General features: G+C 68.3%; 55 protein-coding genes and 2 pseudogenes (1 of these 57 cut by a window edge). 24 read left to right on the forward strand and 33 right to left on the reverse strand.

Annotated features, from left to right (window positions below; translation table 11 throughout):
• The 4 genes from AC5W54_RS01595 to AC5W54_RS01610 all read left to right on the forward strand — a co-directional run.
• Positions 1 to 623, forward strand: partial view of an amino acid ABC transporter substrate-binding protein gene (locus AC5W54_RS01595; protein WP_495960317.1) — the 3' portion only. It extends 406 nt beyond the left edge of the window; the window shows 623 of its 1029 coding nt (coding positions 407-1029); the start codon falls outside the window, past its left edge; the stop codon is at positions 621 to 623.
• 113 nt (positions 624 to 736) lie between these two features.
• Complete coding sequence (locus AC5W54_RS01600) at positions 737 to 1927, forward strand: amino acid ABC transporter permease (protein ID WP_495960318.1); 1191 nt, start codon at positions 737 to 739, stop codon at positions 1925 to 1927.
• Between the two features lie 10 nt (positions 1928 to 1937).
• Positions 1938 to 3038, forward strand: a complete 1101-nt coding sequence (locus AC5W54_RS01605; RefSeq protein ID WP_495960319.1) for an amino acid ABC transporter permease — start codon at positions 1938 to 1940, stop codon at positions 3036 to 3038.
• Positions 3039 to 3089: 51 nt separating this feature from the next.
• A complete protein-coding gene (locus AC5W54_RS01610; protein ID WP_495960437.1) occupies positions 3090 to 3818 on the forward strand; it encodes an amino acid ABC transporter ATP-binding protein in 729 nt (242 codons plus the stop codon).
• A 65-nt stretch (positions 3819 to 3883) separates the two neighbouring features.
• Here AC5W54_RS01610 and AC5W54_RS01615 read toward each other — a convergent pair whose 3' ends face one another.
• Positions 3884 to 4381, reverse strand: a complete 498-nt coding sequence (locus tag AC5W54_RS01615) for a hypothetical protein (RefSeq protein WP_495960320.1) — start codon at positions 4379 to 4381, stop codon at positions 3884 to 3886.
• Between the two features lie 209 nt (positions 4382 to 4590).
• On the opposite strand from AC5W54_RS01615, the gene AC5W54_RS01620 reads away from it, so the two are divergent.
• The gene (locus AC5W54_RS01620) at positions 4591 to 5019 is read left to right on the forward strand and encodes a host attachment protein (RefSeq protein ID WP_495960321.1); all 429 of its coding nucleotides are present in this window, start codon (positions 4591 to 4593) and stop codon (positions 5017 to 5019) included.
• 102 nt (positions 5020 to 5121) lie between these two features.
• Here the strand turns inward: AC5W54_RS01620 and AC5W54_RS01625 are convergent, their stop codons facing one another.
• Complete coding sequence (locus AC5W54_RS01625) at positions 5122 to 6048, reverse strand: LysR family transcriptional regulator (RefSeq protein WP_495960322.1); 927 nt, start codon at positions 6046 to 6048, stop codon at positions 5122 to 5124.
• Between the two features lie 145 nt (positions 6049 to 6193).
• Here AC5W54_RS01625 and AC5W54_RS01630 point away from each other — a divergent pair, with 145 nt between their 5' ends.
• Positions 6194 to 6970, forward strand: a complete 777-nt coding sequence (locus AC5W54_RS01630) for a ferredoxin--NADP reductase (protein WP_495960323.1) — start codon at positions 6194 to 6196, stop codon at positions 6968 to 6970.
• Positions 6971 to 7135: 165 nt separating this feature from the next.
• Here AC5W54_RS01630 and glnK read toward each other — a convergent pair whose 3' ends face one another.
• The 3 genes from glnK to AC5W54_RS01645 all read right to left on the reverse strand — a co-directional run bounded on the left by glnK (position 7136) and on the right by AC5W54_RS01645 (position 9319).
• On the reverse strand, positions 7136 to 7474 hold the full coding sequence (gene glnK, locus AC5W54_RS01635; RefSeq protein WP_495960324.1) for a P-II family nitrogen regulator: 339 nt from the start codon (positions 7472 to 7474) through the stop codon (positions 7136 to 7138).
• A gap of 144 nt (positions 7475 to 7618) precedes the next feature.
• Positions 7619 to 8947, reverse strand: a complete 1329-nt coding sequence (locus tag AC5W54_RS01640; RefSeq protein ID WP_495960325.1) for an ammonium transporter — start codon at positions 8945 to 8947, stop codon at positions 7619 to 7621.
• Between the two features lie 33 nt (positions 8948 to 8980).
• Positions 8981 to 9319, reverse strand: a complete 339-nt coding sequence (locus tag AC5W54_RS01645; protein WP_495960326.1) for a P-II family nitrogen regulator — start codon at positions 9317 to 9319, stop codon at positions 8981 to 8983.
• Between the two features lie 292 nt (positions 9320 to 9611).
• Here AC5W54_RS01645 and AC5W54_RS01650 point away from each other — a divergent pair, with 292 nt between their 5' ends.
• Both AC5W54_RS01650 and AC5W54_RS01655 read left to right on the forward strand, forming a co-directional pair.
• The gene (locus tag AC5W54_RS01650; protein ID WP_495960327.1) at positions 9612 to 9953 is read left to right on the forward strand and encodes an accessory factor UbiK family protein; all 342 of its coding nucleotides are present in this window, start codon (positions 9612 to 9614) and stop codon (positions 9951 to 9953) included.
• A 65-nt stretch (positions 9954 to 10018) separates the two neighbouring features.
• On the forward strand, positions 10019 to 11524 hold the full coding sequence (locus tag AC5W54_RS01655; RefSeq protein WP_495960328.1) for a YifB family Mg chelatase-like AAA ATPase: 1506 nt from the start codon (positions 10019 to 10021) through the stop codon (positions 11522 to 11524).
• A 37-nt stretch (positions 11525 to 11561) separates the two neighbouring features.
• Here AC5W54_RS01655 and AC5W54_RS01660 read toward each other — a convergent pair whose 3' ends face one another.
• Together AC5W54_RS01660 and AC5W54_RS01665 are read right to left on the reverse strand one after the other, a co-directional pair.
• A complete protein-coding gene (locus AC5W54_RS01660) occupies positions 11562 to 12047 on the reverse strand; it encodes a hypothetical protein (protein ID WP_495960329.1) in 486 nt (161 codons plus the stop codon).
• Complete coding sequence (locus AC5W54_RS01665; protein ID WP_495960330.1) at positions 12044 to 13027, reverse strand: alpha/beta hydrolase; 984 nt, start codon at positions 13025 to 13027, stop codon at positions 12044 to 12046. The genes AC5W54_RS01660 and AC5W54_RS01665 overlap by 4 nt, the downstream gene beginning before the upstream one ends.
• Before the next feature lie 238 nt (positions 13028 to 13265).
• Between AC5W54_RS01665 and AC5W54_RS01670 the strand changes: the two genes are divergently transcribed.
• Positions 13266 to 15452 carry a malate synthase G gene (locus AC5W54_RS01670; RefSeq protein WP_495960331.1) on the forward strand — a complete coding sequence of 729 codons (2187 nt, stop codon included), beginning with the start codon at positions 13266 to 13268 and terminating at the stop codon, positions 15450 to 15452.
• A gap of 263 nt (positions 15453 to 15715) precedes the next feature.
• Positions 15716 to 16129 (forward strand): PaaI family thioesterase, encoded by a 414-nt coding sequence (locus tag AC5W54_RS01675; RefSeq protein ID WP_495960332.1) that lies wholly within the window; start codon positions 15716 to 15718, stop codon positions 16127 to 16129.
• On the opposite strand, the gene AC5W54_RS01680 is transcribed toward AC5W54_RS01675, so the two are convergent.
• Complete coding sequence (locus tag AC5W54_RS01680) at positions 16126 to 16509, reverse strand: DUF423 domain-containing protein (RefSeq protein ID WP_495960333.1); 384 nt, start codon at positions 16507 to 16509, stop codon at positions 16126 to 16128. The two genes, AC5W54_RS01675 and AC5W54_RS01680, sit on opposite strands and share 4 nt — an antisense overlap.
• Before the next feature lie 118 nt (positions 16510 to 16627).
• Between AC5W54_RS01680 and thiS the strand changes: the two genes are divergently transcribed.
• Genes thiS through trmB form a run of 3 tightly spaced genes read left to right on the forward strand, consistent with a single transcriptional unit; the run spans position 16628 to position 18466 of the window.
• Positions 16628 to 16828: a sulfur carrier protein ThiS gene (thiS, locus tag AC5W54_RS01685; RefSeq protein ID WP_495960334.1), complete on the forward strand. Its 201-nt coding sequence runs from the start codon at positions 16628 to 16630 to the stop codon at positions 16826 to 16828.
• 50 nt (positions 16829 to 16878) lie between these two features.
• Positions 16879 to 17676 carry a thiazole synthase gene (locus tag AC5W54_RS01690; protein ID WP_495960335.1) on the forward strand — a complete coding sequence of 266 codons (798 nt, stop codon included), beginning with the start codon at positions 16879 to 16881 and terminating at the stop codon, positions 17674 to 17676.
• Between the two features lie 43 nt (positions 17677 to 17719).
• Complete coding sequence (trmB, locus tag AC5W54_RS01695) at positions 17720 to 18466, forward strand: tRNA (guanosine(46)-N7)-methyltransferase TrmB (protein WP_495960336.1); 747 nt, start codon at positions 17720 to 17722, stop codon at positions 18464 to 18466.
• A 13-nt stretch (positions 18467 to 18479) separates the two neighbouring features.
• Here trmB and AC5W54_RS01700 read toward each other — a convergent pair.
• A pseudogene (locus tag AC5W54_RS01700) lies at positions 18480 to 19331 on the reverse strand (DMT family transporter); the annotation flags it as partial.
• Positions 19332 to 19422: 91 nt separating this feature from the next.
• Between AC5W54_RS01700 and AC5W54_RS01705 the strand changes: the two are divergent.
• On the forward strand, positions 19423 to 20334 hold the full coding sequence (locus AC5W54_RS01705; protein ID WP_495960337.1) for a LysR family transcriptional regulator: 912 nt from the start codon (positions 19423 to 19425) through the stop codon (positions 20332 to 20334).
• 208 nt (positions 20335 to 20542) lie between these two features.
• Here the strand turns inward: AC5W54_RS01705 and AC5W54_RS01710 are convergent, their stop codons facing one another.
• Positions 20543 to 21457 carry an AEC family transporter gene (locus AC5W54_RS01710; protein ID WP_495960338.1) on the reverse strand — a complete coding sequence of 305 codons (915 nt, stop codon included), beginning with the start codon at positions 21455 to 21457 and terminating at the stop codon, positions 20543 to 20545.
• A gap of 111 nt (positions 21458 to 21568) precedes the next feature.
• On the opposite strand from AC5W54_RS01710, the gene AC5W54_RS01715 reads away from it, so the two are divergent.
• Positions 21569 to 22084 (forward strand): hypothetical protein, encoded by a 516-nt coding sequence (locus AC5W54_RS01715; RefSeq protein ID WP_495960339.1) that lies wholly within the window; start codon positions 21569 to 21571, stop codon positions 22082 to 22084.
• On the forward strand, positions 22081 to 22674 hold the full coding sequence (locus AC5W54_RS01720; protein ID WP_495960340.1) for an SCO family protein: 594 nt from the start codon (positions 22081 to 22083) through the stop codon (positions 22672 to 22674). Before AC5W54_RS01715 ends, AC5W54_RS01720 begins: the two co-directional genes overlap by 4 nt.
• 13 nt (positions 22675 to 22687) lie before the next feature.
• On the opposite strand, the gene AC5W54_RS01725 is transcribed toward AC5W54_RS01720, so the two are convergent.
• The 7 genes from AC5W54_RS01725 to AC5W54_RS01755 form a co-directional block, all read right to left on the reverse strand.
• Positions 22688 to 23746, reverse strand: coding sequence for an alpha/beta hydrolase family protein (locus AC5W54_RS01725; protein ID WP_495960341.1), 1059 nt, complete (start codon positions 23744 to 23746; stop codon positions 22688 to 22690).
• Positions 23747 to 23755: 9 nt separating this feature from the next.
• Complete coding sequence (gene bamJ, locus AC5W54_RS01730) at positions 23756 to 24442, reverse strand: BamJ family beta-barrel-assembly machinery protein (RefSeq protein WP_495960342.1); 687 nt, start codon at positions 24440 to 24442, stop codon at positions 23756 to 23758.
• Positions 24443 to 24558: 116 nt separating this feature from the next.
• The gene (locus tag AC5W54_RS01735; RefSeq protein ID WP_495960343.1) at positions 24559 to 25002 is read right to left on the reverse strand and encodes a universal stress protein; all 444 of its coding nucleotides are present in this window, start codon (positions 25000 to 25002) and stop codon (positions 24559 to 24561) included.
• Positions 25003 to 25034: 32 nt separating this feature from the next.
• On the reverse strand, positions 25035 to 26318 hold the full coding sequence (locus tag AC5W54_RS01740) for a TRAP transporter large permease (RefSeq protein ID WP_495960344.1): 1284 nt from the start codon (positions 26316 to 26318) through the stop codon (positions 25035 to 25037).
• 24 nt (positions 26319 to 26342) lie between these two features.
• On the reverse strand, positions 26343 to 26921 hold the full coding sequence (locus AC5W54_RS01745; protein WP_495960345.1) for a TRAP transporter small permease: 579 nt from the start codon (positions 26919 to 26921) through the stop codon (positions 26343 to 26345).
• A gap of 183 nt (positions 26922 to 27104) precedes the next feature.
• Positions 27105 to 28121: a TRAP transporter substrate-binding protein gene (locus AC5W54_RS01750; protein WP_495960346.1), complete on the reverse strand. Its 1017-nt coding sequence runs from the start codon at positions 28119 to 28121 to the stop codon at positions 27105 to 27107.
• Positions 28122 to 28211: 90 nt separating this feature from the next.
• A complete protein-coding gene (locus AC5W54_RS01755; protein WP_495960347.1) occupies positions 28212 to 28745 on the reverse strand; it encodes a TIGR02444 family protein in 534 nt (177 codons plus the stop codon).
• A gap of 57 nt (positions 28746 to 28802) precedes the next feature.
• Here AC5W54_RS01755 and AC5W54_RS01760 point away from each other — a divergent pair, with 57 nt between their 5' ends.
• Positions 28803 to 30755: an ABC-F family ATP-binding cassette domain-containing protein gene (locus AC5W54_RS01760; RefSeq protein ID WP_495960348.1), complete on the forward strand. Its 1953-nt coding sequence runs from the start codon at positions 28803 to 28805 to the stop codon at positions 30753 to 30755.
• A 165-nt stretch (positions 30756 to 30920) separates the two neighbouring features.
• Here AC5W54_RS01760 and dtd read toward each other — a convergent pair whose 3' ends face one another.
• From dtd to thiD, 3 genes are all read right to left on the reverse strand, one after another.
• Entirely contained in the window at positions 30921 to 31358 is a 438-nt protein-coding gene (gene dtd / locus AC5W54_RS01765) for a D-aminoacyl-tRNA deacylase (RefSeq protein WP_495960349.1), read from the reverse strand.
• A 55-nt stretch (positions 31359 to 31413) separates the two neighbouring features.
• The gene (locus AC5W54_RS01770) at positions 31414 to 32259 is read right to left on the reverse strand and encodes a universal stress protein (protein WP_495960350.1); all 846 of its coding nucleotides are present in this window, start codon (positions 32257 to 32259) and stop codon (positions 31414 to 31416) included.
• A 106-nt stretch (positions 32260 to 32365) separates the two neighbouring features.
• Positions 32366 to 33178 carry a bifunctional hydroxymethylpyrimidine kinase/phosphomethylpyrimidine kinase gene (gene thiD, locus AC5W54_RS01775; protein ID WP_495960351.1) on the reverse strand — a complete coding sequence of 271 codons (813 nt, stop codon included), beginning with the start codon at positions 33176 to 33178 and terminating at the stop codon, positions 32366 to 32368.
• Between the two features lie 45 nt (positions 33179 to 33223).
• On the opposite strand from thiD, the gene AC5W54_RS01780 reads away from it, so the two are divergent.
• Positions 33224 to 33655, forward strand: a complete 432-nt coding sequence (locus tag AC5W54_RS01780; protein ID WP_495960352.1) for a YqaA family protein — start codon at positions 33224 to 33226, stop codon at positions 33653 to 33655.
• Between the two features lie 43 nt (positions 33656 to 33698).
• Here the strand turns inward: AC5W54_RS01780 and AC5W54_RS01785 are convergent, their stop codons facing one another.
• The 5 genes from AC5W54_RS01785 to AC5W54_RS01805 form a co-directional block, all read right to left on the reverse strand.
• Positions 33699 to 35114 (reverse strand): TRAP transporter large permease, encoded by a 1416-nt coding sequence (locus AC5W54_RS01785; protein WP_495960353.1) that lies wholly within the window; start codon positions 35112 to 35114, stop codon positions 33699 to 33701.
• On the reverse strand, positions 35114 to 35662 hold the full coding sequence (locus AC5W54_RS01790) for a TRAP transporter small permease subunit (RefSeq protein WP_495960354.1): 549 nt from the start codon (positions 35660 to 35662) through the stop codon (positions 35114 to 35116). Before AC5W54_RS01790 ends, AC5W54_RS01785 begins: the two co-directional genes overlap by 1 nt.
• A 73-nt stretch (positions 35663 to 35735) precedes the next feature.
• Positions 35736 to 36569 (reverse strand): endonuclease/exonuclease/phosphatase family protein, encoded by an 834-nt coding sequence (locus tag AC5W54_RS01795; RefSeq protein WP_495960355.1) that lies wholly within the window; start codon positions 36567 to 36569, stop codon positions 35736 to 35738.
• Position 36570: 1 nt separating this feature from the next.
• The gene (locus AC5W54_RS01800) at positions 36571 to 37203 is read right to left on the reverse strand and encodes a thiol:disulfide interchange protein DsbA/DsbL (RefSeq protein ID WP_495960356.1); all 633 of its coding nucleotides are present in this window, start codon (positions 37201 to 37203) and stop codon (positions 36571 to 36573) included.
• 168 nt (positions 37204 to 37371) lie between these two features.
• Positions 37372 to 37992: a c-type cytochrome gene (locus AC5W54_RS01805; protein ID WP_495960357.1), complete on the reverse strand. Its 621-nt coding sequence runs from the start codon at positions 37990 to 37992 to the stop codon at positions 37372 to 37374.
• A gap of 238 nt (positions 37993 to 38230) precedes the next feature.
• On the opposite strand from AC5W54_RS01805, the gene yihA reads away from it, so the two are divergent.
• Entirely contained in the window at positions 38231 to 38866 is a 636-nt protein-coding gene (gene yihA / locus AC5W54_RS01810) for a ribosome biogenesis GTP-binding protein YihA/YsxC (protein ID WP_495960358.1), read from the forward strand.
• 163 nt (positions 38867 to 39029) lie between these two features.
• Here yihA and AC5W54_RS01815 read toward each other — a convergent pair whose 3' ends face one another.
• The 7 genes and pseudogenes from AC5W54_RS01815 to argH form a co-directional block, all read right to left on the reverse strand.
• Positions 39030 to 39773 carry an HAD family hydrolase gene (locus AC5W54_RS01815; protein WP_495960359.1) on the reverse strand — a complete coding sequence of 248 codons (744 nt, stop codon included), beginning with the start codon at positions 39771 to 39773 and terminating at the stop codon, positions 39030 to 39032.
• Positions 39770 to 40669 carry a tyrosine recombinase XerC gene (locus tag AC5W54_RS01820; RefSeq protein ID WP_495960360.1) on the reverse strand — a complete coding sequence of 300 codons (900 nt, stop codon included), beginning with the start codon at positions 40667 to 40669 and terminating at the stop codon, positions 39770 to 39772. Before AC5W54_RS01820 ends, AC5W54_RS01815 begins: the two co-directional genes overlap by 4 nt.
• A gap of 22 nt (positions 40670 to 40691) precedes the next feature.
• Positions 40692 to 41411, reverse strand: coding sequence for a DUF484 family protein (locus tag AC5W54_RS01825; RefSeq protein ID WP_495960361.1), 720 nt, complete (start codon positions 41409 to 41411; stop codon positions 40692 to 40694).
• A gap of 23 nt (positions 41412 to 41434) precedes the next feature.
• Positions 41435 to 42268, reverse strand: coding sequence for a diaminopimelate epimerase (gene dapF / locus AC5W54_RS01830; protein WP_495960362.1), 834 nt, complete (start codon positions 42266 to 42268; stop codon positions 41435 to 41437).
• A complete protein-coding gene (lysA, locus tag AC5W54_RS01835) occupies positions 42268 to 43539 on the reverse strand; it encodes a diaminopimelate decarboxylase (RefSeq protein WP_495960363.1) in 1272 nt (423 codons plus the stop codon). The genes dapF and lysA overlap by 1 nt, the downstream gene beginning before the upstream one ends.
• Before the next feature lie 62 nt (positions 43540 to 43601).
• A pseudogene (lptM, locus tag AC5W54_RS01840) lies at positions 43602 to 43718 on the reverse strand (LPS translocon maturation chaperone LptM); the annotation flags it as partial.
• Positions 43718 to 45136, reverse strand: a complete 1419-nt coding sequence (argH, locus tag AC5W54_RS01845) for an argininosuccinate lyase (protein WP_495960364.1) — start codon at positions 45134 to 45136, stop codon at positions 43718 to 43720. The pseudogene lptM and the gene argH, both read right to left, overlap by 1 nt.
• A gap of 272 nt (positions 45137 to 45408) precedes the next feature.
• Between argH and hemC the strand changes: the two genes are divergently transcribed.
• The 5 genes from hemC (at position 45409) to AC5W54_RS01870 (ending at position 51521) form a co-directional block, all read left to right on the forward strand.
• Positions 45409 to 46350: a hydroxymethylbilane synthase gene (gene hemC / locus AC5W54_RS01850; RefSeq protein ID WP_495960365.1), complete on the forward strand. Its 942-nt coding sequence runs from the start codon at positions 45409 to 45411 to the stop codon at positions 46348 to 46350.
• Positions 46350 to 47144, forward strand: a complete 795-nt coding sequence (locus tag AC5W54_RS01855) for a uroporphyrinogen-III synthase (protein ID WP_495960366.1) — start codon at positions 46350 to 46352, stop codon at positions 47142 to 47144. Before hemC ends, AC5W54_RS01855 begins: the two co-directional genes overlap by 1 nt.
• 6 nt (positions 47145 to 47150) lie before the next feature.
• Positions 47151 to 48647: a uroporphyrinogen-III C-methyltransferase gene (locus tag AC5W54_RS01860; RefSeq protein WP_495960367.1), complete on the forward strand. Its 1497-nt coding sequence runs from the start codon at positions 47151 to 47153 to the stop codon at positions 48645 to 48647.
• Positions 48644 to 49912, forward strand: a complete 1269-nt coding sequence (locus AC5W54_RS01865; protein WP_495960368.1) for a heme biosynthesis HemY N-terminal domain-containing protein — start codon at positions 48644 to 48646, stop codon at positions 49910 to 49912. The genes AC5W54_RS01860 and AC5W54_RS01865 overlap by 4 nt, the downstream gene beginning before the upstream one ends.
• A gap of 247 nt (positions 49913 to 50159) precedes the next feature.
• Complete coding sequence (locus AC5W54_RS01870) at positions 50160 to 51521, forward strand: NCS2 family permease (protein ID WP_495960369.1); 1362 nt, start codon at positions 50160 to 50162, stop codon at positions 51519 to 51521.
• A gap of 78 nt (positions 51522 to 51599) precedes the next feature.
• Here AC5W54_RS01870 and ybiO read toward each other — a convergent pair whose 3' ends face one another.
• A complete protein-coding gene (gene ybiO / locus AC5W54_RS01875; protein WP_495960370.1) occupies positions 51600 to 53918 on the reverse strand; it encodes a mechanosensitive channel protein in 2319 nt (772 codons plus the stop codon).
• Positions 53919 to 54209 lie beyond the last annotated feature (291 nt).

Below are 54209 nucleotides of genomic sequence, written 5' to 3' on the forward strand. Positions count from 1 at the left end.
GCGACCTGGGGGTTTCCAGCGCCAAGGAGCTCGATGGCGCGGCGATCTGCGTGCAGTCCGGCACCACTACCGAACTCAACGTGGCCGACTACTTCCGTGCCAATGACATGGAATTCGACCCCATCGTCTTCGACACCTCGGAGCAGACCGTGGGCGGCTACGAGGCGGGGCGCTGCGATGTGCTGACCTCCGACACCTCGCAGCTGGCCGCCTTGCGTATCCAGCTCGCCGAACCGGAACAGTCGGTGATCTTGCCCGAGATCATCTCCAAGGAGCCGTTGGGCCCGGTGGTGCGCCAGGGTGACGACCAGTGGCTCAACATCGTCAAGTGGTCGCTGTTCGCCATGCTCAACGCCGAGGAGATGGGCATCACCCAGGACAACGTCGACGACATGCTCGACTCCGAGGACCCGGATATCGCCCGCCTGCTCGGTCGGGACGGCAACTACGGCGAGGGCATGGGCCTCTCGGCCGATTGGGCCTACAACATCATCAAGCAGGTCGGCAACTACGGCGAGAGCTTCGAGCGCAACGTGGGCATGGGCTCACCGCTGGAGATCGAGCGCGGCGTCAACGCCCTGTGGACCGATGGCGGCATCCAGTACGCCCCGCCGATCCGTTGAGTGCCCGCCGAGGCGCCGGCGACCCGGTGCCTCGATCCTCGCTGTGCCCCGACCCGGCCACCCCGGGGCGGGGCCTGAGACCTGCTTGACGGATCCAGGCGGAGAGTCCTTCCATGTCCGTTCGACCCCAGGCCCGTCCCGCGGCCCCCAAGCCGCCGTTCTGGCGCGACCGCGCCAAGCGCGCGCTGATCTTCCAATTGGTGCTGATCGCCGCGGTGGTGGCGTTTCTGCTCTATATCATCGGCAACACCCAGGCCAACCTGTCGGCCCGCGGCATCACCACCGGTTTCGGTTTCCTGTCCAATACGGCCGGCTTCGGCATCGTCCAGAGCCTGATCGACTACTCGTCACAGAGCACCTACGGCCGCACCTTCGTGGTGGGCCTGCTCAATACCCTGCTGGTCTCGGCACTCGGCGTGCTGGCGGCGACGATCATCGGCTTCATCGTCGGTATCGCGCGGCTCTCACCCAACTGGTTGATCGCCCGGCTGGCCAGCGGTTACATCGAGATATTTCGCAATATCCCCCTGCTGCTGCAGATCTTCTTCTGGTACTTCGCCGTGCTGCGCGCCATGCCGGCGGCCCGGGACAGCTTGTCGCTGGGCGAGGTGGTCTTCCTCAATGTGCGTGGACTCTACCTGCCCGAGCCGCTGTTCGAATCGGGCTTCGGTCTGATTCCGCTGGCCTTTGGCGTCGCCGTGGCGGCGAGCATCGCCCTGGTGGTGTGGAACAAGCGCCGCCACGAGGCCACGGGCAAGCGCCTGCCGGCGGGCTGGATCTCGCTGGGGCTGATACTCGGCCTGCCGCTGCTGGTGCTGGTCGCCACCGGCGTGCCGGTGACCTGGGATGTGCCGGAGCTGCGCGGCTTCAACTTCCGCGGTGGCATCACGATCATTCCCGAGTTCCTGGCCCTGTGGCTGGCGCTCTCCATCTATACGGCGTCGTTCATTGCCGAGATCGTGCGCTCGGGCATCCAGGCGATCCCCCATGGCCAGACCGAGGCGGCCCAGGCGCTCAGCCTGCCGCAGAACCTGGTGCTGCGCCTGGTGGTGGTGCCCCAGGCGATGCGGGTGATCATTCCGCCGCTGACCAGCCAGTACCTCAACCTGATCAAGAACTCCTCGCTGGCCACCGCCATCGGCTATCCGGACCTGGTCTCGGTGTTCGCCGGCACCACGCTCAACCAGACGGGACAGGCGATCGAGGTCATCGCCATGACCATGGCGGTCTACCTGACCATCAGCCTGCTGGTCTCGATGTTCATGAACTGGTTCAACGCCCGCGTGGCGCTGGTGGAACGCTAGGAGAGGCGCCATGACGATTCAACACAAGATGATCGAGGCGCGGCCGGCGCCGACAAGCACCATCGGCGCGGTGGCCTGGCTGCGCGCCAACCTGTTCAGCGGGCCGGTGAACTCGGCGTTCACTCTGCTGGGCCTCTTGCTGCTCTACCTGCTGCTGGCGCCGACGATCCAGTGGGCCTTCCTCAATGCCGACTGGATCGGCACCAGCCGTGCCGACTGCTCCCGGGAAGGCGCCTGCTGGGTGTTCGTGGGCGCACGGATCGGCCAGTTCATCTATGGTCTCTACCCGGGCAGCGAGATCTGGCGGGTCAACCTCACCTTCGCCGTCTTCGCGGCGCTGATCGCCTGGCTGGCGATCCCTCGGCTGCCGTTCAAGCGCTGGGTGGCGTTGGCCACCCTGGTGGCCTTCCCGCTGCTGGCCTATTTCCTGCTCTACGGCGGCCACTTCGGCCTGCGCGTGGTGGAGACGCACCGCTGGGGCGGGCTGACCCTGACCCTGATCCTGGCGGTGGTGGGCATGGTGGGGGCCTTGCCCATCGGCATCCTGCTGGCCCTGGGGCGACGCTCGAAGATGCCCATCGTCAAGAGCTTCTGCGTGGTGTTCATCGAGTTCTGGCGCGGCGTGCCGCTGATCACCGTACTGTTCATGGCCTCGGTGATGCTGCCGCTGTTCATGCCCACGGGGGTCAGCGTCGACCGGCTGATCCGTGCCTTCATCGGCATCACCCTGTTCCAGAGCGCCTACATGGCCGAGGTGATCCGCGGTGGCCTGCAGGCGATTCCCAGGGGGCAGGAGGAGGCGGCGGCGGCGCTCGGGATGAACTACTGGATGCGCATGGGGCTGATCGTGCTGCCCCAGGCACTGAAGATGATGATCCCCGGCATCGTCAATACCTTCATCTCGCTGTTCAAGGACACCACCCTGGTGATGATCATCGGGCTCTTCGACCTGCTGGGCATCGTCCAGGCCGCGCTGTCGGATTCCCGCTGGCTGGGCTTCGCCCTGGAGGGCTATGTCTTCGCGGCGTTCATGTTCTGGATCTTCTGCTTCAGCATGTCGCGCTACAGCCAGTATCTCGAGCGTAAGCTGCATACCGGCCACAAACGCTAAGGAACCAAAACAATGAGTGAACAGGCAACTCAGGCCGGCCCCGAAACCCCGATGGTCGAGATGCGCGGCGTCAACAAGTGGTACGGCGACTTCCATGTGCTGCGCGATATCGACCTGGAGGTCAAGCGTGGCGAGCGTATCGTCATCTGTGGGCCCTCGGGGTCCGGCAAGTCGACCCTGATCCGCTGCATCAACCACCTCGAGGAGCACCAGCAGGGCGAGATCGTGGTCGGCGGCATGCCGCTGACCCAGGACGTCAAGCGCATCGAGCAGATCCGCCGCAGCGTCGGCATGGTGTTCCAGCACTTCAACCTCTTTCCCCACCTCACGGTGCTGGAGAACTGCTGCCTCTCGCCCATGTGGGTGCAGAGGAAGCCGCGGCGCGAGGCCGAGGCTCAGGCCATGAAGTACCTGGAGCGGGTGCAGATCGCCGAGCAGGCGAGGAAGTATCCGGGGCAGCTCTCCGGCGGCCAGCAGCAGCGGGTGGCGATCGCCCGCTCGTTGTGCATGCACCCCGAGGTGATGCTGTTCGACGAGCCCACCTCGGCGCTCGACCCGGAGATGATCAAGGAGGTACTCGATGTCATGGTCGAACTGGCCCGCGAGGGCATGACCATGCTCTGCGTGACTCACGAGATGGGCTTCGCCAAGACCGTGGCGGACCGGGTGATCTTCATGGATCAGGGGCAGATCATCGAGGAGAACGCCCCGGAGCCCTTCTTCAACGACCCGCAGTCCGAGCGCACCCGCATGTTCCTCAGCCAGATCCTCGGCCACTGAGCGGCACACTACCCCATCAAACGACGCCCCCGGTCTGGCCGGGGGATCGTGTCTGCACGCGGCCGCTAGAGTCTCGGCTCCCGATCGGGTGTCGTCTCGGTCGCGCCGGCGGCCAGGTCGAGGGTTGGCTCGTGGTTGGCAGCACGGGGACGCAGACGTTCGGCGGGACGGGTCACCCTGGCGTGGCCGAGCACGGCATCCCCGGTCTCGAGCGGTCGCGCCTCGCTGGTCCAGGCGGCGTCCTCGGCGTGAACCGCCGGGCGGCGTTCGAAGGAGCGGGTGACCACGGCGCCGGGGGCGAAGCCGGGACGCTGGCCGGCCAGGTGATGGGGCAGCAGCCACAGCTCGGCGAGCAGGCGCAGGCCGATGGCGGCCAGCAGCCAGGCGCCGCCGCCCAGGGCCAGGGTCGGCCAGGCACTAGTCCAGTCGACCGGGGCGAGCCACGGCGTATGCGGGGCCAGCCACAAGGCGGCACCGGCGAGCAGGCCAAGCTGCAGCAGCAGGTGGCAGCTCAGCAGGGTGGTACGGGACAGGGGGCGGCGGGGAAACAGCAACTGTCGCATCGGGGGTCCTCCCGGAGGATGCACATCGTGGTGATGAGTCGGGTCGGTATCCGTACCGGCAAGGCCGGATGCTACCCCAGTTCCGTGCGCGCTGCAGTCACCTCTTGCAACAACCGATGCCGGGTTGACCAGCCGGGGAGGGCTTGCCAATGTTGAATGAGAGGCGAAGGCGTGGCTTCGCCCGTTCAACCGGCATCGAGGAGTTGCTGATGACAACCTATATCGTGGTGGCAGATGCAGCGCGGGCGCGGATCTTCACCCGCGATGCGCTCAAGCTGGTGGAGCACGACAGCCTGTTGCACGCTGCAGGGCGGTTGCATGAAGGAGACCTGGTGACCGATCGTGGTGCGGACGTCCACGAGTCGATGTCGACGACGTCGCGCTCCTCCGGCGAGGAGAACACCGCCTCGCAGCATGAAGCGATCGTCTTCGCCAAGGAAGTGGCCGAGCGCCTCTACCGGGCCAGGGTCGACAATAGCATGCAGAAGTTGATCATGGTGGCGCCACCACGTTTCCTGGGGCTGTTGCGCGACAAGCTCGACGGTCCGACTACCAAGCTGATCATCCACACCCTGTCCAAGGATCTCTCCAAGGCCAGCCTCGGCGATATCCAGGAGGCCGTCAGCGACCTTCGCTGATGTGCCCGGTGTCGGCGGCCCGGTAGCGTGACAGGGGGCCTCGGGACGGTAGCCTGTCACCTCGAGGCATGGATCGACGAACGCTCGGGTCGCCGACCGGCCTCATGGTACCTGGGGCAGATCGATCTCGTCGCTGCGGTCAACGCCCTCGGTCATCTTGCGGCACAGGCGCAGGAACTCGCGCATGCCGGTGGCCAGGTACTTGTGACGATGCCAGATGAAGCTGAACTGGCGGCTCAGATCGAGCTCCGGGGTGGGGATCGCCACCAGGCTGCCCCGGCGGAAGGCATCGCGCAGCGCCAGCTTCGATACGCAGCCGATGCCGAGCCCCGATTCCACGGCTCGCTTGATGCCCTCGGTATGTTCCAGCTCGAGCAGGATATTGAAGCGACCGCGCCGGTGGCGGGTGGCCTGCTCCAGGGTCAGGCGCGTGCCGGAGCCCTGTTCGCGCATGATCCAGGCCTCCCGCAGCAGCCGGTCCAGCTCCACCGGACCGGCGCCGGCCAGGGGATGGCGAGGCGAACAGAACACCGCCAGTTCATCCTCCACCCAGGGCTGGGTGATCACGTCGTCTTCCTCGCACTGCCCCTCGATCAGGCCCAGGTCGAGCTCGTGGTGGCACACGCTGTCGATGATGGCACGGGTGTTGCGGACCGAGAGGCGTACCCGGCTCCCCGGGTGGCGCTGCATGAAGTCGCTGATCAGCAGGGTCGCCAGGTAGTTGCCGATGGTCAGGGTCGCGCCCACGTCCAGTGAGCCGACCCCCTGCTGGCCGCGCAACAGCTCCTCGACCTCCTCGGCGCGATCGAGCAGGGCCACCGCCTTGGGCAGGATCTGGAAGCCCAGGGCGTTAAGCTTGAGGCGCTTGCCGATGCGATCCAGCAACTGGCAGTCGAACTGCCGCTCCAGCTCGGCCAGGGCGGTGCTCGCCGCCGACTGGGAGAGCGCCAGGGCGCGGGCGGCATGGGAGACGCTCTCGTGCTGGGCGACGGCGACGAAGACTTCCAACTGGCGCAGGGTGTAGCGCATGGCGAGGCTCCTGAGACTATATATTCGTATTATAGATAAGCGTTATCCATACAATCCATTTAACAGATATTGATCGATCCCTTAGAATTGCCAGCATAGATTGAGTGGCGCGTTTATGCGCTTATGGAATATCAAAGGAGCCGGCATGAGCAAATTCGCCCTGGAAGAGGTGCTCAGTGTTCATCACTGGAACGACACCCTGTTCAGCTTCCGCACCACCCGCGAGCGCAGCCTGCGCTTCAAGAACGGCCAGTTCGTGATGATCGGTCTCGAGGTGAACGGCAAGCCGCTGATGCGGGCCTACTCCATCGCCAGCCCCAACTACGAGGACCATCTCGAGTTCTTCAGCATCAAGGTGCCGGACGGCCCCCTGACATCGCGCCTCCAGCACCTCAAGGTGGGTGACCAGATCATGGTCAGCCGCAAGCCCACCGGCACCCTGGTCACCGATGACCTACTGCCGGGACGCAACCTCTACATGCTCTCCACCGGCACCGGCCTCGCGCCCTTCATGAGCCTGATCCAGGACCCCGAGGTCTACGAGCGTTTCGAGAAGGTAGTGCTGGTGCACGGCGTGCGCTCCGTCAGCGAACTCGCCTATGCCGACTTCATTCAGAAGGCGCTGCCCGCCCATGAGTACCTGGGCGAGGAGATCGCCGCGAAGCTGGTCTACTACCCCACCGTGACCCGCGAGGAGTTCTGCACCATGGGACGCCTCACCGACCACATCCGCAGCGGCAAGCTCGCCGAGGACACCGGCCTGCCGGCCCTGGATCCGCGCCAGGATCGCGCCATGATCTGCGGCAGCCCGGCGATGCTCGACGAGACCAGTGGCCTGCTCGACGAACTGGGCTTCAACATCTCGCCGCGCATGGGCGAGCCCGGCGACTACGTGATCGAGCGCGCCTTCGTCGAGAAATGACCCGGCTTCGCCGGGAGCCTGAAGAGCGGCGCTTCACGCCTGGAAGCTTGAAGCTGGAAGAAAACCGCCTCCGTGGCCTGGCCACGGAGGCGGTTCTATTTAGGCTGCCTTCCAGCTTCCAGCTTCCAGCTTCCAGCTTCCAGCTTCCAGCTTCCAGCTTCCAGCTTAGACCGCGTCCTTGCCAGTTTCGCCGGTGCGGATACGGATCACCTGCTCCAGCGGGGTGACGAAGATCTTGCCGTCGCCGATCTTGCCGGTATTGGCCACCTGGGTGATGGCGTCGATCACCTTTTCGGCCATGTCTTCGTCCACCGCGACCTCGAGCTTGACCTTGGGCAGGAAGTCGACCACGTACTCGGCGCCGCGATAGAGCTCGGTGTGCCCCTTCTGGCGACCGAAGCCCTTGACCTCGGTGACGGTGATACCCTGGACGCCGATTTCGGAAAGGGATTCCCGCACGTCGTCGAGCTTGAAGGGTTTGATGATGGCGGTCACCAGTTTCATGGTTGCTGTCCTCGTCCTGTCCGGGTGTCGATGGCCGGAGCCATCATGCTAGTAGCGCTCATGGTGTCCAAGCATACACCGCGGAGGGGGGGAATAAAAAAGGCCCCATCGGGGGCCTTGGCATGGGCGTGAAGACGCGTGAGGTCATTCGGTATGCGGCTGGGATCTGGGCTGTGCCACATGACCGCTGGAGCCGCGGCCGAACCCCCCGCCGTTGACGTTGGCCACGCGGAACTCGGGATAGGCTTCCAGGCCGCATTCGGCCAGGTCGACCCCTTCGTACTCCTCCTCTTCGCTGACCCGTACGCCCATCACGGCCTTGAGGATCAGCCACACGATCAGGCTGGCCACGAACACCCAGACGAAGATACCGAGGATGCCGATGAGCTGGGCGCCGAAGCTGGCATCGCCGTTGGAGAGGGGTACCACCAGCACGCCCCAGATGCCTACCACGCCGTGCACCGAGATGGCACCGACCGGATCGTCGAGCTTCAGCTTGTCGAGGCTGACGATGGAGACCACCACGATGGCACCACCCACGGCACCGATCAGCATGGCGCCGAAGGCGGAGGGCGCCAGCGGCTCGGCGGTGATGGCCACCAGGCCGGCGAGGGCGCCGTTCAGGGCCATGGTCAGGTCGGCCTTGCGGAACCACAACTTGGCCAGGACCAGGGCGGCGATGACGCCACCGGCGGCGGCGGCGTTGGTATTGACGAACACCTGGGCCACGTTGTTGGCGGAGAGGGCATCGGACATCTTCAGTTCGGAGCCACCGTTGAAGCCGAACCAGCCCATCCACAGGATGAAGGTGCCCAGGGTGGCCAGCGGCAGGTTGGCACCGGGGATGGCGTAGATGGTGCCATCCTTGCCGTACTTGCCCTTGCGCGGGCCGAGGACCAGCACCCCGGCCAGGGCCGCGGCCGCCCCCGCCATGTGCACGATGCCGGAACCGGCGTAGTCGGCGTAGCCGACCGCGTCGAGCCAACCCCCGCCCCAGGTCCAGTAGCCGGAAATCGGGTAGATCAAGGCGGTCATCACCACGGCGAAGGCGAGGAAGGCCCACAGCTTCATGCGCTCGGCCACGGCACCGGAGACGATGGACATGGCGGTGGCCACGAACACCACCTGGAAGAAGAAGTCGGAGCGCATGGAGTAGTAGGGCGCATCCTCATCGCCGGAGAGCACCGCATCCAGGGTGTTCTCGCCGCCGATCAGGAAGCCCAGGCTCGGCAGGAAGCCACCCTCGCTGCTGGAGTACATCAGGTAGTAGCCCACCAGCAGGTACATGGTGCAGGCGATGGCGAACAGGGCGATGTTCTTGGTGAGGATCTCGGCGGTGTTCTTGGAGCGCACGAGGCCTGCCTCGAGCATCGAGAAGCCGGCGGCCATCCACATCACCAGCACGCCGCAGATCAGGAAGTAGAAGGTATCGACCGCGTACATCAGCTCGGTCAGGTCAGTCAGCTCTGTCATGGGATGTCTCCGTGCAGGGGGTCAGGAGGGGCGTCAGACGGCGTCGGCACCACGCTCGCCGGTGCGAATGCGGATGACGTCCTCGAGCGGGGTCACGAACACCTTGCCATCGCCGATCTTGCCGCTGTTGGCGGCATTGCAGATGGCGTCGAGCACCCCCTCGAGGCGCGTGTCGTCCACGGCGACCTCGACCTTGACCTTGGGCAGGAAGTCGACGACGTATTCGGCGCCGCGGTAGAGCTCGGTATGGCCCTTCTGGCGGCCGAAGCCCTTGACTTCGGTGACGGTGATGCCCTGGACGCCGTTGTCGGCCAGTGCCTCGCGGACATCGTCGAGCTTGAATGGCTTGATGATGGCGGTGATGAGCTTCATCCCGTGTCTCCACTACTGGGTTGGCAGCGGCTTGCCAGCCGCCGATGCATGGTTGTCCTATGTATGCGCAAGCTGTGCCATTATTGATGAATATTGTTTCTTATCATGGTGATATGTAAGTCGAGCGAGGTGAGGGGGAGAGGGGGGATCCGCGTCGGGCAGGCTGTCGCACCATCATGGTGCTTGCTGGTGGTGCGAGTGCTCCATATGGGGGCGAGATCGGCGAATGCGCAGTGGCGGCGGCTTGCGTATCCTGTAGGCCGCCACCCCAAGATGACGCAGGAGAAACTCCATGGTGAGCCATGACCGCATCAGCCGCCTGGCGCAGCAGATCGGCGACCGATTGCAGGGAGCCTCGCAGGCTCCGGAAGAGGTCCAGAAGGGCATCCAGCAGGTAATCCGGGGGGCCTTTGACCGTCTCGAGCTGGTGTCGCGGGAGGACTTCGACATCCTGATGGATGTGCTGCAGCGCACCCGGGCTCGAGTGGAGGCATTGGAAAGGCAGGTCGCTGCCCTGGAGGAGGCCCTGGAATCCCGTCAGGTCTCCGAGCCCGCCGGCCGAGCCGGGCCCGAGGCTGCCGATGCGGCGCCGGCACCCGAGGAAGATGCCGGCGGTGGCGAGACCGACCGCTGAGGTTGCCGGGCGAGGGGGGGCACTCTGGACTAGCCTGAAGTCAGACGACACGCGAGGGAACGCGCATGACGCTGGCGATCATTCACACCCGGGCCGGCCTCGGCCTCGAGGCGCCCGAGGTGCAGGTCGAGGTGCACCTGGCCAATGGACTGCCCGGCATGACCCTGGTGGGACTGCCCGAAGCTGCGGTGAAGGAGAGCCGCGAACGGGTGCGTAGCGCCCTGGTCAATGCCGGCTTCGACTTCCCCAACACCCGTCGCATCACCCTCAACCTGGCGCCCGCCGACCTGCCCAAGGAGGGCGGACGTTTCGACCTGCCCATCGCCCTGGGGTTGCTGGTGGCCTCCGGCCAGGTGCCGCCGGAGGCGCTGGCGGGAATCGAGAGCGCCGGCGAACTGGCCCTGGATGGCCGGCTGCGCCCGGTGATCGGGGCGTTGCCTCTGGCCATGGCCACGCGTCGGGCCGGGCGGCGCCTGATCGTGCCCCGAGCCAATGCCGATGAGGCAGCGCTGGCCGGCGACCTCGAGGTGCTGCCGGCCGACCACCTGCTCGAGGTGGTGGCCCACCTGCTCGGCCAGACCCCCATCGTGCCCCATCGTCTCTCGCGGCCGGCCGCCTGCACGGCGCCGGGCGCCGACCTGATCGACGTGCGTGGCCAGCATCAGGCCCGGCGTGCCCTGGAAGTGGCGGCGGCCGGCGGCCACAATCTGTTGTTCGCCGGCCCGCCCGGCACCGGCAAGACCATGCTGGCCAGCCGCCTGCCCGGAATCCTGCCGCCCCTCACCGAGGACGAGGCGCTCGAGGTGGCGGCGATCCGCTCGGTCAGGGGGCTGGTGCTGCGTGAGCAGTGGGGACGGCGCCCCTTTCGTGCGCCGCACCATACCGCCAGTGCCGTGGCCCTGGTCGGAGGTGGCTCGAAGCCGCGTCCCGGCGAGATCTCCCTGGCACATCACGGGGTGCTCTTTCTCGACGAGTTTCCCGAATTTTCCCGCCATGTGCTGGAGGTGATGCGTGAGCCCATGGAGTCGGGACAGATCCATATCTCCCGGGCCAGCCATGAGCGACGCTACCCCGCGCGGTTCCAGTTGGTGGCGGCGATGAACCCGTGTCCGTGCGGGCACCTGGGCGACCCGCGGCACCGCTGCCAATGCTCGGCAGCCCAGATCCAGCGCTACCAGGCGCGGCTCTCGGGACCGCTGCTCGATCGCATCGACCTGCAGGTGGAGGTGCCGGCGCTACCGCCGGAGCAGCTCACCTCCCGCGCGGTGGGGGAGTCGTCGGCCGTGGTGCGCGAACGGGTGATGGCCGCCAGGGAGCGCCAGCAGGCCCGGGGCGCGCTGAATGCCCACCTCGCCGGGCGCGAGCTGGAGGCGGCCTGTGGCCTCGAAGCCGGCGATCGCGCCTGGCTGGCTGGCGTGCTGGAGCGGTTGCGGCTCTCGGCCCGGGCCTATCATCGGGTGCTGCGGGTGGCCCTGACCCTGGCCGACCTCGCCGATGTGCCCAGGCCCGGTCGCGAGCAACTGATCGAGGCGATCGGCTATCGTCAGCTCGATCGCCTGCTCAAGGGGTGAGGGGCCGGCCGCCGGGTGTGGGTGGTGAGCGGTCACGCTACAGGGCGGTAGCGTCGAAGGCGCCATGGATCTCCGTTTCCCACAGCGCCTCGTCGCTGCCCGGCCGCCGCAGCGCCAGGCTCAGCCGGTAGGGCAACAGCTCGCGGTCGGAGAGCTGCAGCCGCGGGCCGTCGGCCTCCAGCCGGCTGTCCAGCCGCCACTGGTTGTCACCGCCCCCCTCGGCCATGGCGTCGCTCCAGTCGAGTACCTGGGGGCCATCGGAGGTGCCGAGCAGCGCCCGGGTGAGACTCTCGAGGAAGCGCGCGCGACCGATACTGAGCTCGCCGTCGACCTCGGGGGGGGCCAGCAGCAGGACCTGGTCGGCCGGCGGGTGTGGCAGGGGCGGCGCCTCGATGATGCGCTCGGCGGCCCGCTCGCCGAGGCCGAACAGCGCCTGGCGCAGGGTCTCGGGCCGGTCGGGCTGGGCGGCACAGCCGGCCAGCAGCAGGAGCGTGAGCAGCAGGGCCGGCAGGTGCATGTTCATCGCTGGTCGATCTCTCGCGGGAGGATGGGTTCCAGGGCGGCGACGAAGCGGTCGAGGGTGTCGAACAGCGTCTGCCGGATCGGCTCGGCCTCGTTGACCAGGTGGTGGCGTGCCTCGGGGTGGCGATGGATCTCGGCCTGGGGAAACTTGCGCTCCAGCACCGCCAGGTTCCACTCCCAGTCGACGGTCAGGTCCTGTTCACCCTGCAGGATCAGGGTCGGTACCGGGCTGGGCGGGAGCGCCAGCAAGCGTGGCATCCAGCGGCGCATGGCGCTGACCCACTCCATGCTCAGGCAGTCGGGCTGGAGCGGGTCGTGCTCGCGCAGGAAGGCAGCGAATTCGGCATCGGTGGAGTTGGCGCGGAACTTGCGCGGGATCGAACTCACGAAGGGGCCGACCAGGCGGTGCAGCCAGCTCGACTGGCTCCAGCCCCAGGGACGCACCAGCGGGGCCAGCAGCGCCAGTCCCGCCCAGTGTCCATCGTGGCCGCGGGTGAGGGCATCGGTGGCCAGTATCGCCGCGCCGGTGCTCTGGCCGACCCCCAGCCAGGGGCGTGGGGCGAGGCCCTCCTCCTCGAGATGCTGCTGCAGGCTCTGCAGGCAGCTGCCATAGTCATCGAAGTCAGCGATGGAGGCGCGGGGGCCGCTGGAGAGGCCGTGGCCCGGCAAGTCCCAGAGTACGACCCGCCAGCCGCGGTCCAGCAGGCGCTCCAGCAGGTGACGATAGAGGCCGAGATGGTCGAAGTAACCATGCACCACGAAGGCGGTGCCGACCGGCTTCGCCGGGCTCCATACCTGGGTCCAGAGGCGGAAGTCACGGGCATCCACGTAGCCCACGTAGAGGCCCACCTGCTCGACGAGCAGTGGCGCCAGGCCATAGTGGCCGAGATAGCGCTCCAGGTCGTCGCTGCCGGGTACCAGGCCGGTCAGGTCGACCAGGCTGACGGGACCGAGGGCCTGCAGTGGGGTAAAGTCGCTCATCGAATCCTCCGCAACGCCCGGACATGCTAGCGTCAAGGCGGTGGGTGGGCCACTGATTCCACCCGGCTTGTTCGCCCGGCGGTCCATGATGTCTTATCTTTTGGTCTAGCTCGGCACGGCTTCCGAGGCTCCAGGGTTTACATATGGAATCATTTTCCACAAAATTCCCGCACGCAGTCACCCGACCCGGCCGACCGGTGCAACCGACTACCGGCTGCCAAGCACGAGGAGTACACCCATGACCGAACGCGTCATTCGCCACCGCCTGCAGGTGGCCGCCGAGCTGGACCGTTTCATCAACGAGCAGGCTCTCCCGGGTACCGGCGTCGATGCCGAGGCCTTCTGGTCCGGTGTCGATGCACTGTTTCATGATCTGACACCGAAGAACCGTGAACTGCTCGCCGAGCGTGACCGCCTGCAGGAGAAACTGGACGCCTGGCACCGCGAGAACCCCGGCCCGGTGCGCGACCTGGCGGCCTATCGCGCCTTTCTTGGGAAGATCGGCTATCTGGTCGATGCCCCGGCCAAGGTCAGCGTCACCACCGCCAACGTCGACCGCGAGATCGCCGTCCAGGCCGGCCCCCAACTGGTGGTGCCGGTGAGCAATGCCCGCTACGCGCTGAATGCCGCCAATGCGCGCTGGGGCAGTCTCTACGACGCCCTCTATGGCACCGATGCCATCTCCGAGGAGGATGGCGCCGAGAAGGGAGCGAGCTTCAACCCCAGGCGTGGCGAGAAGGTCATCGCCTATGCCCGTGGCGTACTCGACCGCGCCGCGCCACTGGCCACCGGCTCCCACCGCGACGCCGTGAAGTACGCCCTGCGCGACGGCCACCTGGTGGTGACCCTCGACGGTGGTCGCGAGACCGGCCTCAAGGATCCGGGCAAGCTGGTCGGCTTCAACGGTGATCCCGGACGTCCCGAGGCCATCCTGCTGGTCAATCACGGCCTGCACCTGGAGATCCAGATCGACCCGAGCCACCCCATCGGCAAGACCGACCCGGCCGGCGTCAAGGACGTGGTGGTCGAGGCCGCGCTGACCACCATCATGGACTGCGAGGACTCCGTGGCCGCCGTCGACGCCGAGGACAAGGTCGGCGTCTATGCCAACTGGCTCGGCCTGATGAAGGGCGATTTGGAAGAGCAGGTCGAGAAGGGCGGCAAGACCATCACCCGTCGCCTGCACGACGATCGCACCTGGACCAACACCGACGGCGAGACCGTGACCCTGCCGGGCCGCTCGCTGATGTTCGTGCGCAACGTCGGCCACCTGATGACCACCCCGGCGGTGCTCGACGCCGACGGCAACGAGCTGCCCGAGGGCATCCTCGACGGTGTGGTTACCGGCCTGCTTGCCCTGCACGACCTGGGTAAGGGCGAGGGTGAACCGCGCAACTCCCGCACCGGCTCCGTCTACATCGTCAAGCCGAAGATGCACGGCCCCAAGGAGGTCGCCTTCGCCAACGCGCTGTTCGGTCGCATCGAGGACGTCCTCGGCTTGGCGCGCGATACCCTGAAGATGGGCATCATGGACGAGGAGCGCCGCACCTCCGTCAACCTCAAGGCGTGCATCGGTGAGGCCGCCTCCCGGGTGGTGTTCATCAACACCGGCTTCCTCGACCGCACCGGCGACGAGATGCACACCGCCATGGAAGCGGGCCCGATGATCCGCAAGGGTGACATGAAGGGGGCTGCCTGGATCCAGGCCTACGAGAAGAACAACGTCCAGGTCGGCCTGGCCTGTGGTCTGCGCGGTCGCGCCCAGATCGGCAAGGGCATGTGGGCCATGCCGGACCTGATGGCTGCCATGCTCGAGCAGAAGGTCGGCCACCCCAAGGCGGGCGCCAACACCGCCTGGGTGCCGTCGCCCACCGCCGCCACCCTGCATGCCCTGCACTACCACCAGGTCGACGTCACCGCCATCCAGCGCGAGCTGGAGGCCCAGGGCGAACATGCCCTTCGTGAAGTGCTCCTGGATGACCTGCTGACCGTACCGGTGGCCGAGACTCCCGACTGGTCCGACGAGGCGATCCAGCAGGAGCTCGACAACAACTGCCAGGGCATCCTCGGCTACGTGGTGCGCTGGGTGGAGCACGGCGTGGGCTGCTCCAAGGTGCCGGATATCCACAACGTGGGGCTGATGGAGGACCGTGCCACCCTGCGCATCTCCAGTCAGCACATCGCCAACTGGCTGCACCACGGGGTGGTGGACGCCGCGCGCGTCCGTGAGACCCTGGCGCGCATGGCCAAGGTGGTCGACGAGCAGAACGCCGGCGACCCGGCCTACACGCCGATGTCGGCCAACTACGAGAGCTCCAGCGCCTTCCAGGCCGCCAGCGACCTGATCTTCAAGGGCCGCGTGCAGCCCGCCGGCTACACCGAGCCGCTGCTGCACCACTGGCGCGCCGTGCACAAGGCGAAATAATCGGCTGCGGGCTGCGGGCTGCGGGCTGCGGGCTGCGGGCTGCGGGCTGCGGGCTGCGGGCTGCGGGCTGCGGGCTATCCTGATATTCGTGGCTCGTGGCTCGTGGCTCGTGGCTCGTGGCTCGTGGCTCGTGGCTCGTGGCTCGTGGCTCGTGGCTCGTGGCTCGTGGCTCGTGGCTCGTGGCTCGTGGCTCGTGGCGACTGTGCGTGGCCGCATGGCTGGGCTATCTTTGGGGCCATCGCCAATCCGCAGGGAGCCCAACCATGACCGTGATGACCGCCGCCGCCATCGAGGACTTTCTCGACGAGGTGTTTCCCCAGCGTGCCGGGACCATCGAGGGCGTTGGCCACATGCGGGCCACCATGAGTCTGGCGATCGAGGACGAGCACCTGCGTCCCGGTGCCAGCGTCTCCGGCCCCACCCTGATGGGGCTGGCCGACGTCTGCCTCTATGTGGCGATCCTCGCCCAGATCGGCCCGGAGCCCATGGCCGTGACCAGCGACCTGCACTGCCGTTTCCTGCGCCGCCCGCGGGGCGACCGCGACGTCATCGCCAACGCCAGCATCGTCAAGCTGGGCAACCGCCTGGCGGTGGGGGAGGTGCAGCTCTTCTCCGCCGGCGACGAGCGGCCGGTGGCGCTGGTGACGGCGACCTATGTGTTGCCCGACCGTGACTAGCTGGCGGTTCTGGCGCGCAGCACGCAGGCCGCCAGCGCCAGCCAGCCGGCGATCATCAGCACGCCGCCCAGCGGCGTGACCATGCCCAGCCCGCGCACGCCGGTCAGGGCCAGCGCATAGAGCGAGCCGGAGAACAGCAGCATGCCCGCTATCCAACAGGACAGCACCAGGCGCTGGCCCGCCAGGGGCGTGGCGGCGCGCCAGGCCAGCACCGCCAGCAGGGCCAGGGTATGCCAGGCCTGGTAGCGCACCCCGGTCTCGAAGGCGGCCGCCAGACGGGGAGCGAGCTGCCCCTCCAGGGCATGGGCGCCGAAGGCCCCGGCCATGACCACCAGGGCGCCCGAGAGCGCGCCTGCGCACCACCACCCCCTGTCCTGCATGGGCCGGCCTCCCCGTCTCTCGCGATATGGTTGCGAATCGGTGCCTACCGTACCCTGGCCGGCTCGACTCCGCTACAATAGTGTCCCCGCGAATCCCCGAGCACGAAGAGAGGACGCCATGCAGATTCAACTCAATGGCGAAGCGCGCACCCTGACGCCCGACCTCACGGTCGCCGAACTGGTCGAGTCCCTGGGGCTCGCCGGTCGCCGCATCGCCGTGGAGGTCAACGAGGAGATCGTGCCGAAGAGCGAGCACGGCGAGATCCGTTTGACCGAGGGCGACCGGGTCGAGGTCGTTCACGCCATCGGCGGCGGCTAGCCGCCGAGCACTCGGTCGTCGGGCATTCCACGGGTATACAGGAGCAGAGCATGAGTGACTTTTTCCAGGACCAGCCGCTGAACATCGCCGGGCGCGAGTTCACCTCCCGCCTGCTGGTCGGGACCGGCAAGCACAAGGACTTCGACGAGACGGCCGAGGCCATCGCCGCCAGCGGCGCCGAGGTGGTGACCTTCGCGGTGCGCCGCACCAACCTGGGGCAGGAGGCCGGCGAGCCCAACCTGCTGGACGCCGTGCCCCCGGAGCGCTTCACCCTGCTGCCCAATACTGCCGGTTGCTATACCGCCAAGGATGCGGTGCGTACCTGCCGGCTGGCCCGTGAGCTGCTCGACGGTCATAACCTGGTCAAGCTCGAGGTGCTGGGCGACGACTCGACCCTCTATCCCAACGTGGTCGAGACCCTGTCGGCCGCCGAGACGCTGATCGCTGACGGCTTCGACGTCATGGTCTACACCAGCGACGATCCCATCGTCGCCCGGGAGCTCGAGCGCCTCGGCTGCTGCGCCATCATGCCGCTGGGGTCGCTGATCGGATCCGGCCACGGCATCCAGAACCCGTACAACATCCGCCTGATCATCGAACAGGCCAGCGTGCCGGTGCTGGTGGATGCCGGCATCGGCACCGCCTCCGACGCGGCCCTGGCGATGGAACTCGGCTGCGACGGTGTGCTGATGAACTCCGCCATCGCCCATGCCCGCCAGCCGGTGCTGATGGCCGGCGCCATGAAGAAGGCGGTGGAGGCCGGCCGCGAGGCCTTCCTGGCGGGGCGCATGCCACGCCGGCAGAGCGCCGATCCCTCCTCGCCCTTCGCCGGCCGCATCAACGGCTGAGCCGGCGGCCACCAGAGCTAGCTAGAGAGTCCCTGCCGATTCCATGAACGATTCGCCACACGACGCCCCCGTCTCGACCACCGGCCCGGAAGGGCCCGACGCCCCGCTGCATCGCCGCGGCATCAAGAGCTATGTGCTGCGCGCCGGCCGGATGACCCAGGCCCAGACCCGCGGCCTCGAGGAGGTCTGGCCGCGGCTGGGGCTCACGCTGGCGGATGGCCGGCAGGACCTCGAGGCCCTGTTCGGCCGCCGGGCGCCGCGGGTGCTGGAGATCGGCTTCGGCATGGGCGCCTCGCTGGTCGAGCAGGCCGCGACCCACCCGGATACCGATTTCATCGGTATCGAGGTGCATGCCCCCGGCGTCGGCAAGCTGCTCGACGAGGCCGACAAGCGTGGCCTGACCAATCTCCGGGTCTACCGCGAGGACGCCCTGGCGGTGCTCGAGCAGTGCCTGCCGGAGGCGAGCCTCGACACCTTGCAGCTCTTCTTCCCCGACCCCTGGCCGAAGAAGAAGCACCACAAGCGCCGCATCGTCCAGCCCGCCTTCGTCGAACTGGTGCGCACCCGGCTCAAGCCCGGCGGCCTCTTCCACCTGGCCACCGACTGGGAGGCCTACGCCGAGTGGATGGCCGAGGTCATGGGCGCGGCCCCGGGATTCGCCAATACCGCCGGGCCCGAGACCACGCCCTATGTGAAACGCCCCGAGTTCCGCCCGCTGACCAAGTTCGAGGCTCGCGGCGAACGTCTCGGTCATGGCGTATGGGACCTGATCTTCGAGCGCCGTGCATAGCCAGGCCAACGCCGACGATGGCGATGGCCATGCCGGCGATGCCGCCGGGCCCCGGCTGCTCACCGAACATCGCCGCGGCCCAGAGCAGCGTCACCGGTGGCGTCAGATAGATCAGCGTCGAGGTCAGGGTGACGCCCAGCCGCCGCAGGCAGGCGATGAAGAAGCCGTAGCCGCCGAGGCTCGACAGCACGATCAGCCAGCCGATCGCCGCCAGGGAGGTCGGCTCGAGGTGGAGTACCGCCACGCGGCCGCCCCCCTCGACCAGGGCCGCGACCGTGAAGACCGCGGCCGCGGCGGTCAATTGGGCCGTCAGGGTCGCGGCCATCGGCAGCGCCGTCGACCCGCGGACGGCCAGCACGCTGCCGAGGGTGACCGAGACCACCGCCAGCAGCGGCAGGGCATACGCCCACGGCGGGGCGCCGGTGCCGCGCTCGAGGTCGTCGAGCACGCACAGCATGACCCCGAGGGTGGCGAGCGCCATGCCCGCCCAGCCCCGAGGCGCCAGGCGCTCGCCGAGCCAGGGCCCGGCCAGCACCGCCGCCAGCAACGGCTGCAGGGCGGTAAGGAGGGCAGTCACGCCGGCGCTGACGCCGAGCTGGATCGCCAGGATCACACCGAGCAGGTAGCCCCCCATGGTCAGGCTGCCGATGCCTGCCTCGCGAAGCATGTCTGGCCAGGCGGCCGCTCCCCTTTCGCGCCACCGCGACCAGAGTCCCACCAGCAGGCTGGCCAGGCAGAAGCGCCAGGCAAACAGGGCCAGTACCGGCATGGTGGCCTCGGTCGCCAGCCGTCCGCCGACGAATCCCGAGCTCCAGCACACCACGAAACCCGTGGCGATCAGCGGCGTCAGCAGGGTGGGGGGCATCGCTGTCTCTCCCGTCAGGCGATCGTCGCCCTTGAGCCTGCCGCACGAATCGATTTCAATAAATCGAAAATAATTTCAAGGAGAGTTCAATATGGCTGAAGTCATCGCCTCGGCCCTGGATCTCGAGTTGCTGCGCAGTTTTCAGGTGGCGGCACAGTCGGGCTCGCTCGGCGCTGCCGCGCAGCAGCGGCATCGCACCACCAGTGCCATCAGCATGCAGATCAAGCGGTTGGAGGAGGTGCTCGGCACGCGGCTGCTGGAGCGAGGCCCGCGGGGGGTGACGCCGACCGCTGCCGGGGAGGCCCTGCTGCAGGAGTCGCGCGAGCTGTTGCGGCTGCACGACGGGATCCTGTCGCGTTTCACCGGCCGGGGGCTGGGCGGCAAGGTGCGCCTCGGCCTCCCGGAAGACTATGCCCGTGAGCTGCTCGTCGACGTGCTGCCGGACTTCATCGCCCGCCACCCCGATGTACTGCTGGAAGCGGTCACCGCCACCAGCGGTGAACTGGCGCGACAGTTGACCCGATCCCGGCTGGCGCTGGCGGTGGTCCTCGACCGCCCCCATCCGCTCGCCGGTGGGGTGGCGCTATGGCGGACCGCGCCGGTGTGGGCCGGCCCCCGCGTGGGGCGGTTGACCGATCGGGCCAGCGTTCCCCTGGCCCTGCATGAGGTCGACTGCCCTTATCGGGAGCTGGCGGTCGAGGCGCTGGAAGCCTCGGGACGGCCCTGGCATGCAGTCTTCACCAGTACCAGCATCCACGCCGTGGAAAAGGCGGTCGAGGCCGGCCTGGCGATCAGCGTGATCGACCGCGAGCGACTGACCCCGGCGATGCGTGAGCTGGGGCGTAACGAGGGCTTGCCGATGTTGCGACCCTGCGAGGCGCGCCTGCACTTCGCCAAGCGCATCGACGAGGCGTCGCGCCCGGCGGTGGATGCCCTCGCTGCGTTACTCCACGAGCGCCTGCACGAGCGTGGCCCCTGGCGCGCGGCACCTCGGCCGGCCTGATCGGGCAACATAAGCTGAACCAAAAAAAACGCCACCCGGGGGGGTGGCGGCAAGACCGTGACTAGCAATGAGAGGGAGAAACCATGGCAGGAGACTGGCGGGCCCTGCCCTGGCCGTGGCGCCTCATCAACGCCACGGCCTCAATGTAAGTCATTCTCATTACCGTTGTCAACACGAATGCGAATATTTTTTGTTTGTGTGGCTGCGGTTAGCCCGCGAGCCTCAGCCACAGGGGCAATGTCACCATCGCCAGCAGCGTCTGGCCGGTGATCAGCGCCGCCATCAGCTCGGCGTCACCCCCCAGTTGGCGGGCCAGGATATAGGCCGAGGTGGCGGTGGGCAGGGCGGCGAACAGCAGGGCCACGTCGCGGCTCACCGGGTCGAGCCCCAGCACCAGGGCGAGGCCCAGGGCCAGGGCCGGCATCAGCACCAGCTTGACCAGGTTGGTGGCCCAGACGCCACGATCCAGGCGGAGCAGGGCGGCGGGGCGCAGCGCCACCCCCACCGCGACCAGGCCCAGCGGCAGGGCGGCGCGCCCCAGCAGTTCCACGGTGGCGCCGCTCCAGCCGGGCAGGCCAAGGCCACTGACATTGAGGCCGATGCCGATCAGGCAGGCGAGGATCAAGGGGTTGCGGATCAGGGCCGCCAGACTCCGCCCCAGGCTGGAGGGGCCCAGGGTGCCGGCGGCGATGAAGCTGGCCACGCAGAGCACGTTGACCACCGGCACCATCAGCGCCACCGCCACCGCGGCCACGGTGGCACCGGCGGTGCCGTGCAGCGCCGCGGCGCTGGCCACGCCGACATAGGTGTTGAAGCGCAGGGCGCCCTGGAAGGCCGAGGTGAAGGCGGGGGCCGAGAGCCGTAATCGTGTGCGCAGACACCACAGCAGGACACCGAACAGCCCCATGGCGCCGAGCAGGACCAGGGCCAGCCGGGCCACCGGTACCTGGCTCACGTCGGCGGTAGCCAGCGTCGAGACCAGCATGGCGGGAAACAGCAGGAAGTAGATCAGCCTTTCCAGCTGTGGCCAGAAGTCGCCCCCAGGCTGGCGGATCCGGGCCAGCAGGGCCCCCAGCAGGATCAGCAGGAACAGCGGCCCCAGTGCGCTTGCCACGCCTTCCATGACTCTCTCCCTTGTCGTACCGCCCTGCGACATCCTTGCGCAGTCCGCCCAGGGCAAATGCTGATAAGCTTACCCTCATCCTGCCCGCTTTGGAGTAGCCCTTTCGCCGCCATGCCCGATCGTCTCTCGATGGAAACCGCCGGTATCTCGCGCTCCCCGCTGCTGCGCCTGCTGATGCTGGTGACGCTGGTGGTCATCGCCGTGGCGCTCTGGTACCTGACGAATTATCGACTCCGCGGCGACGGCGAGGTGCGCTGGTTTGCCCCCGAGGCGTCCTGCGACTTGCATGCCGGCGCCTGCACGGCGACCCTTGATCGAGGGGCTCACCTCACCCTCGAGGCCGACGTCGCGGGACGGATCCGGGCGCTGGAGATCCTGCCCCTGGCGGTGAACCTCGAGGGCCTGAAGGCAGAGTCGGTGCGGGTTGAATTCGTCGGCCGCGACATGGACATGGGGCTGTATCGCTTTCCGCTCGCTCCCGGTGCCGACGGCGTCTACCGCGGCGAGGGCCAGGTGGCGATCTGTACCGAGTCGGTCATGCCGTGGCGGGCCAGGGTGATAGTGGAGACTCCCCGGGGCAGCCTGGGGAGCTGGTTCGATTTCGATGTGGAGCGACACACACCATGAAGCGACAAGGGATCTGGATGGGGCTGGGGGTGATCGTGCTGGCGATCGCGCTCGGCGGTTATGGCTGGTATCAGCAGGCCGCCCGTGATCCGGGCAACGGCCCCCAGGGCGGCCCCGTGGAACTCTCCTCGACCCATGGCGACTTCTCGCTGAGCCAGCTCGACGACGATCAGCTGGCGGTGCTCTTCTTCGGTTACACCTACTGCCCCGATGTCTGCCCCATGAGCATGGCGGTGGTGCGCCAGGCATTGTCCGAGCTCGACGAGGCGAGCCGCGAGCGGGTGGTGCCGGTGATGATCTCGGTGGACCCCGAGCGCGACACCCTGGAGCGGCTGGCCGAGTACACTGGCTATTTCGGCGACGCCTTCATCGGTGCCACCGGCAGCGAGGCGCAGCTCGAGGAGATCGCCGAGCGCTACGGCGTGGTCTGGAGGCGCGTGGAGACGCCGGAGTCGGCAATGGTGTACACCATCGACCACAGCTCGTCGCTCTACCTGGTCGACCGGGAGGGGCGAATCCAGAAGCGCGTGCTCTATTCGCCGGCGCCGCATGCGCTGGTCTCGGCGCTGAAGAGCGAACTCGACGGCTGAGCCGGGTTCCCCGTCAGGGCGACGGGGGCTGCTCCGCCAGCCGGTCGATCATGCCCATCAGGGCGCGCGCCTGGGTGCCTTCCCGGGTGTCATGCAGCGGGTTCAGCTGCCAGGTGCTCTCGGCGAATCCCCACCAGTCCCAGCAGCCCTGGGGGTTGGCCAGGCTGGTTTCCGTCTGGGGATAGAGGATCACGCGACGATTGGTGGCCGCCCATTCGTTCAGCCCGCTGTGGCGCACGAAGGCGTCGTCGATCTGCTCGGCCCCCATGGCACAGCCGTGCAGTGCCAGGGTCAGTCCGCAGTCGCCCGCCTCGCACTCCCCCGGCACGAACAGGTAGCCCGCCTCGTCGAAGCCCTTGCCGTCGAGGAAAGAGGCCTGGGAGAAAGGCGTCAGTCGACCGTCCGGCACCCTCTCGGCCGGCGGGTCGAGTGCGCCGTGCAGCCAATCCAGCGTCTCACCGGCGATGTCCAGATCGCAGGCCAGCAGGTGGGTGCCACCGCCGAGGTGGCAGTCGGCCAGGTCGGTGGTGGGCACGGGCTCCGCGCGGTGGCCCACCACCGGCCAGCCGTGGCCGACGCCCTCGCTCTCCATCAAGCGCAGTTGCCCACCGGGGGCTTCCAGCCAGTCACGGAACTGCTCGGCCAGGGCGTGGCCCAGGGCGGGCGATACCGTCTCGTCCTCGGCGCCATGCCAGACGAATACCCGTAGCTGCGCCAGTGCCTCGGGGGAGCCCACCAGGCCACGCTCCAGATAGTCCCGGTGGCGATGCCTCAGCTCGTCCAGGTCCGGTGGGCCGAGCCGGGAGGACATGCACTGGCCGAGGGCCCGACGCAGGGTGCCCTGGGCGCAGGACCAGGGTCCTGCCGCCAGCACGGCCAGGCCCTGGAAGCGTTCCGGCCAGGCCACCGCCAGCTGGGTGGCCATGTAGCCACCGGAGGAGACGCCGACGACGCTGACGTCGTCGGCGGCGATACCCAGCCGGGGCAGTTCGGGGAGCCGCTCGGCGGCGGCGAGAGGAGCCGCCAGCCCCGTCAGGACGAGGCCGGCGGCAAGGGAGGCGAGAAGGTTCATGGCCGCTGGTCAGTCGGCGTCCACGCCGAGCAACTCGACCTTGAAGATCAGCGTCTCGTGGGGGCCGATGGGGCCTTGACCCCGGGCACCGTAGGCAAGGTCGGAAGGAATGACGATCTCCCAGGTGTCGCCGACGCTCATCAGCTGCAGTGCCTCCTGCCAGCCCTCGATGACCTGACCGACGCGGAAACTGACCGGCTCGCCGCGTTCGTAGGAGCTGTCGAAGACGGTGCCGTCGATCAGGGTGCCCTCGTAGTGGACCTCGACGCTGGACTCGGGACCCGGCGAGGCACCGTCGCCGGCTTCCAGCACCTTGTACTGCAGGCCGGAGTCGGTGACCTCGACGCCCTCCTGCTCGGCATTGGCGGCGAGGAAGGCTTCGCCGTCGGCGCGGTTGCTTTCGGCCATCTGCTCCGCCTCGGCCTCGCGGGCGGCGATGGCCTCCTGCTGGAAACGCATCAGGGCCTCGGCCATCTCCTCGTCACTCATGGCCAGCTCGCCGCCTTCGAAGACGTCACGAATCGCCTGGGTGAAGGCGTCGACATTCAGGTCGGCGACGTCTTGCTGGATGCTCTGGCCCAGGGTCACGCCGAGGCTGTAGCCGAGGCGCTCATCGTCGGTCTCCGGTGCCGCCAGCGCGAAGGGGGCGGCACTCAGCAGAGCGGTCAGGGATGCAGTGGTCAGCAGTCTTTTCATGAACAAGCCTTGTGGTCCAGGCGCCGGGGCGCCAGTGCATGGAAACCATGGGACTGTAACAGGGCCGGGCCGGTTCCGCACCAGAGGGAGGCGCGGGGCCGGCCCGGCAGGCGGGGTCAGACGACCAGGGTCGGACAGTGGGCCGAGCCTGCCACTCGCTGGGACACGCTGCCCAGCAGCAGGCTCTTTTCGCCGTTGGTGCCCTGGGAGCCGATCACGATCAGGTCGCACTCGCGCTTGCGCGCGAAGCGCACGATGGTGCGCGAGGGGCGACCGCCCTTGACGAAGGCGCGCAGCCTGGTCGGCTCGGCCCCCAGCTCCAACGCCGTGCTCTTGGCGTGCACGGCGATCTCGGTGGCGTACTCCTTGAGGGCGTCGTCGGGGATGTCCAGCTTGTCGGGCCGGACCATGGAGAGCGAAGCTTCCAGCAGGCTGTGGTGCTTGAACACACACAGGATGTAGAGCTCGGCACCGGTCAGCAACTGCAGCCCCACGGCCTTCTCCAGCGCCTTCAGTGCCCCCTTCGAGCCATCCACCGGTATCAGTATCCGATTGAACATCGTTACCATCTCCTGGGGTTAGTGGTCCCGGATCAGCGGAAGGCCAGGTCGCGCAGGAACAGCGCGATCTGCGGGAAGATGATGATGAGCGCCGCTGACAGCACCAGCATGAAGACGAACGGCGGCGTGCCGCGGATCACCTCCCAGTAGGGTCGCTTGAAGATGGCGATGGCGGTGAAGATGTCGCAGCCAAAGGGCGGCGTCGCCGAGCCGATCGCCACCTGCAGGGTGATCAGCACGCCCACCAGCACCGGGTCGAGCCCCGAAGCGGCGATGGCCGGGGCGAAGATCGGCGTCAAGACCAGGATCACCACGATGGGGTCGACGAACATGCAGGCGACGAAGAAGGCCACCGAGATGGCGACCAGCACGCCGATCGGCCCGGCCTCGTGGATCCCGAAGGCGGCGAGGAGCGTCTGCGGGATCTGGGCGAAGGAGATGATCCAGGAGAAGCCGTTGCCCACCGCCACCAGGATGAAGACCACGGCGGTGATCAGGCCGGTCGACTTGGCGATGGTGTAGATGTGGTGCAGCTTCAGCGAGCGGAAGACCACGAACTCGAGCAGCACCGCATAGAGCACACAGGCCGCCGCCGCCTCGGTGGGACTGAAGACGCCGCCGTAGATGCCGCCGACGATCAGCACCGGGAAGCCCAGCGGCCAGAGGGCGTCACGCACCGCCAGGGTGCGCTCCTTCCAGGTGGAACGGGGCTCGGTGGGCACCTTCTTGATGATGGCGTAGACCACGCAGTAGACCGAGAACATGGCCAGGATCAACAGCCCCGGGCCGATGCCGGCGATGAACAGCTCGCCGATGGAGGTGCCCGAGATGACCCCGTAGATGATCATGCCGATGCTCGGCGGGATCAGGAAGGCGATGTCGCTGGAGTTGATGATCAGCGCCAGGGTGAAGGGGTCCTTGTAGCCGGCCTTGAGCATGCGCGGCCGCAGCGGCGAGCCGACCGCCACTACCGTGGCCTGGGTGGAGCCCGAGACGGCGCCGAACAGGGTGCAGGAGGCCGCGGTGCTCACCGCCAGCCCGCCCTTGATGTGGCCGACGAAGCTCATGACCATGTTGATCAGGCGGTTGGCCGACTGGCCGCGGGTCATGATGTCGGCGGCCAGGATGAACAACGGCACGGCGATCAGCGCGGTGGGGCGGATGCCGCCCATCAGCTGCTGGATCAGGGTTTCCATCTGGCCGGTACCGCCGAAGGTCATGTAGAAACCGACGAAGGCCGCCGTGGCCAGGGGAATCATCATCGGGAAGCCCAGCAGGAGCAGCACGATCATGATGGAGACGATGATGGTTGTCATGGGGGATTCCTCGCGTGCCCTGCGTCAGACTTCCGTTTCCGTGTCCTTGTAGCCGTCTACCACATGGGTCGACAGGTAGACATCACGGGAGGTGAGGTTCTTGATCGCGGTCAGCAGGTACTGGATGCCGGTGATGGTGAAGCCGACCGGGACCCAGACGTACATGATCCACACCGGGATGCTCAGTGACGGCAGCACCCGGCCGCGCCCGTAGACGGTGGTGATGTAGCCGATCGAGTAGTAGCAGAGCACGAACATCACCAGGGAGGTGAACAGGCAGATGAAGATCATCAGGGCGCGGCGCCCGCCGGTGGGAAGGGCATCGTAGATGGCCGACATGCGGATGTGTCGGCCATGGCGCGCCGCATAGCCGATGCCGGCGAAGGTCACCATCACGATCAGGATGCGGTTGACTTCCTCGGAGAAGTGCAGGCTCTCGCCGAACACGAAGCGACCGATGACGTTGGCGATGGTATTGATGGCCATGAGGATAATCCCCATGGCCAGGATCACCGCCTCGATCTTGCTGATCCAGGTATCGATCGGCCCCAGCGGGCCGGGCAGCGTCGACCGGTAGTGCTTTTCGGATTCTTCTTCAGTCATGTGACCAGACTCCTGAGGGGGGTCCCCGAGAGATGAGTTGTCGCCTTGCTCGTTCTCAAGGGTACGCAACGGGTGAACGTATCCCGTGCCGGGGCTTCAACGCTGATTGGCCGGGGCCCAACGCCAAGGGGGCAGCCGGACGGCTGCCCCCTTGGCGTGCTTGCGGCGGAGCGGCCCTGAGGCTTACTCGCCTCTCACGGCTTCCAGGTCGGCCTTGAACTGGTCGAGCAGTTCCTGGCCACGTTCGCCGGTCATCTCGATGAACTCCTCCTCGACCTGCGGGGCACGCTCGCGGAAGGCCTGGATCTCCTCCTCGGTCAGGCGCGTCACGGTGACCTCGTCGGAGGCCTCCTGGATCTTGGCCAGGGACTCCTCGGCCAGGCCCTGGATGTGCTCGATGGTGTGGTCGTAGGCCGCATCGGCGGCATCACGCACCAGTTGCTGCTCCTCCTCGGAGAGGCCGTCGAAGAAGTCCTGGTTGGCCATCATGGCGGTAGTGAACCAGCCGTGGCCGGTGAACACCAGGTGGGGGGAGACCTCGTAGAGGCCGCCGGACTCGATCCAGAAGATCGGGTTCTCCTGACCCTGGATGATGTTGGTCTGCAGACCGCCATAGACCTCGCCCCAGGGCAGTGGCGTCGGGCTGGCACCGAAGGCCCGATAGGTAGCGGCGAGCAGCGGGTTGGTCATGGTGCGGATGTTCTTGCCGCGCAGCTCTTCCGGGGTGCGGATCGGCTCGTCGACGGTGACGACCATCTCGCCTTCCGGATACATTTTCAGCAGTTCGAGACCCTGTTCGGCGTAGAGCTCGGGGAACATCTCGTTGATGGCCTTGCTCTCGTCGAAGAACTCGAGGACGGTCTCCTCGTCGGTCGGCAGCAGGTAGGGAATGAAGAAGATCTGTGCCTCGGGGATCAGGGCGCCGGTGAAGCCGGGAGACTGGTTGACGAACTGGAGGATGCCGGCCTGGGTCTGCTCCATGATATCGTCGGACTCGCCGAGTTCGCCGAAGCGATAGATCTGAACGGTATTATCGGAGTTTTCCTCGATATATTCCTTGAAGGCGACGGCAAAGACGTCCTGAACGTCGCCCTCGAACTCCTCATGAGCATAGCGCCAGTTGGCGGAATGGGCCGCGGCGGACATGCCGAACAGCAGCGCGCCAATACTGGCCGTGGTCAACAGCTTGGTTGCCTTCATTCTGGTGTTCCCCTCGCAGGTTGGACTGGTCAAGATCGGATGATATTGCCAGGTTACGGCAGGTAAAACGCCTGCACGGTTGATTTCAGGCTAGCGTGGCCCCCGAGAGGGGTCAAGCGAGCTTTCTAGCCTTTGCAATGCAGAAAGATGCGATTTTTTCTGTAGTTGCAGGCGGTCTGCGAGATGTTCCTGCAATCCCGGGCCAGGTGTCGGAAGGGGCTTCAGGGGGCAGCGGACGGCGAGCGCCTCGAGGCGGGCGAGGGTCTCCCGCTCGGCCTGGAGCTCGGCCTGCTTCAGGGTATGGCGCAGTTCGGCGACGCCGGGGCGGGTCGTCGCCGCGGCCTTCAGCGAACGACGCAGACGGCGCAGCGGCGCGGTGACCTCCCGCTGCCAGCGCCGGATCTCGGCCAGGCCGGCGGGCTCGTCGGTCAGCTGGAGTCCGTGGTGAAACAGCCAGCAGCGCCACAGCAGTTCGCAGACGTCCAGCCCGGCGTCGTCCTGCAGGTGCAGGCAGGCGGCCTCGACCCCTGTCCGGGCGTAGAGCGCCAGGGCGAAGTCCCAGAGCGGGGCGGCGGCGAGTCGGGCCCGCAGAGCGGGCGGCAATTCGGTAGAATCGGGGATCATCTATCGGCTGTCGTCGTGTCGCGGCGGCAGTCTCACGCACCGCCGAGTGGAGCCAGCATGATCGCACTGCGCCAAGTTTCCCTGCAACGCGGCACCCAGCGACTGTTCGAGGGGGCCGACCTGACCCTGCACGCGGGGCACAAGGCGGGAATCGTCGGGCCCAACGGCGCCGGCAAGTCGAGCCTGTTCGGCCTGCTGCTGGGCCGCCTGGCACCGGACGCTGGCCAGGTGGAGATGAGCGGCGGCCAGCGCATCGCCCACATGGCCCAGGAGGTGGAGGCGCTGGACCGTCCCATCGTCGATTACGTGCTCGACGGTGATCACGAGCTGCGGCGTACCGAGGCCGCCCTCGCGGCAGCCCGCGAGCGGGGCGATGCCCACCGCGAGGCCGAGCTGCACGGCACCATCGAGGCCCTGGACGGCTACAGCGCCCCGGCCCGGGCCGCCCAACTGCTGGTGGGGCTGGGCTTCGCCCAGGCCGATCTCGGGCGGCCGCTGTCCGACTTCTCCGGTGGCTGGCGCATGCGCGCCAACCTGGCCCGCACGCTGTTCATGCCCTCCGACCTGCTGCTGCTCGACGAGCCCACCAACCATCTGGACCTCGATGCCCTGCTGTGGCTCGAACAGTGGCTCACGCGTTATCCGGGCACCCTGCTGCTGATCTCCCACGACCGTGACTTTCTCGATGCGGTCTGTGACCACATCGTGCACTTCGACCGCCAGCGGCTCGCGCTCTACCGCGGCAACTACACCACCTTCGAGCGCACCCGGGCCGAGAAGCTGGCGCTGCAGCAGGCCGAGGCGGCCAAGCAGCAGGCCCGCAAAGCGGAGATCGAGCAGTTCGTGGCGCGTTTCCGCTACAAGGCGACCAAGGCGCGCCAGGCCCAGAGCCGCCTGAAGATGCTCGAGCGCATGGGCGACATCGCCATGGCCCATGCCGATTCCCCCTTCCATTTCACCCTGCCCGCCGCCGACAAGACCTCCCACCCGCTGCTGGTGCTCGACGAGGCGCGGCTCGGCTACCGCGACGAGGTGGGGCAGGAGACGGCCCAGCTCGACGGTGTGAAGCTCACTCTGCTGCCGGGCCAGAGGGTCGGCCTGCTGGGCCCCAACGGGGCCGGCAAGTCGACCCTGATCAAGTCGCTCACCGGCGAGCTCCCGCTACTCGCCGGCAAGCGGGTGCCCGGCGAGCACCTGGCCATCGGCTACTTCGCCCAGCACCAGCTCGAGGGGCTCGATCTCGATGCCACGCCCTTCATGCACGTGCAGCGTCTCTCTCCCACCGCCAGCGACCAGGAGATCCGCAACTTCCTCGGCGGCTTCGGCTTCCAGGGCGACGACGCCTTCGCCCGGGTCGGCAGCTTCTCCGGCGGCGAGAAGGCACGCCTGGCGCTCTCCCTGGTGGCCTGGCAGAAGCCCAACCTGTTACTGCTCGACGAACCGACCAACCACCTCGACCTGGAGATGCGCGAGGCGCTCACCGAGGCCCTGGCGAGCTTCGAGGGCACGGTGATCCTGGTCTCCCACGACCGCCACCTGTTGCGTGCCACGGTGGACGAGTTCTGGCGAGTGGCCGATCACCGGGTCGAGCCCTTCGACGGCGACCTCGAGGACTATCGCGCCTGGCTCAAGGCGCGGCTCGAGGGCGAGCGGCGCGAGGCCCGCAACGACAAGGCCGAGCGGCAGGCGGAGAGCGCGGCACCGAAGGAGGATCGCAAGGCGGCGCGGCGCGCCGCCGCCGAGCTGCGCGAGAAGCTGCGTCCGCTCAAGCGTCAGCGCGACCGGGCCGAGCAGGCCATGGAGAAGGTCCAGGCCGAGCTCGCCGCCGTGGAAGAGGCGCTGGGCGAGGCCGAGCTCTACACCGACCCGGCGCGCAAGGAGGAACTGACCGCCATCCTGGCGCGCCAGGGCGAGCTCAAGTCGCGGCTGGACGACCTGGAGGCCGACTGGCTAGCCGCCGAGGAGGCACTGGAGGCGATGGAGGCGGAGCTGCAGGCCAGTGGGGCTTGATACATCCCGAGCATGACTAGCCGAGGTGAGCGGCGCCGGGGACAGGCCGGCGAGGAGGTCATTTGCCATGGATGGCAAATGTAGCGCCCAGGGATGGGTTCACAGCGCCTCCTCGCCGGCCTGTCGCCGGGATCAGCCGCGGAACTTTCAGCGCGTCTTGTGCCCTTAGCTCTCCAGCAGAAAGGTCACCGGCCCGTCGTTGACCAGCGAGACCTGCATGTTGGCGGCGAACTCGCCGCTGGCGACCTTCGGCCAGGAGGCGCGGGCGCGGTCGAGCAGGTAGTGGAAGAGGCGCTCGCCCTCGGCGGGTGGAGCGGCGCTGGAGAAGCTGGGCCGGAGCCCCTTGCGGGTATCGGCGGCCAGGGTGAACTGCGAAACCAGCAGCAGCCCGCCGTCGACCTGCTGCAGGTTGAGGTTCATCTTGTCCGCCTCGTCGCCGAACACCCGGTAATGCAGCAGCTTGTGCAGCAGCCGGTCGGCGGCGGACTCGTCGTCCCCCTTCTCGACGCCCACCAGGGCCAGCAGACCCTGGCCGATGGCGCCGACCTCGCGGCCTTCCACTTCCACGCTGGCGCGCCGTACGCGCTGAATCAGGGCTTTCATCCGACGAGCTGCCTTCTGCCTGGGAATCAGGCCGGGAAGGGTAGCACGACGGTGGCTACCAGGCGCGACAGAGCATGATGTCGCAGTGGGGTTCGGCCAGCAGCTGCTCGGTGATCTGGCTCTGGCGGCCCAGCTGGCCGCGGCTGCCCAGCGCCAGCAGGTCCGGCGGCTGGCGGCGCAGGCGGGTCATCAGTACCTCCAGCGGGTCGCCCTGTTCCAGCACCAGCTCGAGTTCCGGCACGTCGTCGAGCTCGCTCATCAGCTGCTCGGTCTCGCGCTCGAGTTGGGTGCGCAGTCGGGCCACCTCGCGGTCGCGCCAGCGGGCATAGTCGCTGTCGGAGCCGAGCTCCCGCTCGCCGGGGATGTCCCAGGCATGCAGCAGGGTGAGGCGGGCGTCGGGGAAGCGCTTGAGGGTCTCGCGCAGGGTATGGCGAGAGGTCAGCGAGAAGTCCACCGGGACCAGGATGTCCTGCCACTCCTGGGTGGCCAGGTGGCTCACCGAGAGCACCGGGCAGGGGGCGCTGCGCAGCACCCGGGCCAGGGTGGTGCCGGCGACGAGGTCCGGCTGGCCGCGCTTGCGGTGGGCGCCGAGGACGATCATGTCCACTTCGCGCTCGTGGGCCTCGCGGATGATCTCGGCATAGGCCGACCCGGCCACCGTCTGGATCAACGTCTTCGGCTCGGGCAGGGCGTAGTCTTCGCGGATGTCGGTGAGGATGGCCTTCATGTCGGCGACCACCGCCTCCTCCAGATCGTGCAGCACCCGGTGCGGCAGATAGGGGTCGAGCACATGTATCACGTCGAGGCGGGCACCATGCTCCACCGCCAGGCGCACGGCGCGGGCATAGGCGGCACGGTTCTCGGCGGAAAGATCGCAGGCGAACAGCAGGGTCTGGGTCATGACGCATCCCTCCGGTGCATGAGACCGCCGGGGCATCCCCGACGGGTCGGACCTTCAGGATGGGTGGGGCTCGGCCGGGGTGCAAGCCGAATTGGCGAGCGGCTCATCACCACCAGGCATGGAAGTGGTGCACCGGGCCATGACCCCGGCCCACGTCGAGGCGGTGGCTCTCGGCAAGCGCGACAGCGAGCCAGGCCTTGGCGGCGGCCACGGCGTCGGGCAGGGTGTCGCCGCGCGCCAGCCGGGCGGTGATCGCCGAGGAGAGCGTGCAGCCGGTACCGTGGAGGTTGTCGGTGGCGATGCGCGTCCCTTCCAGCCAGTGGCTGGCGTCGGGCGTGATCAGCAGGTCCGGGCAGGCATCGCCCGCCAGGTGGCCGCCCTTGAGCAGCACCGCCCCGGCGCCGAGTGCGCGCAACTCGGGGGCCAGGGCCGCCATGGCCTCGCGACTGTCGGGAATCGGGCGCTGCAGCAGGACGGCGGCTTCGGGCAGGTTGGGCGTGATCAGGTCGGCCAGCGGCACCAGCACCTCGCGCACGGCGCGGATGCCGGCATCGTCGACCAGAGCATCGCCGCTCTTGGCCACCATCACCGGGTCGAGCACGACCCAGCGCGGCCGCCGGCGCGCGAGGATGGCGCCCAGGGTCTCGGCCACCTCGCGGCTCGCCACCATGCCGATCTTCACGGCATCGATGTCGATGTCGGCCAGTAGCGTCTCGAGTTGGGCGGCGATAAAGTCTGCCGGCACCGGATGCACGCCGGTGACGCCACGGGTGTTCTGGGCGGTCAGGGCGGTGATCACGCTGGTACCATAGGCGCCCAGTGCCGAGAAGGTCTTGAGATCGGCCTGGATACCGGCGCCGCCGCCGGGGTCGGAGCCGGCAATGGTCAGCACGTTGGGAATCGGTTCGGGAAGTGTCATGGCGTCATCGTATCGCAAGGGAGTGTCGGTTGCTCAGGGGGGAGCATGCTGAGCCTGTTCGTAGTGGCCCTGGCCAGCGCCACCCTGCTGCCCGGCGGCTCCGAGGTGTGGCTGGCCCGCCTGTGGTGCCTGGGCGAACCGGTGGCCATGCTCTGGGCGGTGGCCACTGCCGGCAACACCCTGGGCAGCCTGATCAACGTCTGGCTGGGGCGCTATGCCCGTCGCTTCCAGGACCGCCGCTGGTTTCCCGCCTCGCGGGAGGGACTGGCCCGGGCCGAACGCTGGTACTTCCGCTTCGGCGAGTGGAGCCTGCTGCTCTCCTGGGCGCCGGTGATCGGCGACCCGCTCACCGTGCTCGCCGGCGTCTTTCGCCTACCCTGGTGGCGCGCCATCCTGTTGATCACCCTGGCCAAGGGAGCCCGCTATGCCCTCGTCCTCTACCTGGCGCAGAGCTGGCTGGCGCCCCTCTGTCAGTAGAGCAGGGGGGCAGTAAGTGCCCCGGCAAGAGGGGCACTCGTCCTCAGAGCACGGAGGGCAGCCAGGTGGCGATGTCCGGGAACAGGGCCAGCGCCAGCAGCATGCCGAGCTGCAGCAGGATGAACGGGATCACCCCCTTGTAGATCGCCGAGGTCGGCACCGATTCCGGCGTCACCCCGCGCAGGTAGAAGAGCGCGAAGCCGAACGGCGGCGTCAGGAAGGAGGTCTGCAGGTTCACCGCGATCATGATGCCGAGCCAGATCGGGTCGACGCCCATCATCAGCAGCACCGGGCCGACGATCGGTACCACCACGAAGGTGATCTCGATGAAATCGAGAATGAAGCCGAGCAGGAAGATCACCAGCATCACCACCAGGGTGGCGCCGACCACGCCGCCGGGCAGGGCCTCGAACAGCTCGATGACCAGTTCCTCGCCGCCGAAGGCACGGAACACCAGCGAGAAGAGGGTGGCGCCGATCAGGATCAGGAATACCATGCTGGTGACCTGGGTGGTGGAGTGCACCACCTCGCGCAGCATCGGCCGGCTCAGGCGGCGGTTGGCCAGGGCCAGCAGGAAGGCGCCGGTGGCGCCCACCGCCGAGGCCTCGGTGGGGGTGGCGAAGCCGCCGAGGATCGAGCCGAGCACGGCGACGATCAGCAGCACCGGCGGAATCAGGCCCTTGACCAGCAGCGGCCAGAGGCTGCCGCTGTGCCCCAGCTCCTGCATCAGCGCCTGACGGTCGGCCGGCGGCGCTAGCTCGGGCTTCACCCAGGCGATGACCGCCATGTAGACGATGTAGGCCGCCACCAGCAGCAGGCCGGGTATCAGGGCGCCGATGAACAGGTCGCCCACGGAGAGGGTCCTCGGGCTCCATACGCCCATGGCCAGCTGCGCCTGCTGGTAGGCGTTGGAGAGCACGTCGCCGAGCAGCACCAGGGCGATGGAGGGCGGGATGATCTGGCCCAGGGTGCCGGTGGCGCAGATGCTGCCGGTGGCGAGCGCCGGCGAATAGCCACGCTTGAGCATGGTCGGCAGCGACAGCAGGCCCATGGTCACCACGGTGGCACCGACGATGCCGGTGGAGGCTGCCAGCAGCATGCCGACCAGCACCACGGCGATACCGAGCCCGCCGCGCAGGGCGCCGAAGGCCAGCGCCATGGCATCGAGCAGGGTCTCGGCGACCCGCGACTTCTCCAGCAGTACGCCCATCAGCACGAACAGCGGTACGGCCAGCAGGGTCTGGTTGGTCATGATGCCGTAGAGCCGGTTGGGCATGGCGCTCATGTAGCGGGTCTCGAAGGGCACCGGCACGCCCAGTTGCAGCAGCGCGTAGCCGATGCCGGCGAAGATCAGCGCGGTACCGGCCAGCGACAGGGCCACGGGATAGCCCAGCATCAGCACGCTGCAGACGGCGGCGAACAACACCAGCGGCATGAACTCGAGGAGGGTGGCGAGCACTAGAGGGCCTCCTCGTGGCCGGGGGTGTGGCCCGGCAGGCGGCCCCGCAGGATCAGTACCTGACGGATCACCTGGGCGATGGCCTGGATCAGGAGCAGCGCGACCATCACCAGGATCAGGCTCTTGAGCAGGTAGACGGCGGGGATGCCGCCGTCCGGGGAGCGCTCGAGAATCGCCCAGCTGCTCCTCACGTAGCCGAGGCTGGCGAGCGCGATGAACAGCAGCACCGGGATCAGCAGGAAGAGGGTGCCGCCGAGGTCGATCCAGGCGCGGCCGCGGGCGGAGAGTCGGCGGTAGAAGATGTCCACGCGCACATGGCCCTCGTGGCGCAGGGTCCAGGCCGCGCCGAGCATGAACACCATGGCGTGCATGTACATCACCGACTCCTGCATCACGATGCTGTGGATGCCGAAGGCATAGCGCATGACCACGATGGCGAACTGTACCGCCATCATGCCGATGACCAGCCAGGCGATACTGCGCCCGATCAGGTCGGTGAAGGCGTCGAGTCGGGCGAGCAGGGCCGGTTCGCGTGTCGCGGGATTCATGGGGCGTCTCGTGATGAAGGAAAACCGGAGGCGCATCATCGCCGATTCGGGGCCGACCGTCATCCCCGGGTGCTCAACGCGGGGTCAGGGGGACGCGTTTCAGCTGCCGGGTGATGGCCTGGAGGCAGGCCGGTGGCAGGCTCACGTCCACGGCGATCGGCAGGTGGTCGGAGAAGAGGTGGTCGAGCACCCTCACCTCGCCGGCTTCCAGCGAGTCGGAGAGCAGGATGTGATCGAGTGCCCGGCGTGGCTGCCAGGAGGGGTAACTGAGCAGTGGGCGCACCGGGTGCAGTGGCAGCGAGGCGCGGAAGCGATCGTGGGTGTGCAACTGCTCCGGGGTGCAGTTCAGGTCGCCCATCACCACCACATGGCGCAGCGGCTGGATGATCTCGCTCAGGTAGTCGAGCTGGCGCACCCGACCACGATGGCTCAGCGCCAGATGGGCGACGAACAGGTGCAGGGCGTCGGGTCCCTCGCCGTAGCGGGCATGAATGGCGCCGCGGCCGGGCAGGGTGCCCGGCAGGCGGTGCTCCTCGATGCGGGCCGGGGCCAGGCGCGACAGCAGCCCGTTGCTGTGCTGGGCGATGCGGCCCAGGTTGCGGTTGAGCTGCTGGAAGTGGTGCGGAAAGCCGGCTCGGGTCGCCAGGTACTCCACCTGATTGATGTGGCTCGAGCGGAAGCTGCCGCCGTCGACCTCCTGGAGGCCGACGATGTCGAAGCGACCGATCACCTCGCTCATCATGTCCAGACGCCGCATGCGCTTGGGGTGCGGCAGCAGGTGCTGCCAACTGCGGGTCAGGTAGTGATGGTAGGCGGAGGTCTGGATGCCCACCTGCAGGTTGAAGGTGAGCAGTTTCAGGTGGCCGCCGTCGAGCAACGGCATCCTGGCGTCGGCCAGCTGTGACATGTCAGTCCGCACGCTCCTCTCGCACCTTCTCGACCAGGGCATCGGCGATCTGCGGCATGTTGTCGAGGCTGCCGGCGCTGCTCGGTGTCACCAGGTAGCGGCCATCGACGATCAGGGCGGGCACGCCCATCAGGCGCATGGCGCGCATGCGGGCATGGGCCTGGTTGACCCGGCTCTTGACGCCGAAGGAGGTCAGGGCCTCGCGGGCCTCCTCCTCGCTGACGCCATAGTCGCTGAAGAAGGCGGCGATGTCGTCGACTTCGGTGAGGCGGCGGCCGTCCTGGTGGATGGCGTCGAAGAAGTCGGCGTGCAGCGCCTCGCGGATGCCCAGTTCCTCGGCGGCGTAGAAGGCCACCGCATGCTTGTTCCAGTCACCGCCCATGGTACCCGGCAGGTGCACCACGCTGACATCCTCGCCGAGCTCGTCGTACCAGGCGCTGACGGGCCCTTGCAGGCGGTAGCAGTGGGGGCAGCCGTACCAGAAGGCTTCGGTGACCTCGATCTGGCCGTCGTCGACGCGCGTCTCGACGGGGTCGGGGAGCACTTCATAGTGCTGGCCTTCCACCAGGGGGGCGGCCGAGGCCAGGGTCGACAGGCCGAGGCCCGCCAGGGCAATCATCAGGGTCTTGAACATCGGGGGTATCTCTCCTTGAGTGAGCCGGTGCCGCCGACGGGCCCGCGCATCGCTGCCTTTGAGCCCGAATCGCTACCGGGGTTCCCGGCCGATGAGGGGCCTCGCCGAAGACGACAAGGGCGGCCGCGGGGCCGCCCTTGCCTACTGTCACGCGGGGAGGCGGCGGCCTCAGTGCAGGCCGAGCACGTAGTTGGCCACGGCCTGCATGTCGGCATCGCTCATCTTGGCGGCGATGTCGCGCATGATGTCGCTCGGGTCGTTGGTACGCTCGCCGGCGGCGAAGGCCTGCAGGGTGGCGACGGTGTAGTCGGTGTGCTGACCCGAAAGGGCCGGGTAGCCGGCGCTGCCGATGCCCTCGCCGGTCGGGGTGTGGCAGGCGGCACAGGCCGGTATACCCTTGGACATGTCGCCGGCGCGATAGAGTTCACGGCCGCGGGCGACCAGTTCCTCGTCGGGGTCGGCCTGGCCGAGGGCCGGCTCCTGCTCGGCGTAGAACCGGGCCACGTCCCAGGCATCCTGGTCGGAGAAGTCATCGACCTGCCCGGCCATCTGCGGTACCACCCGGTTGCCGTCGCGGATATCCATGATCTGCTTGGCCAGGTAGGACGCCTGCTGGCCGGCCAGGTTCGGGAAGGCGGGGGAGGGACTGATGCCTTCCTGGCCGTGGCAGGCGGCGCAGGGTTGGGCTTTCTCGCGGCCGGCCGCAGCGTCTGCGTCGGCTTCCAGGTCCGCGTGGGCGACACCCACGGTGCCCATGGTGATTGCCAGGCTTGCCAGTAACTTTCTCATCGCTGTTCCACTATGCCGTTACGTTGTTGACCGGTACGTACCCTGGGTGCCGCCCGGATCGCGGAGCCTGCCAGGGCCGGGCGGCGGCCAGGCGGTTCGCGGACGTCGAGGGCGCGGTGGTACACTAGCGTGCCCCGGGTCGCAGATAAAAAGACACTGCATTATAACGAAACACCCCGGCCGCGGGAATGCAAGCCGCGGCCCTGCCACCCTCGACCATCGTCAGGACCTGCCCGCCATGTCGCGACTCGACCATTCGCTCCCTGTTCGTCTCAACTACCAGGCTGCCCGCTTCCTCACCAGCGCCCCGACGCTCGCGACCTGTCCGCCCGACAGCGGCGCCGAGGTGGCCTTCGCCGGACGCTCCAACGCCGGCAAGTCCAGCGCGATCAATGCCCTGACCCGGCAGAAGGCCCTGGCGCGTACCTCCAAGACGCCGGGCCGTACCCAGTTGATCAACTTCTTCACCCTGGGCGACGACACCGCGCGGCGCCTGGTCGACCTGCCCGGCTACGGCTTCGCCAAGGTGCCCGAGTCGGTCAAGCTGGAGTGGCAGCGCCACCTCTCCGACTACCTGCAGCGTCGCGCCTCGCTGCGCGGCCTGGTGCTGGTGATGGACGTGCGCCACCCGCTCTCGGAGTTCGACCAGACGCTGCTGGGCTGGGCCGACGACAAGGCGATGCCGGTGCACATCCTGCTGACCAAGGCCGACAAGCTGAAGCACGGCGCCGCCAAGAACGCCCTGCAGCAGGTGCGCAGCCGGCTGCGGGAGTGGGAGGACCTGGTCAGCATCCAGCTCTTCTCGTCGCTCAAGGGGCAGGGCATCGACGAGGTGCACGCGCGCCTCGACGCCTGGCTGCTGGACGCTGAATAGCGGGGGAGGGACGGGGCTATCCTGGCGGCAGGCCTGCGCGAGTGGCCCCTTTGGGGTCAGACCCCAGCCAAGCCGCCAGGCCCATCTTGGTGCACCATTCCGGCGGTGTCTCTCTCCGCCGGGGTCTGACCCCAAAGGGAACTTCGGCGCCCCTCGCCGAGGGCTATTGCTGATTTTCCAGCCAGGCGATCAGCTCCGGCAGTTCCCTGATGTGCGCTAGGCGGTGGATGCCCGTCGGCAGGCCGACGTCGGCGCCGGCGATCCAGACCGCCTGCATGCCCAGGCGCCGGGCCGGCAGCACGTCCTCCTTCCACGAATCGCCCACGTGCAGTGCCTGCGACGGGGCCGTGCCCAGCCGGGACAGTGCCGCCAGGAAGGGGCGCGGGTCGGGCTTGGGGGCGAACATCTCGCCGGCGGCGATGGCCACCGGGAAATGACGGTGCAGCGCCAGGCGGCGGATGTCGACATTGCCGTTGGTGATGCTGGCCAACCGATAGCGTTTTCCCAGGGCCTCGAGCATCGGCTCCACCTCCGGGTGGGGTGAGACCTCGTGCCGCAGCGCCATGAAGCGCTGCATGCCCCGGGCGGCCCACAGGAGGGCGGCGCTGCGTGGCAGGCCATAGGCTTCCAGCAGCGCCGCCAGGGCGCGTTCGCGCAGCCAGCTGAAGTCGCCGCGTCGCAGCGGGTAGCGGCGGGCGAGGTCGAGGCGGCGGGCCTGGTAGGCGGCCAGCGGAAAGCGTTCGGCGAAGCGCTGTGCTGGGCATTCGCCGCGTCCGGCCAGCCACTCGGCCAGGGCGGCGTCGAGCCAGGCATAGTGCCCCGCCTCGGTGCGCTCCATCACCGCATGGTTGTCCCACAGGGTGTCGTCGAGGTCGAAGGTGATGGCCAGCAGGTTCACCGGGGTCATGGTGAGTCGCTCCCCTCGTCGGGCCGGCGCCGCGCCCGCGGGTGGGCAGCGTCGTAGCTGGCGGCGAGGTGCTGCCAGTCGAGCCGGGTATAGACCTGGGTGGTGGCCAGGTTGGCATGGCCGAGCAGTTCCTGGACCGCGCGCAGGTCCTGGCTCGACTCCAGCAGGTGGCTGGCGAAGGAGTGGCGCAGCCGGTGTGGATGGAGGTGCTCGGCGAGCCCCCGGGCTCGAGCCAGGTCGCTCAGGCGCTTCTGGATGGCGCGATGACCGAGGCGTGCGCCGCGGGCGCCGACGAACAGCGCCGGGTCGCCGGTGGTGGCCAACTGGCCGCGAACCTCGAGCCAGGCGTCCAGGGCCTGGCGCGCGCGGCTGCCCACCGGTACCTGGCGCGGCTTGCGACCCTTGCCGATCACCCGCACGCGCCGGGGCTGCAGGTCGCCGAGGTCGAGGGCGGCGAGTTCGGCCAGGCGCAGGCCACTGGAGTAGAACAGCTCCAGCATTGCCTGGTCGCGCACCGCCAGCGGCGAGCCGTCGTGGGGGGTGTCGAGGAAGCGCGCCAGCTGGTCGACGTCCAGCGGCTTCGGCAGGTGGCGGGGCTGGCGCGGGGCCCGGGTCAGGGTCACCGGGTTGTGTGCGAGGATGCCGGCCCGCAGCAGGTGCTCGGCGAGGCGCGAGATCGCCGCTCGGCGCCGGGCCAGGCTGCGCGGTGCCAGGCCGCGGCTCCGCTCGCCGCCGAGGAAGCGCCGCAGCAGGGTCACGTCGAGGCGGGCCCAGTCGTCGCACCCTCCCTGCTCGAGAAAGCCCGCCAGGGCCTCCAGGTCGCGACGGTAGGCATTCACCGTGGCCGGGCTGGCGGTGCGGGCCAATCCCGTCAGGAAGGCGTCGACCTCCCGCATCAGCGGATTCTCGATCTCGGCCCTAGCCATGAGAGAGGTGGGCCAGGCGCACCAGCAGGCGGGCGACCACGTCACCGACATACTCGGTGAACAGGGTGTCCATGCTGGCGCGGAAGTGGTCGGGGTCGGGGCTCGCCAGCACCAGGTAGCCCAGGGGTTCACCCAGGGTCAGCCGGGCGAGGGCGCAGGAACCGGCCTTGCGCGGTGCCGGCGCGTGGGGCAGCAGGCGCTTCCAGTCGGTGGGCGTGAGGCGCGTGCAGCGGCTGGCACGGCCATCGAGCAGCGCGGCGAGGCGCTGGCCGGCGTGGTCGTCGAGCACGTGGCGTGGCGGTAGGGGGGGGCGGGGCTCGCCATCGGTGAGGCTGGCCGGGCACCACAGCGCCACCGCCGAAGTGTGGAAGCGCTCGTTGAGCTGGGTGGCCAGCGCCTGGCCGAGGGCGTCGTTGTTCTCGGCCTCCAGCAGGGCCAGCACCAGCTCCCGGGTGCGGCGATACTGGGCCTCGTTGTGGCGGGCGGACTCGAGCAGCTGTTCCAGCCGCCACTCGGCCTGCTCGGCGCGGGCGCGCAGGTCATGGACCAGGCGCTCGAGCAGCGAGGTGGCGCCGCGAGCCTCCGGGTGCGGGACCCGGAGCTGCTGCAGCAGCCCCTCGCGACCGACGAAGAAGTCCGGGTGCCGGGCCAGCCACTGGGCCACCCGATCGGGGTCGAGGGTCTTGCGCGGTTCGGGGGCGGCACGGGTCATGGCGAACTCCTTGGGAAATGGCTTCAGCTCAGGGCAACGCGGCCGTCGAAGACGCGCACGGCGGGACCGGTCATGGCCAGGTGGGCGTCGCCGCCGGCCCACTCGATGCGCAGGTCGCCGCCGGGCAGGTGTACGGTGACCGGGCTCTCGAGCAGTCCCTGGCGAATGCCGCAGGCCACCGCGGCGCAGGCGCCGGTGCCGCAGGCGAGCGTCTCGCCGCTGCCCCGTTCATACACCCTGAGCCGGATCTCGTGGGGTGACACGATCTGCATGAAGCCGGCGTTGACCCGCCTGGGGAAGCGCGGGTGGGCCTCGATGGCCGGGCCCAGGCGCGCCACCGGTGCCGTGTCGACGTCCTCCACCCGCAGCACGGCATGGGGATTGCCCAGGGAGACCACGCCGATCTCGAGCCGTTCGCCCGCGACCTCGAGGGCATGGCGCAGGCGGTCCTCGGCGGCGTCGAACGGCAGGGCGGCGGGAGCGAAACGCGGCGTGCCCATGTCCACGGTGACCTGGCCGTCGTCCTCCACCCGCAGGGTCAGCGGGCCGCCGGCGGTCTCGACGCGGATCTCGTGCTTGTGGGTCAGCCGCTGGTCGCGCACGAAGCGGGCGAAGCAGCGGGCGCCGTTGCCGCAGTTCTCCACCTCGCTGCCGTCGGCATTGAAGATGCGGTAGCGGAAGTCCATGTCCGGGTCGCGGGGCGGCTCGACGACCAGCAGCTGATCGAAGCCGATGCCGAAGCGACGATCGGCGAGGCGGCGGATCTGGCCTTCCTCGAACCGGGCGCGTTGGGTGACCAGGTCGACCACCATGAAGTCGTTGCCGAGGCCATGCATCTTGGTGAAGTGCAGCAGCATCAGCGAGTCTCCTCCGGCAGCAGCGCCTCGTCCGCCCACAGCGCCTCGAGGCGCTCGCGGCGACGCACCAGGTGGATGGCCTCGCCGTCGACCATCACCTCGGCCGGGCGCGGTCGGCTGTTGTAGTTCGACGCCATGACGAAGCCGTAGGCCCCGGCGGAGCGTACCGCCAGCAGGTCGCCCTCGGCGATCGCCAGTTCGCGCCTCTTGCCCAGGAAGTCGCCGGTTTCGCAGACCGGGCCGACCACGTCGTAGGTGGCGGTGTCACGGGGCTGGCGGGTGTCCACCGGCAGGATCATCTGCCACGCCTGGTAGAGCGCGGGGCGGATCAGGTCGTTCATGCCGGCGTCGACGATGGCGAAGTTCTTGGTCTCGCCGGGCTTGAGGAACTCGACCCGGGTCAGCAGCACGCCGGCGTTGGCGGCGATCGAGCGACCCGGCTCGAACAGCAGGGTAAGCCGCTCGTTTCCTTCCCAGCGGGCGAGGCGCTCGAGCAGGGCGGTGGCGTAGTCGAAGGGTTGGGGCGGGCGCTCGTGGTGATAGGGCACGCCGAGGCCACCGCCCAGGTCCAAATGCTCGACCTCGATGCCGCGCTCGCGCAGCCGCTCGAGGAGCACCAGCAGCCGGTCGAGGGCGTCGAGGAAGGGCGAGAGCTCGGTGAGTTGGGAGCCGATGTGGCAGTCGAGGCCCACCACCTCGAGGTGGGGCAGGCCGGCGGCCAGCTCGTAGGCGGCCAGCGCCTCGTCCACCGCGATGCCGAACTTGTTGTCCTTGAGCCCGGTGGAGATGTAGGGGTGGGTGCCGGCGTCCACGTCCGGGTTGACCCGCAGCGACACCGGCGCCACCTTGCCGAGCCGCCCGGCCACGGCATCGAGCCGCTCGAGCTCCGGACGCGACTCGACGTTGAAGCACTTGATGCCGACCTGAAGCGCCCGGGCCATCTCCGCTTCCTGCTTGGCCACACCGGAGAAGACCACCTTGGCGGGGTCGCCGCCGGCGACCAGTACCCGCTCCAGCTCACCCACCGAGACGATATCGAAGCCGGCGCCCATCTGCGCCAGCAGGCCGAGTACCGCGAGGTTGGAGTTGGCCTTCACCGCGTAGCAGATCAGGTGAGGGTGGCTGCCGAGCGCCTCGGTGTAGGCGCGGAAGTGGCGCGCCAGAGTGGCCTTGGAGTAGACGTAGCAGGGCGTGCCGATCTCGTCGGCGATACGCGTCAGGGGCACTTCCTCGCCGTAGAGCACGCCGTCGCGGTATTCGAAATGATCCATGTCTAGCTCTCGTTGTCGGGGGTCGAGGCCGTATTGTCGTTGTCCCGGTCCGTCTCGCGGGGGCCGTAGCGCTCGGCCGCCGCCTCGTCATCGGGCAGGTAGAGCGGGCCCTTCTGGCCGCAGCCGGCCAGCGCCGCGCCCAGCATCAGGGCCAGCCCCAGGGCGGCGAGCCGGCCCATCAGGTGCCGCTCGCCAGGCCGGCCAGGGCGTCCCGGGCGCGCTGCGCCGCGGCGCGCACCTGGTCCGGCGCGGTGCCGCCGATATGGTTGCGCGCGGCCACCGAGCCCTCCAGGGTTAGCACCTCGAAGACGTCCGCCTCGATGACATCGGAAAACTGCCTGAGCTCCTCGAGGCTCATTTCGGAGAGGTCCTTCTTCTGGCGCAGGCCGTAGGCCACCGACTGGCCGACGATCTCGTGGGCGTCGCGGAAGGCCACGCCACGGCGTACCAGGTAGTCGGCGAGGTCGGTGGCGGTCGAGAAGCCGCGCCGGGCGGCCTCATGCATGTTCTCCGGGCGCGCCTCGATGGCGGGCACCATGTCGGCGAAGGCCTTGAGGCAGTCCTTGACGGTGTCCAGGGTGTCGAACAGCGGCTCCTTGTCCTCCTGGTTGTCCTTGTTGTAGGCCAGCGGCTGGGACTTCATCAGGGTCAGCAGCCCCATCAAATGGCCATAGACCCGGCCGGTCTTGCCGCGCACCAGCTCGGGCACGTCGGGATTCTTCTTCTGCGGCATGATCGACGAGCCGGTGCAGAAGCGGTCGGGCAGGTCGATGAAGTCGAACTGGGCGCTGGTCCACAGCACCAGCTCCTCGCTCATGCGCGACAGGTGCATCAGCAGCAGGCTGGCAAAGGCCGTGAACTCGATGGCGAAGTCGCGATCGCTCACCGCGTCGAGCGAGTTCTCCGCCGGGCGCTCGAAACCGAGCAGCTCGGCGGTGACGTGACGGTCGATGGGGTAGGTGGTGCCGGCCAGCGCCGCGGCCCCCAGCGGCAGCACGTTGACCCGGCGGCGGCAGTCGAGCAGCCGCTCGTGGTCGCGGGCCAGCATCTCCTGCCAGGCCAGCAGGTGGTGGCCGAAGGTCACCGGCTGGGCGGTCTGCAGGTGGGTGAAGCCGGGCATGATGGTGTCGGCCTCGCGCTCGGCCAGCGTGATCAGCCCGTCGCGCAGGCGGGCGAGTTCCCCGGCGACCCGGTCGATCTCGTCACGCAGGAACAGGCGGATGTCGGTGGCCACCTGGTCGTTGCGCGAACGCCCGGTGTGCAGCTTCTTGCCGGTGATGCCGATCTTCTCGGTGAGCCGCGCCTCGATGTTCATGTGCACGTCCTCGAGCTGCACCGACCACTCGAAGGTGCCGGCCTCGATCTCGTCGCGGATCTCGCCGAGCCCGGCGACGATGGCGTCACGCTCCTCGTCGGTGAGCACCCCCACCCGGGCCAGCATGGTGGCGTGGGCGACGGAGCCCTGGATGTCGTGGAGGGCGAGGCGTCGGTCGAAGTCGACCGAGGCGGTGAAGCGCGCGACGAAGGCGTCGGTGGGCTCGTTGAAGCGGCCGCCCCAGGACTGGTTGGTGCTGTCGTTCGTCGGACTTGGGCTCATCGGGCTGGGCATCCTGCATGGCTGTGCGGTGAGTGGGGTGCCGGTCGCAGCGCCGCCGTGAGCGCGCTGCCGGGACATGGCTGGAAGTGTACCAGAGTCGGCGGGGCTGGCGAGGGGCGCGGCCCGCCGGGGTGTGGCGAAAGGTCACGATTTTTCCTGCCCCGCCGGGTGCTTTATGATGAAGGCAGTCTGCATCACCGCCGCCGGCCGCCAGGGCGGCACCATCTGCTGAGCAGGGTCACCCGGCAGGGCCCGGCACCATGGAGAACCTCGTGCACGCCATCACCACGCTGCGTATCGCCACCCGCAAGAGTCAACTGGCCCTGTGGCAGGCCGAACATGTCCGTGACCGCCTGATGGCGGCGCATCCCGGGCTGGAGGTGGAGCTGGTGGCCATGGCCACCCGCGGTGACAAGATCCTCGACACCCCGCTCGCCAAGGTCGGCGGCAAGGGCCTGTTCGTCAAGGAGCTCGAGGAGGCCATGCTCGATGGCCGCGCCGACATCGCCGTGCACTCCATGAAGGACGTGCCGATGCACTTCCCCGAAGGGCTCGGCCTGTCGGTGATCCTCGAGGGCGCCGAGCCCACCGATGCCTTCATTTCCAACCACTATGCCTCCCTGGACGAGCTGCCCGAGGGCGCGCGTGTCGGCACCTCGAGCCTGCGCCGCGGCCTGCAGGTGAAGGAGGCGCGCCCCGACCTCGAGATCCTCAGCCTGCGCGGCAACGTCCAGACGCGGTTGGGCAAGCTGGACGACGGCGAGTTCGACGCCATCCTGCTGGCCACTTCCGGCCTGCGACGCCTGGGGCTGGATGACCGCATCACCCTGGAGCTGCCGCCGGAGGTCTGCCTGCCGGCCTGTGGCCAGGGGGCACTGGGCATCGAGTGCCGCATGCACGACGCCGAGTTGATCTCGCTGCTGGCCCCCCTGGATGACCCGATCACCGCCACCCGGGTGCGCGCCGAGCGCGCCATGAACACCCGCCTGGAGGGGGGCTGTCAGGTGCCCATCGCCGGCCACGCCATCCTCGAGGACGATGGCCAGACCCTCTGGCTGCGCGCGCTGGTGGGCAACCCCGACGGCACCCAGGTGCTGCGTGCCGAGGGGCGGGGGTCGCTGCACGAGCCCGAGGCGCTGGGCATCCGGGTCGCCGAGGAGCTGCTCGACCAGGGGGCCGGCGAGATTCTCGCCGAGGTCTACGGCGCCGGTTGATGGCGACCCGGCCGGTTCTGATCAGCCGCCCCGGTGCCCGGGGCGAGGTACTGGCAGACGCCATCGAGGCCGCCGGCTGGGCGGTGGAGCGGCTCGAGGCGATGCGCCTCGAGCCGCTGCCGGAGACCCCGGCAATCCGCGCGGCCTGGCTGGACATCGATCACTTCCACAAGGTGGTGGTGGTGAGCCCCTTCGCCGCCGAGTGCCTCGCCGAGGCGCTCGACCGCTACTGGCCGCAGCTGCCGATGGGCCTGGTCTTCTACGCGGTAGGGGCCGCCACCGCCACTGCCCTGCATGAGCGGCTCGGCGTGCGGGTTCGCCTGCCTCCCGCGGGGGCCGGCGAGGACACCAGCGAGGCATTGCTGGCGCTCGGCTCGTTGCAACGGCTCGACGACCAGAAGGTGCTGCTGGTGGCGGGCGAGGGTGGACGCCCCCTGCTCGCCGAGACCCTGGCGTCCCGCGGCGCCCGGGTGACCCGTCTCGCGGTCTACCGGCGCCAGCCGCTCGACCCCGCGCCGGCCCTGCGGCAGCGACTGGCCCGGGGTGACTATCGGGCTCTGGTGGTCAGCAGCGGAGAAATCCTCGAACATCTGGCAAGATGGTGTGGTGACGCCGCTTTGAACCAACCGCTAATCGTTTCCAGCGCCAGGTTGGCTACACTGGCCGGCACACTGGGGTTTCGTGCCCCCGTCGTGGCGCCCGGTGCCACGCCGACCGCGCTCGCGGCGGCGGTGGCCGACGCCTGCGACCCGGAGGATGCCGATGACGATCAAGACGATCTCGAAAAGGGCTAGCGACAGATGAGCAAGCAATCAAACGACCAGGACGACCAGCAGAAACCGTCCGACGCAGCCCAGGGCGGCGCGGAATCGACGACTCCGGGCAGCGAGGCCGAGACGGCAGGCAAGGGCCGCTCGCGCCGCCGCGGCAAGCGGCAGCCGCCGGCTGCCGCTGCCCAAGGTGCCTCCTCCTCCTCGACGGCCGCCGACAGCCGTGTGGCGGCCGGGTCGGACAAGGCCGCCGGGGACACGAAACCCGGGCAGGCGACTCCCGCCGCCGCGAGTTCGGCGACCGGCGCCAGGGGCGCCGTCGAGGACAAGCCGACCGACAAGCCAGCGGATGCCAAGGCAACGGCCAAGTCCGCCGCTGATGCCGGTGCCGGCAAGGAGGCGCCGAAGCCCGGCGGCGGCGGGACGGGTGGCGGCGCCAAGACGCCCGCCCCGGCCGGCGGCTCGGGTGACGGCAGGCGTGGTGGCAAGGCCGGCCTGTTGGCCCTGGTGCTGGTGATCGTGCTGGCGGTCGCCGTGGGCCTGTTCGGCTGGCAGGCCTGGCAGAGGTTCGATGCGCAGGAGCAGCGCCTCGCCGAGCTGGCGTCGCAGACGGCGAGTCGGGCCGCCCTGTCGGAGCTGGAGAGTCGCCTCGACGCGGGCGAGAGCGAACGCGAGGCGGCGCTGGAGAGCGTCCTCGGCGAGCTGCGCGACGAGTTCGCCAGCTATCGCGGCGAGGTGGATGACACCCTGGACCAGGTGCTCGCCGAACTCGCCAGCGAGCAGGAGACCGACGAGCGTGACTGGCTGCACGCCGAGGCCGCCTACCTGCTGCGCCTGGCCAACCAGCGCCTGCAACTGGAGCGCGATGTCCAGGGCGCCGCTGCCCTACTGCGTACCGCCGACAACCGCCTGCGCGAGGCCGACAACCCGGCCCTGATGCCGGTGCGCCGCGAGATCGCCGCCGAGCTGGCCGCACTGGCCGCGGTGCCGCAGGTGGACCGCACCGGCCTGTGGCTGTCGCTCAACGCCCAGCAGGAGCAGATCGCTCGCCAGCCGCTGGGCCAGGACATCGAGGAACAGGTCGCCCGCTCCAGTCTCGAGGAGGCGCCCAGCGGCGGCTGGCAGCAGCAGCTGTCGCGCTTCGGTCAGGAGCTCCGGTCGCTGGTCACCGTGCGCCATCACGACGAGGCGCTCGAGGCGCTGATCACCCCGGAACAGGAGTCCTACCTGCGCCAGAGCGTGCGCCTGGTGCTGGAGCAGGCCCAACTGGCACTGCTCAAGGAGGAGCAGGCGCTCTATGAGGCCAGCCTCGACAAGGCGCTGACCCTGATCAACGGCTACTACGATACCGATGCCAGCGGCGTGCGAGCGGTGGTCTCGCGCCTCGAGGCGCTCAAGGGGGAGGCGATCCGTCCCGAACTCCCCGACATCAGCGGTTCCCAGCAGGCCCTGGCCGGCTTCATCGAGCGTCGCTTCGAGTCGCGCAGCGCCAGTCAGGGCAACGGCGCCCGGGGAGATGACGCATGAGAAAGCTGATCCTGATCGTCGTCCTGGGCCTGGCGCTCGGTGCGCTGCTCGGCCAGCTGATGATGTCGGTCCCTGGCTACTGGCTGGTGCGGGTGGGCGACACCTCGTTCCAGACCTCCTTCTGGTTCGGCCTGATCGTCCTGCTGGCGGCCTTCCTGGTGCTGCACTTCGGGCTGCGCGTGCTGATGCGCCTCAGCCGGCCGATGAGCCGCTTCAAGGTGTGGAACAGTCGCACCCGCAACCGCAACGCCATGAAGCGCACCGTGCGTGGCCTGGTGGCACTGGCCGAGGGGCGCTGGAAGCGGGCCGAGAAGTCGCTGGTCAAGGCCGCCGACGACTCCAGCACGCCGCTGGTCAACTACCTCTCGGCGGCGCTGGCCGCCCATTACCAGGGGCGCTACGACCAGGCCGATACCCTGCTCAAGCGCGCCCAGCTGAGCACCGAGGGCGCCGACACGGCGGTGGGCATGATGCAGGCCCAGCTGATGCTCGACCGCCAGCAGTACGAGGAGGCGCTGGCGATCCTCACCCGCCTCGACCGCCAACTGCCCAACCATCCCCAGGTGCTCAAGCAGCTCAAGCAGGCTTATCTCAGCGTCAGCGACTGGGATGGCCTGCGCCGGCTGATGCCCCGCCTCGGTGCTCAGCAGCTGATCTCCCGCGAGGAGCGCGAGCAGCTCGAGCTGCGCGCCTACCGCGAGCTGATCATCCGCGAGGCGCGCGAGGGCGGCGACATCGAGCGGGTGCGTAACCTCTGGGCCGACATGCCCGATCACCTGCGCAGCCACATCGAGCTGATCGTGCTCTATGCCGAGGCGCTGGTACGGGGCAACCAGGAGTCCATCGCCGAACGGTTGTTGCGCCACTCCCTCAAGGAGCACTGGGACAGTCGCCTGGTATTGCGCTACGGCCTGCTCAACGTGGATGCGGCACGCCAGCTGGTCTACGCCGAGAAGTGGCTGCAGGAGCGGCCCAACGACCCGGACCTGCTGCTCACCCTGGGACGGCTGTCGCTGCGCAACGCCTACTGGGCCAAGGCCCAGGAGTACTTCGAGGCGAGTCAGCGCCAGCGTCCCAGCGGTGTGGTCTGCGCCGAGCTGGCGCGGCTCTACGCCAATCTCGGCGAGCACAACAAGAGCCAGCTCTACTACCGCCAGAGCGTCGAGCTGCTCGACAAGTCGCTGCCCTCGCTGCCCCAGCCCAGCGAGCCGGATGAGGGCGGCAAGTCCCGGGCCAAGGCGAAGGAGGGTGGCCGCCAGGCCTGAGCGGGCCTTCGTCGTCCTCTCCCACCAGTGATTCCTCTTCCTCGGGGCGCCTTTCGGCGCCCCTTTTGCTGTTGGACGTCTCGTATCCAGGTCTTAGCGCTTTTTGTATACCAAAGTCGTATCCTGCATGTTGTCCAAATGGTCAAGAATTGCCTACCCTGTGGTCGTGACCCGAAGGGCGATCTCCATGTGATGCCGCCTTCGGGACTTTCAACAACGCGACTCGACAACAACAATGGGCCCTACCATGGAACAGACTTCAACAGTCCCGTCAGAACGTTATGCCGAAGGTGGCGAGGAACACTGGATCGGACGCTACTTCGGTGTGCGCCGCCGCGGGTCTTCCTTGCGTACCGAAGTGCTGGCTGGTGTCGCCACTTTCCTGGCATCGATGTATATCATCGTGGTCAACCCGGCCATCCTCAGCGATGCCGGCATTCCCTTCTCCGCGGCCCTCTCGGCCACCGTGCTGATCAGCTTCATGAGCAGCCTCGCCATGGGGCTCTACGCCCGCAACCCCATCCTGGTGGCGCCGGGCATGGGCATGAACGCCCTGTTCACCTACACCCTGGTGCTGGGGGCCGGCCTCTCCTGGGAGGTGGCACTGGGCTGCGTGTTCTGGTCCGGTGTGCTGTTCGCCACCCTGGCCATGTTCAACGTGCGCAAGGCGATCATCGAGGCGATCCCGGCGTCGCTGCGCTATGCCATCACCTGCGGCATCGGTCTCTTCATCACCTTCATCGGCTTCAAGAACGCCGGCTTCATCGTCGGCAGCGAGGCGACCCTGGTGACCCTGGGGAGCTTCGACGCCAGCCTGCTGATCTTCTTCGTCGGCATGATGGCCACCGCGATCATGGTGGTGTTGCGCTTCAACGGCGCGCTGATCCTGGGCATCGCCCTGACCACCCTGCTGGCCGCGCCCATGGGGCGGCTGTGGGGCGAGGAGGTGATGGTGCAGTGGAGCGGTCTGGCCGCCTGGCCCGACTTCAGCGCGGTGATGCAGGTGGACATCTGGGGCGCATTGAAGGTGGCTTACCTGCCGTTCATCTTCGTCATGCTGTTCACCAACTTCTTCGATGCGCTCTCCTGCTTCATGGCGCTCTCCGAGTCGGCCGATCTCAAGGACAAGGACGGCAACCCGCGCAATCTCAAGCGCTCCATGACCGTGGACGCCTTCGCCTCGATGATCGCCGCGCCGCTCGGCACCAGCGCCGCCCAGACCTTCATCGAGTCCGGCGCCGGGGTCGCCCAGGGCGGGCGCACCGGCCTGGTGGCGGTGACCATCGCGCTGCTCTTCCTGCCGTTCCTGTTCCTCTCGCCGCTGCTGTCGCTGGTGCCGGGCATCGCCACGGCGCCGGCGCTGGTACTGGTGGGGCTGTTCATGCTGGCGCCGGTGTCGAAGATCGACTGGGCCCGGGCCGACGAGGCCTTCCCGGCCTTCCTGGCGATCATCCTGATGCCGCTGACCTATTCGATCACCCTGGGGATCGCCTTCGGTTTCCTCAGCTTCGTGGCGATCAAGCTGTGTACCGGCCGTCTCGAGGCGATCAAGCCGGCGATGTGGGTCTCGGCGGCACTCAGCGTGGTGATGCTGGCGACCACACACTGATCACGCCGGAGCGTCCGCTCCGCCACGACAGCGGGGCTGCCATCTGGCAGCCCCGCTGTCGTGGGAGAGGCGCTGGCCTCAGTCCTCGTCGTAGTCGCCCTTGAACTCGGGGTTGGGCTTGGCGCGCGGGTCGTCCTCGGCCTCGCGGCTGCTCTCGCCGGAGCGGGGCTGGCCGCCGGGGCGGCCATCGATATCGAAGGGCTGCTTCATCAGGCGCAGGTTGGCCGGCGGGGCCTCGCCCTCCTTGCCCACCCCGAAGTAGAGGGTGGTATGGGGGAAGGGGATCTCGATGCCCTTGGCGTCGAAGTGCAGCTTGACCAGGCGGTTGAAGGCGCGTCCGGTGGCCCATTGGGTGCCCGGGGTGGTCTTGATGCGCACGCGGATGTTCACCGAGCTGTCGCCCAGGCCGGTCACGCCGGCGACCTCCAGCGGGGCGAGGATGTTCATCTTGTGGTCCTCGTCGGCCGCCAGCTCGTCGAAGGCCTCGCGCAGCGCCACGATGGCCTCGTCGATGCTCTCGCGATAGGCGATGCCGTACTCGCCGACGTGGTAGCCGAACTCGCGCATGTAGTTGGAGACGGTGTCGACGCTGGAGAAGGGCACGATGTGGTAGGTGCCGTTGAGGTCGCGGATGCCCACCGAGCGGATGCTGAGCCGCTCGGCGGTACCGGTGATGCCGCCCACGGTGACCACGTCGCCGGTGTTCATGGCGTTCTCGACCTGGATGAAGATGCCGGTGATGATGTCTTGCACCAGCTTCTGGGCGCCGAAGCCGATGGCCAGGCCCAGCACGCCGGCACCGGCGATCAGCGGGCCGATGTTGATGCCGATCTCGGCCAGTACGATCATCGCCGTCATGGTGATCAGGGCGATCGCCAGGGCGTTGCGGAACAGGGTCAGCAGGGTCTTGGCGCGGGCGTCGGGCTCGCCGGTGCCGGTCTCGGGATTGAGCTTGTGCTCGATCAGGCTGGCCAGTGTCAGCCAGGCGGCGATGGCGACTACCAGGATCGTCGCCACGCTGACCAGCTTGCCGACCAGGCCGCGGCCGGCCTCGGAGGCGTACCAGGCCATCAGGTCGAAGGCGCCCCAGGCGTTGAGCACCAGCATGATCACCACGATCAGGATGAGCGTGCGGATCACCCGCAGGGCGTTGGGCACATAGCGGTTGAGGCGTGGCTCGAGCAGCGGCAGCTTGCGCCGCAGGTCCTCGGATAGGGTGATGCGCCGGCCGATGGTCTGGGTCAGGAAGCTGGAGAGCAGCATGCCCACCAGCACCGCGGCCAGGGTCTTGAGGGTGGCGACGAGCACGAAGGGCAAGGCATCGGCCGGTCGGGTCAGGGTCAGCACCAGCACCATGACGAAATAGGCCAGGGCGAACAGGTGCCAGGTGCGAGCGAACAGCTGCAGCGAGACCCGGGTGGCGGCCATGGTCGCCTGGTCGGCCTTGGTGTTGATGGCGTCGCGCAGGCGCAGGCGGTTCTTGAGTACCACGGCCACGGCATAGAGGAAGGCGCCGAACATGATCAGGGTGCCGACGCTCTGGCCCAGGGCCGGCGACACATAGGCGTTGATCAGCGGTACCACCACCATCAGGCCATAGCCCACCAGGCCGATCAGCCGGGCGATCCAGCGATTCCAGTAACTGGCCTCCTGCGAGGTGATGGGCAGCAGGCGCAGCCCCTCGTAGCGGGAGGCGAACAGCATGCGCACCGCGGCCTTGAGCAGCTCGATCACCAGGAAAGCGTTGAGGAACAGCGAGGCGCGGGTGGAGAGCTCGCCGGTCTCGCCGATGGCGAAGGTGGCGATCAGGTTGCCGCCCAGGTAGGCGAGTGCCACCACCAGCGCATCGACCACGGCGGCCAGCGCCACGCAGATCACCAGCCGCAGTATCGGGGTCATGCCCTCGCCGTTCAGCGACCACTGGCTGATGCCGGTGAACAGCGGCCTGGCCAGGCGACGGAAGCCGACGAACAGGGCGAAGGTGGCCAGGATCACCAGGCCCAGGTTGATGGTGGCGCTGGTGAAGGCGGCCAGGTCAAAGGCACTGTCCAGGTCGCCGGTGAACAGCCCCCGCAGGGTGGCCAGAACCTGGTCGAACTGGGTGCCGATGTCACTGGCCACCCGGCTGGTGACCTCGGCCAGCTGGCGCGGCAACGACCGCTGTTCCTCGGCCGGCGGGGGCGGCGGTTCGGCGACCCTCTCGCCGGCCAGGCCCCGCAGCTGGTCGATGAGTTGCTGGCGCGACTGCTCATCCTCGAGGAGGTCGGCCAGGGTGGAGTGGGCCGGCGGTTCGCCGCCGTCGGCCTGCTGGGCCTGGGCTTGAGAGAGGGGGGCGAACGCCATCAGGGCGATCAGCAGCCCACCGAGGAGCAGGAAAAGGGCGCGCAGTGGATTCACGCTGTGACCTCCGTTTCTGGGCGTGGTAGCGAGGGGCATCAGGGCGTCACGGTCGAGGATGGACCCCGTGCGTCGGGCTGACGCCATGCCCCAGCATGATACGGGCTTTGGGTGCTGGCCACGACCGAGGCAAGCGAGACCCATCGCAGCACCATCATGTACGATATTTGTACAATAACAGAGGTGGGTGTCACTATTGTAGTGTCGTCGTCCCCGGCGGATTCCCTGCCAAGGGCATGCGATACTCTGGGACCGCTCCCGACCGGGGGGCGCTTTTCGTGGCGGGTGTCG

The organism is Halomonas sp. LMYGS-3 (genome assembly GCF_059509875.1).

Coding starts and splice junctions, on each gene's coding strand:
- AC5W54_RS01600 (WP_495960318.1), top strand. CDS start 737: ATGTCCGTTCGACCCCAGGCCCGTCCCGCGGCCCCCAAGCCGCCGTTC.
- AC5W54_RS01605 (WP_495960319.1), top strand. CDS start 1,938: ATGACGATTCAACACAAGATGATCGAGGCGCGGCCGGCGCCGACAAGC.
- AC5W54_RS01610 (WP_495960437.1), top strand. CDS start 3,090: ATGGTCGAGATGCGCGGCGTCAACAAGTGGTACGGCGACTTCCATGTG.
- AC5W54_RS01615 (WP_495960320.1), bottom strand. CDS start 4,381: ATGCGACAGTTGCTGTTTCCCCGCCGCCCCCTGTCCCGTACCACCCTG.
- AC5W54_RS01620 (WP_495960321.1), top strand. CDS start 4,591: ATGACAACCTATATCGTGGTGGCAGATGCAGCGCGGGCGCGGATCTTC.
- AC5W54_RS01625 (WP_495960322.1), bottom strand. CDS start 6,048: ATGCGCTACACCCTGCGCCAGTTGGAAGTCTTCGTCGCCGTCGCCCAG.
- AC5W54_RS01630 (WP_495960323.1), top strand. CDS start 6,194: ATGAGCAAATTCGCCCTGGAAGAGGTGCTCAGTGTTCATCACTGGAAC.
- glnK (WP_495960324.1), bottom strand. CDS start 7,474: ATGAAACTGGTGACCGCCATCATCAAACCCTTCAAGCTCGACGACGTG.
- AC5W54_RS01640 (WP_495960325.1), bottom strand. CDS start 8,947: ATGACAGAGCTGACTGACCTGACCGAGCTGATGTACGCGGTCGATACC.
- AC5W54_RS01645 (WP_495960326.1), bottom strand. CDS start 9,319: ATGAAGCTCATCACCGCCATCATCAAGCCATTCAAGCTCGACGATGTC.
- AC5W54_RS01650 (WP_495960327.1), top strand. CDS start 9,612: ATGGTGAGCCATGACCGCATCAGCCGCCTGGCGCAGCAGATCGGCGAC.
- AC5W54_RS01655 (WP_495960328.1), top strand. CDS start 10,019: ATGACGCTGGCGATCATTCACACCCGGGCCGGCCTCGGCCTCGAGGCG.
- AC5W54_RS01660 (WP_495960329.1), bottom strand. CDS start 12,047: ATGAACATGCACCTGCCGGCCCTGCTGCTCACGCTCCTGCTGCTGGCC.
- AC5W54_RS01665 (WP_495960330.1), bottom strand. CDS start 13,027: ATGAGCGACTTTACCCCACTGCAGGCCCTCGGTCCCGTCAGCCTGGTC.
- AC5W54_RS01670 (WP_495960331.1), top strand. CDS start 13,266: ATGACCGAACGCGTCATTCGCCACCGCCTGCAGGTGGCCGCCGAGCTG.
- AC5W54_RS01675 (WP_495960332.1), top strand. CDS start 15,716: ATGACCGTGATGACCGCCGCCGCCATCGAGGACTTTCTCGACGAGGTG.
- AC5W54_RS01680 (WP_495960333.1), bottom strand. CDS start 16,509: ATGCAGGACAGGGGGTGGTGGTGCGCAGGCGCGCTCTCGGGCGCCCTG.
- thiS (WP_495960334.1), top strand. CDS start 16,628: ATGCAGATTCAACTCAATGGCGAAGCGCGCACCCTGACGCCCGACCTC.
- AC5W54_RS01690 (WP_495960335.1), top strand. CDS start 16,879: ATGAGTGACTTTTTCCAGGACCAGCCGCTGAACATCGCCGGGCGCGAG.
- trmB (WP_495960336.1), top strand. CDS start 17,720: ATGAACGATTCGCCACACGACGCCCCCGTCTCGACCACCGGCCCGGAA.
- AC5W54_RS01705 (WP_495960337.1), top strand. CDS start 19,423: ATGGCTGAAGTCATCGCCTCGGCCCTGGATCTCGAGTTGCTGCGCAGT.
- AC5W54_RS01710 (WP_495960338.1), bottom strand. CDS start 21,457: ATGGAAGGCGTGGCAAGCGCACTGGGGCCGCTGTTCCTGCTGATCCTG.
- AC5W54_RS01715 (WP_495960339.1), top strand. CDS start 21,569: ATGCCCGATCGTCTCTCGATGGAAACCGCCGGTATCTCGCGCTCCCCG.
- AC5W54_RS01720 (WP_495960340.1), top strand. CDS start 22,081: ATGAAGCGACAAGGGATCTGGATGGGGCTGGGGGTGATCGTGCTGGCG.
- AC5W54_RS01725 (WP_495960341.1), bottom strand. CDS start 23,746: ATGAACCTTCTCGCCTCCCTTGCCGCCGGCCTCGTCCTGACGGGGCTG.
- bamJ (WP_495960342.1), bottom strand. CDS start 24,442: ATGAAAAGACTGCTGACCACTGCATCCCTGACCGCTCTGCTGAGTGCC.
- AC5W54_RS01735 (WP_495960343.1), bottom strand. CDS start 25,002: ATGTTCAATCGGATACTGATACCGGTGGATGGCTCGAAGGGGGCACTG.
- AC5W54_RS01740 (WP_495960344.1), bottom strand. CDS start 26,318: ATGACAACCATCATCGTCTCCATCATGATCGTGCTGCTCCTGCTGGGC.
- AC5W54_RS01745 (WP_495960345.1), bottom strand. CDS start 26,921: ATGACTGAAGAAGAATCCGAAAAGCACTACCGGTCGACGCTGCCCGGC.
- AC5W54_RS01750 (WP_495960346.1), bottom strand. CDS start 28,121: ATGAAGGCAACCAAGCTGTTGACCACGGCCAGTATTGGCGCGCTGCTG.
- AC5W54_RS01755 (WP_495960347.1), bottom strand. CDS start 28,745: ATGATCCCCGATTCTACCGAATTGCCGCCCGCTCTGCGGGCCCGACTC.
- AC5W54_RS01760 (WP_495960348.1), top strand. CDS start 28,803: ATGATCGCACTGCGCCAAGTTTCCCTGCAACGCGGCACCCAGCGACTG.
- dtd (WP_495960349.1), bottom strand. CDS start 31,358: ATGAAAGCCCTGATTCAGCGCGTACGGCGCGCCAGCGTGGAAGTGGAA.
- AC5W54_RS01770 (WP_495960350.1), bottom strand. CDS start 32,259: ATGACCCAGACCCTGCTGTTCGCCTGCGATCTTTCCGCCGAGAACCGT.
- thiD (WP_495960351.1), bottom strand. CDS start 33,178: ATGACACTTCCCGAACCGATTCCCAACGTGCTGACCATTGCCGGCTCC.
- AC5W54_RS01780 (WP_495960352.1), top strand. CDS start 33,224: ATGCTGAGCCTGTTCGTAGTGGCCCTGGCCAGCGCCACCCTGCTGCCC.
- AC5W54_RS01790 (WP_495960354.1), bottom strand. CDS start 35,662: ATGAATCCCGCGACACGCGAACCGGCCCTGCTCGCCCGACTCGACGCC.
- AC5W54_RS01795 (WP_495960355.1), bottom strand. CDS start 36,569: ATGTCACAGCTGGCCGACGCCAGGATGCCGTTGCTCGACGGCGGCCAC.
- AC5W54_RS01800 (WP_495960356.1), bottom strand. CDS start 37,203: ATGTTCAAGACCCTGATGATTGCCCTGGCGGGCCTCGGCCTGTCGACC.
- AC5W54_RS01805 (WP_495960357.1), bottom strand. CDS start 37,992: ATGAGAAAGTTACTGGCAAGCCTGGCAATCACCATGGGCACCGTGGGT.
- yihA (WP_495960358.1), top strand. CDS start 38,231: ATGTCGCGACTCGACCATTCGCTCCCTGTTCGTCTCAACTACCAGGCT.
- AC5W54_RS01815 (WP_495960359.1), bottom strand. CDS start 39,773: ATGACCCCGGTGAACCTGCTGGCCATCACCTTCGACCTCGACGACACC.
- AC5W54_RS01820 (WP_495960360.1), bottom strand. CDS start 40,669: ATGCGGGAGGTCGACGCCTTCCTGACGGGATTGGCCCGCACCGCCAGC.
- AC5W54_RS01825 (WP_495960361.1), bottom strand. CDS start 41,411: ATGACCCGTGCCGCCCCCGAACCGCGCAAGACCCTCGACCCCGATCGG.
- dapF (WP_495960362.1), bottom strand. CDS start 42,268: ATGCTGCTGCACTTCACCAAGATGCATGGCCTCGGCAACGACTTCATG.
- lysA (WP_495960363.1), bottom strand. CDS start 43,539: ATGGATCATTTCGAATACCGCGACGGCGTGCTCTACGGCGAGGAAGTG.
- argH (WP_495960364.1), bottom strand. CDS start 45,136: ATGAGCCCAAGTCCGACGAACGACAGCACCAACCAGTCCTGGGGCGGC.
- AC5W54_RS01855 (WP_495960366.1), top strand. CDS start 46,350: ATGGCGACCCGGCCGGTTCTGATCAGCCGCCCCGGTGCCCGGGGCGAG.
- AC5W54_RS01860 (WP_495960367.1), top strand. CDS start 47,151: ATGAGCAAGCAATCAAACGACCAGGACGACCAGCAGAAACCGTCCGAC.
- AC5W54_RS01865 (WP_495960368.1), top strand. CDS start 48,644: ATGAGAAAGCTGATCCTGATCGTCGTCCTGGGCCTGGCGCTCGGTGCG.
- AC5W54_RS01870 (WP_495960369.1), top strand. CDS start 50,160: ATGGAACAGACTTCAACAGTCCCGTCAGAACGTTATGCCGAAGGTGGC.